Source organism: Streptococcus vestibularis ATCC 49124, from assembly GCF_000188295.1.
In the GTDB taxonomy this organism is placed as follows: Bacteria; Bacillota; Bacilli; order Lactobacillales; family Streptococcaceae; genus Streptococcus; species Streptococcus vestibularis.
Genome location: NZ_GL831112.1, coordinates 1,544,033 through 1,601,087, shown reverse-complemented (window position 1 = coordinate 1,601,087; position 57,055 = coordinate 1,544,033). Strand labels below are relative to the sequence as shown.

At 40.1% G+C, this 57,055-nt stretch carries 57 protein-coding genes and 4 pseudogenes (1 of these 61 only partly in view); 46 read left to right on the top strand and 15 right to left on the bottom strand.

The window, feature by feature from the left end; translation table 11 throughout:
- Together HMPREF9425_RS07735 and HMPREF9425_RS07730 are read left to right on the top strand one after the other, a co-directional pair.
- Window positions 1-1,020, top strand: a pseudogene (locus HMPREF9425_RS07735) (peptide cleavage/export ABC transporter) (it extends 1,076 nt beyond the left edge of the window).
- Window positions 1,021-1,130: 110 nt separating this feature from the next.
- Entirely contained in the window at window positions 1,131-1,463 is a 333-nt protein-coding gene (locus tag HMPREF9425_RS07730) for a DUF805 domain-containing protein (RefSeq protein ID WP_003097990.1), read from the top strand.
- 51 nt (window positions 1,464-1,514) lie between these two features.
- Here the strand turns inward: HMPREF9425_RS07730 and HMPREF9425_RS10415 are convergent, their stop codons facing one another.
- Together HMPREF9425_RS10415 and HMPREF9425_RS10410 are read right to left on the bottom strand one after the other, a co-directional pair.
- Window positions 1,515-1,988 carry a DUF4153 domain-containing protein gene (locus HMPREF9425_RS10415; protein WP_244265345.1) on the bottom strand — a complete coding sequence of 158 codons (474 nt, stop codon included), beginning with the start codon at window positions 1,986-1,988 and terminating at the stop codon, window positions 1,515-1,517.
- 48 nt (window positions 1,989-2,036) lie between these two features.
- A complete protein-coding gene (locus HMPREF9425_RS10410; RefSeq protein WP_227278548.1) occupies window positions 2,037-2,381 on the bottom strand; it encodes an urease cluster protein in 345 nt (114 codons plus the stop codon).
- A gap of 889 nt (window positions 2,382-3,270) precedes the next feature.
- Here HMPREF9425_RS10410 and HMPREF9425_RS07715 point away from each other — a divergent pair.
- The 23 genes and pseudogenes from HMPREF9425_RS07715 to HMPREF9425_RS10405 all read left to right on the top strand — a co-directional run.
- On the top strand, window positions 3,271-3,786 hold the full coding sequence (locus HMPREF9425_RS07715; protein ID WP_003097980.1) for an AmiS/UreI family transporter: 516 nt from the start codon (window positions 3,271-3,273) through the stop codon (window positions 3,784-3,786).
- 24 nt (window positions 3,787-3,810) lie between these two features.
- Window positions 3,811-4,113, top strand: coding sequence for an urease subunit gamma (locus HMPREF9425_RS07710; protein WP_002886558.1), 303 nt, complete (start codon window positions 3,811-3,813; stop codon window positions 4,111-4,113).
- Window positions 4,114-4,125: 12 nt separating this feature from the next.
- Window positions 4,126-4,437, top strand: a complete 312-nt coding sequence (locus HMPREF9425_RS07705) for an urease subunit beta (RefSeq protein ID WP_003092180.1) — start codon at window positions 4,126-4,128, stop codon at window positions 4,435-4,437.
- A 15-nt stretch (window positions 4,438-4,452) separates the two neighbouring features.
- Window positions 4,453-6,171, top strand: a complete 1,719-nt coding sequence (gene ureC, locus HMPREF9425_RS07700; protein ID WP_002886560.1) for an urease subunit alpha — start codon at window positions 4,453-4,455, stop codon at window positions 6,169-6,171.
- Between the two features lie 140 nt (window positions 6,172-6,311).
- On the top strand, window positions 6,312-6,764 hold the full coding sequence (gene ureE, locus HMPREF9425_RS07695) for an urease accessory protein UreE (RefSeq protein WP_003092266.1): 453 nt from the start codon (window positions 6,312-6,314) through the stop codon (window positions 6,762-6,764).
- Window positions 6,754-7,467, top strand: coding sequence for an urease accessory protein UreF (locus HMPREF9425_RS07690; RefSeq protein WP_003092133.1), 714 nt, complete (start codon window positions 6,754-6,756; stop codon window positions 7,465-7,467). Before ureE ends, HMPREF9425_RS07690 begins: the two co-directional genes overlap by 11 nt.
- A gap of 29 nt (window positions 7,468-7,496) precedes the next feature.
- Window positions 7,497-8,111 carry an urease accessory protein UreG gene (gene ureG / locus HMPREF9425_RS07685; RefSeq protein ID WP_002889928.1) on the top strand — a complete coding sequence of 205 codons (615 nt, stop codon included), beginning with the start codon at window positions 7,497-7,499 and terminating at the stop codon, window positions 8,109-8,111.
- A gap of 1 nt (window position 8,112) precedes the next feature.
- Window positions 8,113-8,952 (top strand): urease accessory protein UreD, encoded by an 840-nt coding sequence (locus HMPREF9425_RS07680; protein WP_003092279.1) that lies wholly within the window; start codon window positions 8,113-8,115, stop codon window positions 8,950-8,952.
- 3 nt (window positions 8,953-8,955) lie between these two features.
- Window positions 8,956-9,933 carry a cobalt transporter CbiM gene (gene cbiM, locus HMPREF9425_RS07675; protein ID WP_003097976.1) on the top strand — a complete coding sequence of 326 codons (978 nt, stop codon included), beginning with the start codon at window positions 8,956-8,958 and terminating at the stop codon, window positions 9,931-9,933.
- Window positions 9,930-10,709, top strand: a complete 780-nt coding sequence (locus HMPREF9425_RS07670) for an energy-coupling factor transporter transmembrane component T (RefSeq protein ID WP_003097973.1) — start codon at window positions 9,930-9,932, stop codon at window positions 10,707-10,709. Before cbiM ends, HMPREF9425_RS07670 begins: the two co-directional genes overlap by 4 nt.
- Before the next feature lies 1 nt (window position 10,710).
- A complete protein-coding gene (locus tag HMPREF9425_RS07665; protein WP_003092242.1) occupies window positions 10,711-11,427 on the top strand; it encodes an ABC transporter ATP-binding protein in 717 nt (238 codons plus the stop codon).
- Between the two features lie 164 nt (window positions 11,428-11,591).
- Window positions 11,592-12,440, top strand: coding sequence for an amino acid ABC transporter substrate-binding protein (locus HMPREF9425_RS07660; protein ID WP_003092206.1), 849 nt, complete (start codon window positions 11,592-11,594; stop codon window positions 12,438-12,440).
- Between the two features lie 159 nt (window positions 12,441-12,599).
- Window positions 12,600-13,502 carry a MetQ/NlpA family ABC transporter substrate-binding protein gene (locus HMPREF9425_RS07655; protein WP_003092208.1) on the top strand — a complete coding sequence of 301 codons (903 nt, stop codon included), beginning with the start codon at window positions 12,600-12,602 and terminating at the stop codon, window positions 13,500-13,502.
- Between the two features lie 60 nt (window positions 13,503-13,562).
- Window positions 13,563-14,936 (top strand): M20/M25/M40 family metallo-hydrolase, encoded by a 1,374-nt coding sequence (locus tag HMPREF9425_RS07650; protein WP_037621579.1) that lies wholly within the window; start codon window positions 13,563-13,565, stop codon window positions 14,934-14,936.
- Window positions 14,929-15,996: a methionine ABC transporter ATP-binding protein gene (locus HMPREF9425_RS07645; protein WP_003092247.1), complete on the top strand. Its 1,068-nt coding sequence runs from the start codon at window positions 14,929-14,931 to the stop codon at window positions 15,994-15,996. The genes HMPREF9425_RS07650 and HMPREF9425_RS07645 overlap by 8 nt, the downstream gene beginning before the upstream one ends.
- Window positions 15,996-16,688: a methionine ABC transporter permease gene (locus HMPREF9425_RS07640; protein WP_003092149.1), complete on the top strand. Its 693-nt coding sequence runs from the start codon at window positions 15,996-15,998 to the stop codon at window positions 16,686-16,688. Before HMPREF9425_RS07645 ends, HMPREF9425_RS07640 begins: the two co-directional genes overlap by 1 nt.
- 122 nt (window positions 16,689-16,810) lie before the next feature.
- Window positions 16,811-18,019, top strand: a complete 1,209-nt coding sequence (gene sstT / locus HMPREF9425_RS07635; RefSeq protein WP_003097968.1) for a serine/threonine transporter SstT — start codon at window positions 16,811-16,813, stop codon at window positions 18,017-18,019.
- A 153-nt stretch (window positions 18,020-18,172) separates the two neighbouring features.
- Window positions 18,173-19,021 (top strand): SAM hydrolase/SAM-dependent halogenase family protein, encoded by an 849-nt coding sequence (locus HMPREF9425_RS07630; RefSeq protein WP_003097965.1) that lies wholly within the window; start codon window positions 18,173-18,175, stop codon window positions 19,019-19,021.
- Window positions 19,022-19,030: 9 nt separating this feature from the next.
- Complete coding sequence (locus HMPREF9425_RS07625) at window positions 19,031-19,576, top strand: ECF-type riboflavin transporter substrate-binding protein (protein WP_003092236.1); 546 nt, start codon at window positions 19,031-19,033, stop codon at window positions 19,574-19,576.
- 65 nt (window positions 19,577-19,641) lie between these two features.
- Window positions 19,642-21,318 carry an ABC transporter ATP-binding protein gene (locus tag HMPREF9425_RS07620; protein ID WP_003097962.1) on the top strand — a complete coding sequence of 559 codons (1,677 nt, stop codon included), beginning with the start codon at window positions 19,642-19,644 and terminating at the stop codon, window positions 21,316-21,318.
- Window positions 21,311-22,141, top strand: a complete 831-nt coding sequence (locus HMPREF9425_RS07615) for an energy-coupling factor transporter transmembrane component T family protein (RefSeq protein WP_003092123.1) — start codon at window positions 21,311-21,313, stop codon at window positions 22,139-22,141. Before HMPREF9425_RS07620 ends, HMPREF9425_RS07615 begins: the two co-directional genes overlap by 8 nt.
- A 209-nt stretch (window positions 22,142-22,350) precedes the next feature.
- The gene (gene tkt, locus HMPREF9425_RS07610; RefSeq protein WP_003097959.1) at window positions 22,351-24,327 is read left to right on the top strand and encodes a transketolase; all 1,977 of its coding nucleotides are present in this window, start codon (window positions 22,351-22,353) and stop codon (window positions 24,325-24,327) included.
- A 52-nt stretch (window positions 24,328-24,379) separates the two neighbouring features.
- Window positions 24,380-24,550 (top strand): annotated as a pseudogene (locus HMPREF9425_RS10405) (ascorbate 6-phosphate lactonase); the annotation flags it as partial.
- Between the two features lie 16 nt (window positions 24,551-24,566).
- Here HMPREF9425_RS10405 and HMPREF9425_RS07605 read toward each other — a convergent pair.
- The 3 genes and pseudogenes from HMPREF9425_RS07605 to rsmG form a co-directional block, all read right to left on the bottom strand.
- On the bottom strand, window positions 24,567-25,238 hold the full coding sequence (locus HMPREF9425_RS07605; protein WP_003092220.1) for a potassium channel family protein: 672 nt from the start codon (window positions 25,236-25,238) through the stop codon (window positions 24,567-24,569).
- Between the two features lie 39 nt (window positions 25,239-25,277).
- A pseudogene (locus tag HMPREF9425_RS07600) lies at window positions 25,278-26,641 on the bottom strand (TrkH family potassium uptake protein).
- A gap of 68 nt (window positions 26,642-26,709) precedes the next feature.
- Complete coding sequence (rsmG, locus tag HMPREF9425_RS07595) at window positions 26,710-27,423, bottom strand: 16S rRNA (guanine(527)-N(7))-methyltransferase RsmG (RefSeq protein WP_003097955.1); 714 nt, start codon at window positions 27,421-27,423, stop codon at window positions 26,710-26,712.
- Between the two features lie 298 nt (window positions 27,424-27,721).
- Between rsmG and HMPREF9425_RS07590 the strand changes: the two genes are divergently transcribed.
- The 9 genes from HMPREF9425_RS07590 to HMPREF9425_RS07550 all read left to right on the top strand — a co-directional run bounded on the left by HMPREF9425_RS07590 (window position 27,722) and on the right by HMPREF9425_RS07550 (window position 35,999).
- Window positions 27,722-28,258, top strand: a complete 537-nt coding sequence (locus HMPREF9425_RS07590; protein WP_003097953.1) for a DUF177 domain-containing protein — start codon at window positions 27,722-27,724, stop codon at window positions 28,256-28,258.
- Window positions 28,259-28,414: 156 nt separating this feature from the next.
- On the top strand, window positions 28,415-29,104 hold the full coding sequence (locus HMPREF9425_RS07585; RefSeq protein WP_003097952.1) for a response regulator transcription factor: 690 nt from the start codon (window positions 28,415-28,417) through the stop codon (window positions 29,102-29,104).
- Entirely contained in the window at window positions 29,101-30,618 is a 1,518-nt protein-coding gene (locus HMPREF9425_RS07580) for a HAMP domain-containing sensor histidine kinase (protein ID WP_003097950.1), read from the top strand. The genes HMPREF9425_RS07585 and HMPREF9425_RS07580 overlap by 4 nt, the downstream gene beginning before the upstream one ends.
- 121 nt (window positions 30,619-30,739) lie before the next feature.
- On the top strand, window positions 30,740-31,219 hold the full coding sequence (gene nrdR / locus HMPREF9425_RS07575) for a transcriptional regulator NrdR (RefSeq protein WP_003092257.1): 480 nt from the start codon (window positions 30,740-30,742) through the stop codon (window positions 31,217-31,219).
- Entirely contained in the window at window positions 31,216-32,391 is a 1,176-nt protein-coding gene (locus HMPREF9425_RS07570) for a DnaD domain protein (protein WP_003097948.1), read from the top strand. Before nrdR ends, HMPREF9425_RS07570 begins: the two co-directional genes overlap by 4 nt.
- 3 nt (window positions 32,392-32,394) lie before the next feature.
- On the top strand, window positions 32,395-33,297 hold the full coding sequence (dnaI, locus tag HMPREF9425_RS07565) for a primosomal protein DnaI (protein ID WP_003097946.1): 903 nt from the start codon (window positions 32,395-32,397) through the stop codon (window positions 33,295-33,297).
- Between the two features lie 105 nt (window positions 33,298-33,402).
- A complete protein-coding gene (gene der / locus HMPREF9425_RS07560; RefSeq protein ID WP_003092252.1) occupies window positions 33,403-34,713 on the top strand; it encodes a ribosome biogenesis GTPase Der in 1,311 nt (436 codons plus the stop codon).
- A 64-nt stretch (window positions 34,714-34,777) separates the two neighbouring features.
- Window positions 34,778-35,425 carry a hypothetical protein gene (locus tag HMPREF9425_RS07555; protein WP_003092227.1) on the top strand — a complete coding sequence of 216 codons (648 nt, stop codon included), beginning with the start codon at window positions 34,778-34,780 and terminating at the stop codon, window positions 35,423-35,425.
- Window positions 35,426-35,444: 19 nt separating this feature from the next.
- Complete coding sequence (locus HMPREF9425_RS07550) at window positions 35,445-35,999, top strand: cysteine hydrolase family protein (protein ID WP_003092215.1); 555 nt, start codon at window positions 35,445-35,447, stop codon at window positions 35,997-35,999.
- Between the two features lie 301 nt (window positions 36,000-36,300).
- On the opposite strand, the gene serS is transcribed toward HMPREF9425_RS07550, so the two are convergent.
- From serS to HMPREF9425_RS07505, 9 genes are all read right to left on the bottom strand, one after another.
- A complete protein-coding gene (gene serS, locus HMPREF9425_RS07545) occupies window positions 36,301-37,578 on the bottom strand; it encodes a serine--tRNA ligase (protein WP_003092210.1) in 1,278 nt (425 codons plus the stop codon).
- Between the two features lie 209 nt (window positions 37,579-37,787).
- A complete protein-coding gene (locus HMPREF9425_RS07540; protein ID WP_003092275.1) occupies window positions 37,788-38,162 on the bottom strand; it encodes a DUF956 family protein in 375 nt (124 codons plus the stop codon).
- Window positions 38,163-38,240: 78 nt separating this feature from the next.
- Complete coding sequence (locus tag HMPREF9425_RS07535; protein WP_003092230.1) at window positions 38,241-39,152, bottom strand: PTS system mannose/fructose/sorbose family transporter subunit IID; 912 nt, start codon at window positions 39,150-39,152, stop codon at window positions 38,241-38,243.
- Between the two features lie 14 nt (window positions 39,153-39,166).
- Window positions 39,167-39,982, bottom strand: a complete 816-nt coding sequence (locus HMPREF9425_RS07530; RefSeq protein ID WP_003092137.1) for a PTS mannose/fructose/sorbose transporter subunit IIC — start codon at window positions 39,980-39,982, stop codon at window positions 39,167-39,169.
- Between the two features lie 67 nt (window positions 39,983-40,049).
- Entirely contained in the window at window positions 40,050-41,042 is a 993-nt protein-coding gene (locus tag HMPREF9425_RS07525) for a PTS sugar transporter subunit IIB (protein ID WP_003092204.1), read from the bottom strand.
- 264 nt (window positions 41,043-41,306) lie between these two features.
- Window positions 41,307-41,693, bottom strand: coding sequence for a DUF956 family protein (locus HMPREF9425_RS07520; protein ID WP_003092165.1), 387 nt, complete (start codon window positions 41,691-41,693; stop codon window positions 41,307-41,309).
- Window positions 41,694-41,705: 12 nt separating this feature from the next.
- On the bottom strand, window positions 41,706-42,620 hold the full coding sequence (locus HMPREF9425_RS07515; protein ID WP_002889176.1) for a PTS system mannose/fructose/sorbose family transporter subunit IID: 915 nt from the start codon (window positions 42,618-42,620) through the stop codon (window positions 41,706-41,708).
- A gap of 15 nt (window positions 42,621-42,635) precedes the next feature.
- The gene (locus HMPREF9425_RS07510) at window positions 42,636-43,436 is read right to left on the bottom strand and encodes a PTS mannose/fructose/sorbose transporter subunit IIC (protein WP_002889174.1); all 801 of its coding nucleotides are present in this window, start codon (window positions 43,434-43,436) and stop codon (window positions 42,636-42,638) included.
- A 17-nt stretch (window positions 43,437-43,453) separates the two neighbouring features.
- Window positions 43,454-44,461, bottom strand: a complete 1,008-nt coding sequence (locus tag HMPREF9425_RS07505) for a PTS sugar transporter subunit IIB (RefSeq protein ID WP_037621576.1) — start codon at window positions 44,459-44,461, stop codon at window positions 43,454-43,456.
- Between the two features lie 368 nt (window positions 44,462-44,829).
- Here HMPREF9425_RS07505 and HMPREF9425_RS07500 point away from each other — a divergent pair, with 368 nt between their 5' ends.
- Window positions 44,830-45,561, top strand: a complete 732-nt coding sequence (locus HMPREF9425_RS07500; protein ID WP_003097938.1) for a cyclase family protein — start codon at window positions 44,830-44,832, stop codon at window positions 45,559-45,561.
- A gap of 44 nt (window positions 45,562-45,605) precedes the next feature.
- On the opposite strand, the gene HMPREF9425_RS07495 is transcribed toward HMPREF9425_RS07500, so the two are convergent.
- A complete protein-coding gene (locus tag HMPREF9425_RS07495; protein ID WP_003097936.1) occupies window positions 45,606-46,418 on the bottom strand; it encodes a Cof-type HAD-IIB family hydrolase in 813 nt (270 codons plus the stop codon).
- Between the two features lie 206 nt (window positions 46,419-46,624).
- Here HMPREF9425_RS07495 and HMPREF9425_RS07490 point away from each other — a divergent pair, with 206 nt between their 5' ends.
- The 11 genes and pseudogenes from HMPREF9425_RS07490 to HMPREF9425_RS07435 all read left to right on the top strand — a co-directional run bounded on the left by HMPREF9425_RS07490 (window position 46,625) and on the right by HMPREF9425_RS07435 (window position 56,971).
- Window positions 46,625-48,046 carry an NCS2 family permease gene (locus tag HMPREF9425_RS07490; RefSeq protein WP_003092171.1) on the top strand — a complete coding sequence of 474 codons (1,422 nt, stop codon included), beginning with the start codon at window positions 46,625-46,627 and terminating at the stop codon, window positions 48,044-48,046.
- Between the two features lie 287 nt (window positions 48,047-48,333).
- Window positions 48,334-48,777 (top strand): tRNA (adenosine(37)-N6)-threonylcarbamoyltransferase complex ATPase subunit type 1 TsaE, encoded by a 444-nt coding sequence (gene tsaE / locus HMPREF9425_RS07485; RefSeq protein WP_003092128.1) that lies wholly within the window; start codon window positions 48,334-48,336, stop codon window positions 48,775-48,777.
- Window positions 48,770-49,291 (top strand): GNAT family N-acetyltransferase, encoded by a 522-nt coding sequence (locus HMPREF9425_RS07480; RefSeq protein WP_003092200.1) that lies wholly within the window; start codon window positions 48,770-48,772, stop codon window positions 49,289-49,291. The genes tsaE and HMPREF9425_RS07480 overlap by 8 nt, the downstream gene beginning before the upstream one ends.
- A gap of 8 nt (window positions 49,292-49,299) precedes the next feature.
- Complete coding sequence (gene lytR / locus HMPREF9425_RS07475) at window positions 49,300-50,553, top strand: glycopolymer--peptidoglycan transferase LytR (RefSeq protein ID WP_003092224.1); 1,254 nt, start codon at window positions 49,300-49,302, stop codon at window positions 50,551-50,553.
- A gap of 141 nt (window positions 50,554-50,694) precedes the next feature.
- Window positions 50,695-51,168 carry a ribosome maturation factor RimP gene (rimP, locus tag HMPREF9425_RS07470; protein ID WP_003092264.1) on the top strand — a complete coding sequence of 158 codons (474 nt, stop codon included), beginning with the start codon at window positions 50,695-50,697 and terminating at the stop codon, window positions 51,166-51,168.
- A 65-nt stretch (window positions 51,169-51,233) separates the two neighbouring features.
- Window positions 51,234-52,433: a transcription termination factor NusA gene (gene nusA, locus HMPREF9425_RS07465; protein WP_003092162.1), complete on the top strand. Its 1,200-nt coding sequence runs from the start codon at window positions 51,234-51,236 to the stop codon at window positions 52,431-52,433.
- 20 nt (window positions 52,434-52,453) lie between these two features.
- Window positions 52,454-52,750 carry an RNase P modulator RnpM gene (rnpM, locus tag HMPREF9425_RS07460; protein WP_002883779.1) on the top strand — a complete coding sequence of 99 codons (297 nt, stop codon included), beginning with the start codon at window positions 52,454-52,456 and terminating at the stop codon, window positions 52,748-52,750.
- A complete protein-coding gene (locus tag HMPREF9425_RS07455) occupies window positions 52,743-53,045 on the top strand; it encodes a YlxQ-related RNA-binding protein (RefSeq protein ID WP_002883776.1) in 303 nt (100 codons plus the stop codon). The genes rnpM and HMPREF9425_RS07455 overlap by 8 nt, the downstream gene beginning before the upstream one ends.
- 18 nt (window positions 53,046-53,063) lie before the next feature.
- A pseudogene (infB, locus tag HMPREF9425_RS09520) lies at window positions 53,064-55,897 on the top strand (translation initiation factor IF-2).
- 93 nt (window positions 55,898-55,990) lie between these two features.
- Window positions 55,991-56,344 (top strand): 30S ribosome-binding factor RbfA, encoded by a 354-nt coding sequence (gene rbfA / locus HMPREF9425_RS07440; protein ID WP_003092174.1) that lies wholly within the window; start codon window positions 55,991-55,993, stop codon window positions 56,342-56,344.
- A gap of 63 nt (window positions 56,345-56,407) precedes the next feature.
- The gene (locus HMPREF9425_RS07435; RefSeq protein WP_003092198.1) at window positions 56,408-56,971 is read left to right on the top strand and encodes an LOG family protein; all 564 of its coding nucleotides are present in this window, start codon (window positions 56,408-56,410) and stop codon (window positions 56,969-56,971) included.
- The last annotated feature ends 84 nt before the right edge of the window (window positions 56,972-57,055 follow it).

The window sequence follows — 57,055 nt, the reverse complement described above, 5'->3', positions numbered from 1 at the left end:
GTTGAAGAGAGGTGTTATCAGGAAATTGAGGTGAAATTCCATGATTATTTGAAGAAATCCTTGTCTAAGGCCAAGTGGCAATTAACCCAGGATGGCTTAAAAACAGGGGTCCAGTTAGTTTTCAATGTCTTTATCTTATGGTACGGGGCACAATTAGTTATGGAAGGACAACTATCTTCTGGTCAGTTGATTACCTATAATGTGCTACTTAATTATTTTACGACCCCTTTAATTAATATTATCAATCTTCAATCTAAGATTCAGCAAGCCAAGGTAGCCAATAATCGTCTTCAAGAAGTTTATGTTGTGAATAAGGAAGAAAAAGGTCAACTCAAAGATTTATCCTTTAAACAATTAGACTTAAAAGGTGTTAGTTATCGTTTCAGCTACCAACAGGAGACACTTCACAATATTGATTTGACGATTAATAAGGGAGAGAAAATAGCCCTCATGGGTCAGAGTGGTTCTGGGAAAACGACTTTAGCGAAGATTTTGTCAGGTTATTACACAAAATCTAGTGGTCATGTAAGCCTAGACAAAGGTTCTATTAGTCAAGCAGAGTTACGCCAGTTGGTGACCTATGTTCCACAACAGACCTATGTGTTTACGGGAACAATATTAGAAAATCTGTTATTAGGCCTTGAAGGAGAAGTTGATGAGCAGGTTATTCTAAGAGCCTGTGAACAAGCTGATATTTTGGCTGATATTCAAAAGATGCCACTAGGTTTTCAGACCCAAGTATCTGAAGATGGTGGTCTATCTGGTGGTCAAAAACAACGCTTGGCGATAGCGAGGGCCCTTTTGTCCAAGCAACCAATCTTGATTTTTGACGAAGCTACCAGTGGTCTCGATAGTGATACTGAAAGCAGGGTCATGGCTAATCTTGCTAAGATTAAACGAACAATGATTTTTATTGCTCACCGCAATAGTGTACTTCAACATGTTAGTCGTGTAGTGACCATGGTGAGTGGCCAGATTGAGTCAGACAGTCCTAATTTCAATCCATTCCAGTTTATTTAAAATAATCTTCCTATTATATATGTAGAAAACTTAAGAAGTCTAAATATTCACATCTTGCACCTATCTATTTAATATAGTATACTGGTAGCATACTATTAAGAGGTGTAAACATGTTAGAGGCATATAAAAATTTTTGGTTAGGCTATCTCGATTTTTATGGTCGTACAAAACGATCAGACTATTGGAGGGTTGTCTTGATTAATGGAGTTATTGCTACTCTTATTTTCCTACTGATGGACTTACTTGGGGAAACAAAAGCTGCTGGCTTTACATTGACAGCTTTCATTTTATTTATAGCAGCAACGGCGCTCCCTACCATTTCTATTCAGATTCGTCGTCTGCGTGATGCCAATTTTAATGTTGCTTGGATTGTATTAAAAGCAACTCCATTAACAGTAGCTCTTTGGGTGATGTATGCCTTTCCCACAAGAAATTCAAAATAGCTATAATGAAAAAAGGGGTGAGACTAGGAAATCTAGTTTCACTCCTTTTTCTTATAAAATAAAGCTACTCAAGAGACTAGCTAGAGTCGCATAAAAGATGGCTAAACGAGTTGTTTGAGTGGGTTTATAGAGTCGAATGAGCGTAAAGATACACCAAACGAAGAGCACGGTCACAAACCATCCTGACAATAAGCGTCGTGGTGTAATACCATAAAGTGCGATATAGATACTAAAGAGTTTCCAATCAGTGATGAGGGCAAAGAGGCTAGCAAAAGTAAAAAGTAGCATACTAATCAAACGAAGCCCCTTGTGGGTGAAGAGGTCTTCTTTTGAGAAAATGTAAAGTCCAACTAGAACAGCAAAGTTAAGGATAGAGACCCGAACCAATTGCCAGAAATCTTGAACAGCAATGTGTGAGGCTTGATAGGTCGGAATGTTAGCTTGATTGAGAGAAAGGAGTTCACCCATTTGACTAGTCGCAGTTAGCATAAATAGTGCATAAGTGAAGTATAGATTTCCGAGCACAATATAGGCTGCCGTTTTTGGGAAAAGACGAGTCTTTTTGAGACTGGCCTAAAACTGCTTTTGGCTGAGTGGCTTGTCATTTGCCCAATAGACTGCTACAAGTTTGGAAAAAAGCCCTAGAGCAAGTGGGAGATTTGTCACTAAACGAGATATAAATAATCCACTGTTTTCGAAATTGATATTGAAATTAAGTAGGGAAGCAAGTGTCTGGAAGACTTGTTGCCATAGCTGAGCGAAAGAAGACAAGACCTGGCTAAGCTGGTTGGTAGCAAATACAGTAAGTACCAAGGCAGTGATAATACTAATGAGAATCATTCGCTTGTAGAGTTGGTCTTCACGTTTGACTTCTTCAGCAAGCTCTTGGTTAAGTGTCTTTTTATAAAATAAAGTCAAGACTCCCAGAAAGAAATATTTCAGTGGGAAGATATAGCTAGTATGGATGATGTCACTCAGACCATAAACCCCAACCGTTTTTGCCTGCTTTGTCCAGTGCGAGCCATTAAGTAGAGAAATAGGCCAGTATGAAGGCAAAGAATTTGAGCATTGTCCCAATTGTCAGGTATCTTCCATAGGCTAATTTGTAATCCCTGTAGGAGACTAGTGACCATGAATATTCCTGATTCAAGTCACATTCCTTTAGCTTTCCCACCAAATAAGCGACAGCCGAGTTCGATCGTACCTATCAAGATAAGTATCGCTAGGAAGACATAAGAAAAATGAGTCAGATAAGTGATATAAAGGAAGTAGGTTGTGAGGCAAGCAATAATTAGTCCCTTGATTTTCCAGACCTTTTTAGTGAGAGATGATTAAAGAGTTTTTTGTTTTGGTTTGCAGACTTTCCTCTTCGTAGGGATACTCCTGAGAGATTGTCTGTAAATCGGTGTTGTAGTTATTTGTTTCCATCATAATTCTCCTTTAGGTTTTAAATCAAAAGAAGATAATTGTAAAATTACTAAAAATGGCTCTATGGACTTAGGACTAGAGAAGGAGAAAGAAATAAAATGCCCCCATAAAAATTTTTCTCACACGGGATGATAGAATCTGGCTGATGACTGCCAATATCTTTCTCATTCGAAAAAAGTATTTGCCTAATTTATAAATGGTTTGTCAACTTTCATCCGAAATGGTTTAAGGGACCATTCAGCTTGATTGTCAAAAGTGACGCTATTTTTGACATTTTATGTGAGATAGAGGCCGCTTAGCTGTTGCAAAAATTCTGAAATTAGTTGACATGTGTTGTCAAAATAGTATGATATTAACATAAAAAACTTAGGAGGTTCTTATGTTAGGTGTCATCCTACTCTATGTTGGTATGGTTTTGATGAGTAATGGATTTCATCGCTTGGAAGGTATTCCCGACAAATCAAATGTTGTTATGAATATCTTTACAGGTGGTTTGGGTTTGATTCTCAACATTATTGTCATTGCTTATGGAGCTTGTACAGGGCAAGGTGCTGAATGGTTTTATGGTAGTGCCACAGGTCTTTTGTTTGCTTTTACATATCTTTATTCAGCTATCAATACAATCTTTGATTTTGATCAACGTTTGTACGGCTGGTTTAGTTTATTTGTGGCAATTAATACGATACCAGCAGGGATTCTTTGCTTAACATCTGGATACGGTGGTAATGCTTGGTATGGTATTATTTGGTTCTTGTGGGGAGTTCTATGGCTAACTGCCTTTATTGAAATTAACCTTAAGAAGAACCTAGGGAAATTTGTTCCTTACCTAGCTATTTTTGAAGGAATTATAACAGCTTGGATTCCAGGGCTTTTGATGCTTTGGGGCAAGTGGTAAGCATTGATTTAAGGAGGAAAAACGATGCAATTGACAATGCGTGAGCAGGAAAAAATGATGATTAGCCTTGCGGCTATGATTGCTCAACGACGTAAAGATAAAGGAATCAAATTGAATCACCCGGAAGCAGTCGCTTTGATTACAGACTATGTACTTGAAGGTGCAAGAGAAGGTAAGACGGTTGCTCAATTGATGGATGAGGCTCGTAATCTCTTAACACGTGAAGATGTTATGGAGGGGATTGCAGAAATGATTCCAATGATTCAAGTTGAAGCTACTTTTACAGACAGTACAAAATTGGTTACTGTTCATGATCCTATTCAGTAAGGAGAAAATGCAATGATTCCAGGTGAATACCATGTGGCGAGTGAGCCAATTGATTATAATGGTGGTTACGAAGCCATTAGTATTGAAGTGAAAAATGTGGGTGACCGTGCTGCTCAAGTAGGGTCTCATTATCATTTTTACGAAGCAAACGAAGCTGGTCTTCAATTTGATCGTGAAAAGGCGCGAGGCAAACGTCTAGATATTCCAGCAGGTACAGCCATTCGTTTTGAGCCAGGTGAAACGAAAACAGTACAACTTATTGACTTTGGAGGGAAACGCCGTATTTTTGGTTTCAATAACAAGGTCAATGGTTTCTTAGACTAGAGAGGGGACAAATCGATGAGTTTTAAAATGGATCGTGAAGAGTATGCTCAACACTATGGACCAACTGTAGGTGATAGCGTACGTCTTGGAGATACTAATCTTTTTGCTGCCATTGAAAAAGACTTTACTGTTTATGGACAGGAATCCAAGTTTGGTGGCGGTAAAGTTTTACGTGATGGTATGGGTGTTAGTGCTACGGAAACACGTGATAATCCATCAGTGGTTGATACCATTATTACAGGTGCAACCATCATTGACTATACAGGAATTATTAAAGCAGACATCGGTATTCGTGATGGTAAGATTGTAGCTATCGGTCGAGGTGGTAACCCAGATACAATGGACAATGTAGACTTTGTTGTGGGTGCTAGTACAGAAGCCATTGCGGCAGAAGGTTTGATTGTGACTGCTGGTGGTATTGACCTTCACGTACACTATATTTCTGCTGACCTTCCTGAATTTGGTTTGGATAATGGTATCACTACCCTCTTTGGTGGTGGTACTGGTCCTGCTGACGGAAGTAATGCAACAACATGTACACCAGGTAAATTCCACATTACTCGTATGTTGCAAGCTGTTGATGATATGCCTGCTAACTTTGGTTTCCTTGCCAAAGGTGTTGGTTCTGAGACTGAGGTGGTCGAAGAGCAAATTAAAGCTGGTGCAGCAGGAATTAAGACACACGAGGACTGGGGTGCGACTTACGCAGGAATTGATAATTCCCTTAAAGTTGCGGATAAATACGATGTTTCCTTTGCGGTCCACACTGACTCTTTGAATGAGGGTGGATTTATGGAAAATACTTTGGAATCCTTCCAAGGTCGTACTGTTCATACCTTCCATACCGAAGGTTCAGGTGGCGGGCATGCTCCAGATATCATGGTCTTTGCTGGTAAGGAAAATATTTTGCCATCATCAACTAACCCAACCAACCCATACACTACAAATGCTATTGGTGAGTTGTTAGATATGGTTATGGTTTGTCACCACTTGGATCCAAAAATTCCAGAAGACGTTTCTTTTGCTGAATCACGTGTACGTAAACAAACAGTGGCTGCAGAAGATGTTCTGCATGATATGGGTGCCCTTAGTATCATGACTTCAGATGCCATGGCTATGGGACGTGTCGGTGAAGTAGCAATGCGTTGTTGGCAACTAGCTGATAAGATGAAGGCTCAGCGTGGTCCGCTTGAAGGGGATTCAGAGTTTAACGATAATAACCGTATCAAACGTTACGTGGCTAAATATACAATTAACCCTGCTATCACTAACGGTATTGCAGACTATATAGGTTCTGTAGAAGTTGGTAAATTTGCAGATTTGGTTATCTGGGAACCAGCACAATTTGGTGCAAAACCTAAGTTGGTGCTTAAAGGTGGTATGCTAACTTATGGTGTTATGGGTGACGCTGGTTCAAGTCTTCCAACACCTCAACCACGTATCATGCGTAAATTATATGGTGCTTACGGTCAAGCGGTTCATGAAACAAATCTTACATTTGTCTCTCAATACGCTTATGATCACGGTATCAAAGAAGAAATTGGTTTGAATAAGATTGTTCTTCCTGTTAAGAATACGCGTAACTTGACTAAGCGTGATATGAAGCTTAATGACTACGCTCCAAAAACAATCCGTATCGATCCACAGACCTTTGATGTCTTTATTGATGATGAGTTGGTTACTTGTGAGCCGATCCATACGACATCATTGTCTCAACGTTATTTCTTGTTCTAAGGAAGACGATATATAAATGAGGCTGGAATTTTTCCTCCAACCTCTTTTGTATTTTATAGCTATAACGTTTTTAGCACTTTATTGAGTTGCTATATGAGTTTGATGCTAGATTTTTAAAATGTAATAGAAAAGGAAAAAGTATGATTTTTACAAAAGTAGATGCTCTTGTTAAAGATATCGATGTGGACAAATACCATATTGAAACAGTCATTCTTTCGAGTGATGACCTTAACAAAAAAATTATTCGTGTGAAGAGTGATCACGGGAATGAATTTGGTATTCGTCTTGATAAGGGACAAAAATTGCAAAATGGCTCTGCCTTTTTTATCGATGATCACCATGTCCTAGTTATTGGTGTTGAGTCACAGGATTTGATTGTCATTTCACCTAAAGATATGGATGAAATGGGAATCACAGCTCATATTCTTGGGAATACTCATAAACCGATTGAGGTGAAAGATGCCAAGATTTATTTAGAGGTTGACCCAGTTGTAGAGCAAGTCTTGACTCAAAAAGAGATTGCCTACACGATTGAAGAAGTGGTCCTTGACAAACCCCTACGTCATGTGAATTTAACTGCCCATGAACATTAATCCCTTTGCGAATGTGTCTTTGCAAGATTATCTTGAAATTGTACAAATTGTCGATTCAACTTTTCCAATTGGATCATTTAACCACTCATTTGGGATGGAAAATTATCTGCGCGAAGACACTGTAACAGATGATAAAGGTTACGAAGAGTGGCAAGAAGCCTATTTAGCTAGTCAGTTTAAATATGGTGAAGGTCTTGTAATCAAACTGGTTTATGACGCTATGGCTACAGACAATCTAGAGCAGGTTTGGCATTATGATAAGGTCTTGACAGTTTCAACGCAAGCGCGTGAAACAAGACAGGGGACTAAAATGATTGCTAAGCAAATGCTTCGACTCATTCAAAGGCTCCATGCTATTCCGGTATTGGATGACTATCAGTCCAAAATACAGAAGGGTGAGGTTTTCGGCAATCCAGCTATTGTCTTTGCACTCTATGTGTTTAACAAGGGTTTGGGATGTAGTGAAGCTATTGCACTTTATGGCTATAGTGTGATTTCGACGATGGTTCAAAATGCTGTTCGTGCCATTCCACTTGGACAGTTTGCTGGACAGGAGATTGTTTTACGTAGCTTTTCACAATTAGAAAAAATGACACAAGAAATTCAAGAATTGGATGCGTCCTACCTTGGGGCCAATACGCCTGGTCTTGAATTAGCTCAGATGAAACATGAAACTCAGGTGTTCCGCCTATTCATGTCTTAAAATATCGACAAGGTTGAGAGGAAAAAATAATGACAAAACGTACTGTAATTATTGGAGTTGGTGGACCTGTTGGTTCAGGTAAAACTCTTTTGCTCGAGCGTCTTACACGACGTATGTCTGACTTAAATTTAGCAGTTATTACTAACGATATCTATACAAAAGAAGATGCTCTTTTCTTGGCTAAAAATTCAAGCTTAGATGAAGACCGTATCATTGGCGTAGAAACTGGTGGATGTCCTCATACTGCTATTCGTGAAGATGCTTCTATGAACTTTGAAGCGATTGAAACTCTTCAAGAGCGCTTTAACCATGACTTGGATGTTATTTTCCTTGAAAGTGGTGGTGACAACTTGGCTGCGACCTTCAGTCCTGATTTGGTTGATTTTACGATTTATATTATTGACGTTGCTCAGGGTGAAAAAATCCCACGTAAGGCTGGTCAAGGAATGATTAAGAGTGACTTGTTCCTGATTAATAAGACTGACCTTGCGCCTTATGTTGGAGCCAACCTAGACCGTATGCGTGAAGATACCCTTCATTTCCGTAATGAAGATTCTTTCATTTTCACAAATTTGAATAATGATGATAATGTTAAGGAAGTGGAAGAATGGATTCGCAAGAATTTCTTATTAGAGGATTTATAAGATGACGCAAGCATATGATGGCTTCGTCCATCTTGGATTTTCAAATCGAAATGGTCGTACAATTTCCCACAAGAAATATCAAGAAGGTAACTCTCGAGTATCGGCAGATAATTCAGATGCCAATGGCGTTCCTTACTATTTCCTCATTAATATGGGTGGGGGCTTTGTCGAGGGTGAGCAGTATCAAGTGACCATTGATGTTAATAAAGATGCTCATGCCTTAGTGACAACCCAAACACCGACCTATGTTTACAAGTGCGAGAAAGGACAGTTGACACAACAGAATACGTCTATCACACTTGAAGAAAATAGTTATTTGGAGTACATGGCTGATGAAGTTATTCCCTATTTAAAATCACGCTATTTCCAAACAAGTCGTATTGATATGGATAAGTCTGCCCACTTGATTTATTCAGATGGTGTAACGGCAGGTTGGTCTCATGAGGACTTACCGTTTCAATACCATTATTTTCGTAATTTGACACAAATTTACCAAGATAATGAGCTTGTTTATAGCGATCAGACTCTCTTAGAGCCTCAGAAACAAGATATGTTTAAACTTGGTTATTTTGAAGGATGGCGTAATTACAATAGCTTGGTAATGGTGTCTCCGGCGATTGACGAGGCTTTTGTTAAGGCTTTGCAGAAGCACTTAGAAGATTTGAATTTAGAGTCTGATTTTGCTATTTCATCCTTAGATATCCCAGGTCTGGTGTTACGTATCTTAGGAAAAACTGCTGAGGATAATCGTCGCGTCATTTATGCCTGTACAGACTATTTTAGACAAGAAATACATGGATTAAGTACTTTAAATTTGAGAAAAAATGATATGAGGAGATAAAAAATGCATATTCCTGAAAATTACCTAAGCCCTACGACTTGTGCGGCAATGGGGGCTGTTATGTTGCCTATTTGGTATAAGGCCGTCAAGGAAGTAAAGGTTAAAGTTGATACTGATAAAAAAACGATTCCTATGTTGGGAATCGGGACTTCCTTGTCCTTCCTTATCATGATGTTTAATCTTCCAGCCCCAGGTGGAACGAGCGCCCATGCTGTTGGGGCAGTGTTAATTGCTATATTGTTAGGACCTTGGGCTTCCTGTTTAGCAGTTAGTGTAGCCCTGGCTATGCAGGCCTTGCTCTTTGGTGATGGTGGAATCTTGGACTTTGGTGCTAATGCCTTTTGTATGGCCGTTGTTATGCCATTTGTGGGTTATGCTGTTTATAAACTCTTGAACAAGTGGACAAAGAACAGGATAATTGCTAGCTTTTTTGGAGGTTATATTGGGATTGTAGCTGCGGCCCTGACTGTTGCAGTTTTACTAGGAATTCAACCTATTCTCTTTAAAGATGGCAGTGGTAATCCACTTTACAATCCATACCCTTTGAGAGTGACGCTTCCAGTAATGGGCTTGACTCACCTCCTCATCGGTCTGGTAGAAGGATTCTTCACAGCAGGTGTCCAAGAATTCATTGAACGTTTGAATATTGATAATACTCAGGAACTAACGACTAAAAAACTACGTCCTTTATTGCTCTTTATCCTAGCCTTAATTATCCTAACGCCACTTGGTTTATTGGCGACGGGAACAGCTTTTGCGGAATGGGATGTCAAAGAGTTGGTGGAAAAATTGTCCCACTATCATGTGGAAGCCCAAGCCCCAAAAGGAATGTTGAATGGTTTCTCATTTAATGCCCTCTTCCCAGATTATAGTATCGCGGGCATTCCGGAAGTCTTGGGTTATATCCTGAGCGCTGCCTCTGCTGTTTTGATTTTCTTCATCCTCTATCGCTTGATTTTCGGTAGAAAGGTTGAAAAATGATTCTGCCAAGTTGGATGTTAGAAGAGCGCCCGGTAGTCACTAAAGTCGGTAGAAATAACTTTCTTATTCGAAATCGTCACCATCTGGAAGCTCTGCTTCAAAAGTTTGAAACGCATCCTTTAAAAGTAGCATCAGTCTTTCATCCAACGGCTAAGGTTTTACTTCTCTTTTTCTTACTTATTTCAGTTGGAATTAGCCAAAATCTCACAGTTTTGTGGATTCTAGCCTTGTTTCTAGGAGCTGGGGTGGCTTTTCTACCACATTCTGTTTTAGTAAGAACCTTGAAAAAGACTGTGGTATTGTTGATTTTTCCTTTAGTTCTTTATCTACCGCATCTCTTACTTAGCGGAGGTCAATCGCTCTTTCTTTTTAGACTTCCTTTGATTGCCGTAGCCATTGCTTATTATTCAGAGACCAGTACAATAAGTGAGATGTTAGCGGCATTAAAAGGGTTGCATTTTCCTGATCTTGTTCTGCTCCAGTTAGATATCACCATAAAATATATCGATGTCTTTGGAAAACAATTAATGGATTTGCTCAAAGGAATTGAAGCGCGAAGCTTTGGTGGCAATCATCGTTTCCGGATTGGAAGTAATATCTGGGGAATGTTATACCTTAAAGCTATTCGCTATGGTGAGGAACTGACTCAAGCCATGGAAGCACGTTGCTTTGTTGGTGAGTATGTCAAGTCATCACAGTCATTCACATGGAAGGATTGGCTGGCCTTGATAAGTCTAGTAGCAGTGATTTTAGGACAGATTCTGTTAGGAGGATGAGATGTTTCAATTGAAACAAGTGGCCTGTGCCTATGAACAAAAAAAGGTCTTTACTGGTCTTGATTTGGAGATTAGACAAGGACAATATGTGATGTTGATGGGGGAAAATGGGACTGGGAAATCAAGTCTTATCAGTTTATTAACTGGCTTCAAGCAGGAAGAATCTGGTCGCATTCTTTTCTTAGGGAAGGACCTCAAAGAATGGTTGAAGGACAAACGTCAAAAACGGGATTTTTATAGTCGCCTCGGAATCCTCTTTCAGGATGTGGATAGTCAGTTATTTAATAGTACTGTCTATGATGAGATTGCTTTTGGACCTCGTCAGCTAGGTCTGACCGAAGAAGAAGTCTCACTGCGGGTTCAAGATACACTATCCCTGCTGAAAATTGAAGATTTAAGGAATCGCGTTCCCTATCAACTATCTGGTGGAGAAAAGAAGAAAGTGGCCTTTGCCAGTATCATGGTAACGAATCCAGATGTGTATATTCTTGATGAACCCTTCAATAATCTTTCTAAAGAATATGAAGAATTTTTTAGGGAACTTCTACATGAGCTTCATTCAGCTGGGAAAACTATTATCATGTCTGCTCACCACTTCAAGCACCTTCATCATGAAAAGGCTGATGTTCTTCTTTTTGAAGATGGCAAAGCTGATTTCTTTCCTGCCCAGGAAGTGCTCAATAACGAGCAAGTGATTGAGCGTTTGTCGCATTATTAACAAGGATAAGTAGAAAATCGTTATTGGTTTTCTACTTTTTCTTTGTCAAACAATTGAAATTTTGAGGTGATAGTATTTTCTTATCACCTTGATTATGTTTAAGTATTAGTTAAGCTTAGTGAATTCTGTTACAATAAAAACAATCAATCTCAAAGGAGAATATTATGAAACTTAAAAAAATTCTTGGAATTACGGGTGTAGCCATTGCTTCAGTAGCTTTACTTGCTGCATGTTCATCTAAATCATCAAAAGAAGCATCTAAATCTTCAGGTGGTAAAGAAACAATTAACTTTGCTACTGTTGGGACAACAGCACCATTCTCATATGAAGAAAATGGTGAATTGACCGGTTACGACGTGGAAGTGGCTAAAGCAGTCTTTAAAGACTCTGATAAATATGAAGTGAAATTCCAAAAAACAGAATGGTCTTCAGTATTTACAGGTCTTGACGCTGCTAAATATCAAATGGCCGGGAACAACATCTCTTACTCAGAAGAACGTGACCAAAAATACCTCTTCTCATATCCAATTGGTACCACACCAGCTGTTTTGACTGTTCCAAAAGATAGTGAGATCAAGAAATACGATGACATTGCTGGACACTCAACACAGGTTGTTCAAGGAACATCAACAGCTACTCAATTGACTGAATTCAATGATAAACATTCAGATAAGCCAGTTGAACTCAACTATACTAATGAAAACATTACACAAATGTTGACAAACTTGAATGAAGGTAAGTACGACTTCAAGATTTTTGATGCACCAACTGTTAATGCAATCATTAAAAATAATAAATTGAGTAACTTGAAGACTATTGAACTTAAATCTGATCAACAACCATACATCTACTTCTTGTTTGCAGATAACCAAAAGGACCTTCAAAAATTTGTTAACAAACGTTTGGAAGAACTTCAAAAAGATGGTACTTTGGCTAAATTGGCTGAAAAATTCCTTGGAAATAAAGATTATATTCCAACTAAAGACGCTTTGAAAGTTCCAAGCAAAAAATAAGAAAGGAGCTGGGAGTGATTCTCAGCTTTTTCATATAATTAAAATCTAGGACACATTATAGTTAAAAACTATAGATATATACAATTATAAACAATTTGCTACAATTCTCATCCTATGGGATAATATTTTTACACTTAAAACAATTAAAGGGAGTTCGTTATGAAATTTAAAAAAATTCTCGGAATTACAGGATTGGCAGTCGCTTCAACAGTAGCTTTGGCTGCTTGTGGTGCTGGTGGTAATAAATCAGCTAAAGATGATAAAACTTTGACAGTTGGTATCATGACATTGGATGATACAACTGAGCCATTGTGGGATAAAGTTAAAGAATTGGCTAAAGACAAGGGTGTTACTATCGAGTTGAAAGAGTTCACAGACTACAATCAACCAAATGAAGCCCTTAAAAACGGTGAAATCGATGTTAATGCTTTCCAACACATTTATTTCTTGAACAACTGGAACAAAGAAAATAAAGGTGATGTTGTTGCGGCAGCTGACACACTTCTTAGCCCAATCCACCTTTTCTCAGGTACTGAAAACGGAAAAGCTAAGTATAAAGATGTTAAAGAGCTTCCAGAAGGAGCTACTATCTCAGTACCTAACGATGGTACAAACGAAAGCCGTGCGTTGACACTTCTTCAAACAGCTGGTTTGATTAAGTTGGATGTTAAAGATGGTGAATTGGCAACTATCAAGAACATTTCTGAAAATCCAAAGAAATTGGAGATTAAAGAAATCGCAGCTGAACAAGCTGCCCAAACTCTTTCATCAGTAGATGCAGCAGTTGTTAACAACTCATACGCACAACAACAAAATGTTGACTATGACACAACTCTCTTCCAAGAAGATCCAAGTCAAGATTTGAAAGATTGGGTTAACATCATTGCAGCTAATAAAGATTGGAAAAAATCAAACAAAGCCGATGCTATCAAGACTTTGATTAAAGCCTATCAAAATGATGAAGTAGCGCAAATCATCTATGATGCATCTAACAAGGTTGACCTTCCAGCATGGAAAGGTGCCCCAACACAAGATCAATTGAAAGCTAATTCAAAGAAATAAGCTAAGGACAGAGGGCGTGTGAGAGCACGCCGTTTTGTCGTGTATGAAGGAGACGATTTGATGGCATTTTCAAGTGAAGAAGAGCAGTTACGAAAATTTCGTAACGATGAAATTGCTCAGCACTATTTTGAAGTTTTGCGGACTTTGATTTCTAAAAAATCTATTTTTGCTCAAAATATTGGTCTCTATGATGTGGCTGCTTATCTTGGTGAGATTTTCTCTAGTGTTGGAGCAGAGGTGACAATTGACGAGACCCATACGGCACCTTTTGTCTTGGCAAAATTCAAGAGTTCAAATCCAGATGCGAAAACAATTATTTTCTATCAACACTATGATACGGTTCCTGCGGATAATGATCAGCCATGGACAGATGACCCTTTCTGTCTGACTGTTCGTAAGGGCTACATGTATGGTCGTGGTGTTGATGATGATAAGGGGCATATTACAGCTCGTCTGACAGCCCTTCGGAAATATATTCGAGAGGTTGGTGACCTTCCTGTAAACATTACATTTATGATGGAGGGCGCTGAAGAATCTGCTTCAACCGACCTTGAAAAATATTTGGAAAAATACCGAGATGACCTTCTTCCAGCAGACCTATTGGTTTGGGAGCAAGGAAATCGAAATAGTAAAGGTCAATTGGAAATCACAGGTGGCAACAAGGGGATTATTACCTTTGACTTGTCTGTCGAGAGTGCTGATGTTGATATTCATTCTAAATTTGGTGCCGTGATTGAATCGGCTTCATGGTATTTGCTCAATGCTATTTCAAGTATGCGTGATGATCAGGGACGTATTCTTATCGATGGTATCTATGAAAAAATTATCCAGCCAAATGAACGTGAGATGGATCTTATCGAGACTTACGCCATTGAAAATGCAGATAGCCTCCGTAAGATTTATGGCTTAAAACTACCTATTTTAGAAAGTGACCGCCGAGCTTTCTTAAAAACTTACTATTTTGAACCTGCTCTTTCTATTGAAGGGATTTCGACAGGTTATCAGGGGCAAGGTGTTAAGACAATTCTACCAGCTCAAGCCAAAGCTAAGATGGAGATGCGCTTGGTCCCTGGTTTGACACCTGAGTATGTTTTGGATTGTATCAAGGCTCACCTCAAAAAAGAGGGGTTTGACCGTATCAAGGTAACCTTCACTCTTGGTGAAGAAAGTTATCGGAGTGATATGTCAGATCCTGCTATTGTCAATGTTATTGAGTTAGCAAAAGGTTTTTATGAAGAGGGTGTTGCTGTGCTTCCAACGGCAGCAGGTACAGGGCCTATGCATATGATTCATCAGGCTTTGGGTGTTCCGATGGCAGCCTTTGGTATAGGGAATGCCAACAGTCGTGACCATGGTGGGGATGAAAATGTTAGCCTAGCAGATTACTACACCCACATTGAACTAATTAAGGAGTTAATTGCAAGTTATGAGTAATGTCATTATTGATTTGAAAAATATTGATATCACCTTTACGCAGAAACGCCGCACCATTCAAGCGGTTAAGGATGTGTCTATCCAGATTGAAAAAGGTGATATTTACGGAATCGTTGGTTATTCAGGGGCTGGTAAATCTACGCTTGTGCGTGCGATTAATCTTTTGCAAGTGCCTACAGCTGGTAAAATCACTGTTGGTAAAGATGTGACTTTTGCAGATGGTAAGGTCCAATTGTCGACAAAAGAATTGCGTCAGAAACGTCAAACGATTGGGATGATTTTCCAACACTTTAACCTTATGTCTCAAAAGACGGCTTATGAAAATGTAGCCTTTGCCCTTCGTCATTCTAAACTAAGCAATGAAGAGAAAGACAAAAAAATTCGTAGTCTCTTGGAATTGGTTGATTTGACTGATCGTGCCGAAAACTATCCTGCACAATTGTCAGGTGGTCAAAAACAACGTGTAGCGATTGCGCGTGCCTTGGCTAACGATCCAGAAATCTTGATTTCAGATGAGTCTACATCAGCTCTAGACCCTAAGACAACTAAACAAATCCTTTCACTTTTGCAAGATTTGAATAAAAAACTTGGGTTGACAGTGGTTATGATTACTCACGAAATGCAAATCGTCAAAGATATTTGTAACCGTGTGGCTGTTATGCAAAATGGACAACTTTTGGAAGAAGGAAGTGTTCTTAATATCTTCTCAAATCCACAAGAGGATTTGACACAAGAATTTATTGAAACTGCAGCAGGGATCGAGGATGCCTTGGCTAAGATTAATGCACAACCTTTGGTGAGAAACTTACCTGCATCTGCACTCCTTGTTCAGCTTAAATATGTAGGTTCTTCAACAGATGAGCCACTCTTGACTGAAATTTTCAAAGATTACGGTGTTTCAAGTAACATTCTTTATGGTAATGTTGAGATTCTAGGTGACACTCCTGTTGGTGAATTGGTCGTTGTCTTGGATGGTGAGGCAGATAAGGTTCTTGCTGCTCAAAAAGCGATTGAAAATGCAGGTGTCAGCTTGCAAGTACTTAAGAAAGGAGCCCAATAATGGCAGATTGGATTCAACAAAACTTTCCAGATATTTATCGTATCGGTATGCAGGGGGTTAATTCTTGGCCAGACGCTATCTATGCGACACTCTACATGACGGTTATTTCCTTCATCATTGGGGGACTTCTTGGTCTTGTTATGGGGCTCTTCTTGGTATTGACAGGTCCTCGTGGCGTCATTGAAAATAAATTCATTTTCCAAATCTTGGATAAAATCACTTCAATCTTCCGTGCCATTCCTTTCATCATCCTCTTAGCGATTTTGAAAGGATTCACTTACTTTATCGTGGGGACTAACCTTGGTATGACAGCGGCTTTGGTTCCATTGTCAGCTGCAACCTTCCCGTTTTTTGCACGTCAAGTACAGGTGGTACTTGCAGATCTTGACCGTGGCGTTATTGAAGCAGCACAAGCTAGTGGTGCAAGTCTTTGGGACACGATTAAGGTTTATCTTGGCGAAGGACTCCCAGAATTGGTTCGTGTATCAACAGTGACTTTGATTTCCCTTGTGGGTGAAACTGCCATGGCTGGAGCTATCGGTGCAGGTGGTCTTGGTTACATCGCCATATATTATGGATACAATCGCTCAAGTACATCAGTTACCATCTTGGCAACCTTCTTGATTTTGATTTTGATTTTCCTTGTTCAGTTTCTCGGTGATTTCTTAACCCGCAAATTGAGTCATAAATAGAATTTGAAAGCCTGTTTACCACAGACTTTTTTCATATCTTGACGATTTCAGTAATTTATCATAATATGGAAACTGTCGAATGCTTTGTGGTTGCGCTAACCACAAAAAGGAGTTAATGAGTTATGAAACGTTTTATTTCAACTTGGAATAGAACCAGTCTAATTAAGCGCATTGCCATTGGTGTGGTAGTGGGTGCTGTGCTTGGTTTATTTATTCCTAAGTTTACGGTTATTGGTCTCTTGGGAGACATGTTTGTTGGTGGTTTGAAGGCAATTGCTCCACTTTTAGTCTTTGCCCTGGTTGCCAATGCCCTTTCCCAAACGCGAGAAGGTCAACAAAGCAACATGAAGACAGTGATTGTTCTTTATCTCTTTGGGACCTTTGCGGCAGCATTGACGGCTGTTATTTCTCACTATATTTTTCCAATTTCTCTGAAGTTGGGAGCAGCAGCAGCGACTAAAGCGACGGCACCTCAAGGTGTGGGAGAAGTCTTTAAAGATTTATTACTTAAGATGGTGGACAACCCTGTCAATGCCTTGGCTCAAGCCAACTATATTGGTGTTTTGGTATGGGCAGTTGTCTTTGGTTTTGCCATGCGAACAGCTAGCAATCACACGAAAGATTTGCTTAATACCTTGGCGGAAGTGACTTCGCAAATCGTTCGTTGGATTATTAACTTGGCCCCATTTGGTATCCTTGGTCTAGTCTTTAATACTATTTCTGAGAATGGTGTCGGTGTTTTGGCGGATTATGGTGTCCTAATCCTTGTTTTAGTGGGAACAATGGCCTTTGTTGCCTTGGTTGTTAATCCAATCATTGCTTTTATGATGATGGGCAAAAATCCTTTCCCACTAGTTTTCCGTTGTTTGAAAGATTCAGGGATTACAGCCTTCTTTACTCGCTCGTCAGCGGCTAATATTCCCGTTAACCTTCAATTGTGTGAGGACCTTGGCTTGAATCCTGATACCTATTCTGTTTCTATCCCTCTAGGGTCAACTATTAACATGGCAGGAGCGGCTGTGACAATCAATGTTTTGACGCTTGCTGCAGTGACTACTTTGGGAATTGAGGTTGATTTTGCAACAGCCCTTATTCTTAGTGTGGTTTCAGCTATTTCTGCTTGCGGTGCCTCAGGTATTGCAGGAGGTTCCCTTCTCTTGGTACCCGTAGCATGTAGCCTCTTTGGGATCTCAAATGATTTAGCTATGCAAGTTGTTGGTGTCGGCTTTATCGTCGGTGTCATCCAAGACTCTTGTGAAACAGCTCTCAACTCGTCAACAGATGTTCTTTTTACAGCAGTAGCAGAAAAAAGTCGTTGGAATAAATCTTAGATAACTACTACATGGTCAGCCTCTTGGGCTGACTTTTTGATTTTAGAGGGAAACATAGGTAAAGGCTATAACTAGCTCAAGAATTTGTCATCTTTAAAATATCTATAAAATGTGATAAAATAAACGTCTCTAATAGAAAAAGGTGAGATATTTATGACTAATAACCTATTAGTACTTCAATCGGATTTTGGTTTGGTTGATGGTGCTGTTTCGGCCATGATTGGTGTGGCCCTTCAGGAAGAAGCGAGTTTGGGAGTTCATCACCTGACACATGATATTACTCCCTACAACACTTTTGAGGCTTCTTATCGTTTGTTTCAGACCGTTGAATACTGGCCAGAGGGGACAACCTTTGTTTCGGTAGTTGATCCGGGTGTAGGTTCCTCACGTAAAAGTGTGGTTGCCTTAACAAAGACAGGGCAATATATCGTCACACCAGATAACGGAACACTTTCTTATATCAAGAAGGTTGTTGGTATCGTGGCTGTTCGTGAGATTTCCGAGGTTGAGAATCGTCGTAGTAATACAGAGCTTTCCTATACCTTCCATGGTCGTGATGTTTATGCCTATACAGGTGCCAAATTAGCTTCTGGTCATATCAGTTTTGAAGAAGTTGGTCCTGAGTTACCTGTGGACAAAATTTTAGAACTTCCAGTGGTTGAAACCATCATAGAGGATAATTTGGTTCGTGGGGCGATTGACATTTTGGATGTCCGTTTCGGCTCTCTTTGGACCTCTATCACACGTGATGACTTTTACGCGTTGGAACCAAACTTTGGTGATCGATTCGAAGTAACCATCTTTAACAATGATATGTTGGTCTACCAAAACCAAGTTACCTATGGGAAATCTTTTGCGGATGTTCGTATCGGTCAGCCAATTATTTATATCAATTCCCTCTATCGTGTTGGCTTAGCCATTAACCAAGGGTCTTTTGCTAAGGCTTATAATGTTGGTGTAGGGTCTAACTGGCACATTGAAATCAAACGTTTAGGAGATTAAAGTAAGATTATGAAAAATAATTCAATTCGTACAGTAGTTGCGACAGGTATTGGTGCAGCACTCTTTATTATCATTGGTATGTTTGTTAATATCCCTATTTTTGGGAACACTAGCATCCAACTTCAGTATGCTGTTCAAGCCCTATTCTCAGTGATTTATGGGCCTATTACAGGTTTCTTTATGGGCTTTATTGGCCATGCGCTTAAAGATGGCATCCAATACGGAAATATCTCATGGGCTTGGGTACTTGCAAGTGCTATTACAGGACTTGTAATTGGTCTATTCAACAAAAAATATGATGTGACAACTGGCAAGTTTTCTTTGATGAGTATGATTTGGTTTAACCTAGCACAAGCATTGGCCCTCCTTATTGCCTATGGTATTGTTACCCCTATTGGTGATAGACTCCAATTTGCACAAGCCTGGTCATACCTTTATGCACAAAGTTTTGTAGCTGGCGTAGCTAACTTTATTACAATTGCAATTGGAGGAACACTCCTTCTTGCAATCTATGCTAGATCACGTACACAATCTGGTAGTCTTACCAAAGATTAGCATGACTTATAGGAGAGTGGGACTGTCAGTTTGTTTTGATACCTCCTCTCTTTTTTAGTAGAAATATGGATAAATACATTAGTTTTAATCACTTTACATTTCAATATGATGCACAAGCAGAAGCGACGCTTAAAGATATCAGCTTTGATATTGCCAAGGGCGAAAAAGTCCTAATCTTAGGTCCTTCTGGTAGTGGAAAGTCGACCCTAGCTCAGTGTCTTAATGGTATCATACCGAATATTCATAAAGGTCAGGCAAAAGGCCAGGTAAGGATAGATGGTCAGGATATTTTCAATCAATCTATCTATGATAAGTCACAGTCGGTATCTACGGTATTGCAGGATCCAGATGGTCAGTTTATTGGCCTAACAGTAGCCGAGGATTTGGCTTTTGCTTTGGAGAATGATTGTGCTGATCAAAGTGAGATGAAAGATAAGGTAGCCCTCTGGGCTGAGCGTCTAGACTTAACCTCTCTTTTGAATCACCGCCCTCAAGATTTATCAGGTGGCCAAAAGCAACGAGTCAGTTTAGCTGGTGTCTTGATTGATGAGAGTCCTATTCTTCTATTTGATGAGCCTCTAGCAAATTTAGATCCTAAATCAGGACAGGGAACCATTGACCTCATTGATAAGATTCACGAGGAGGTAGGAGCTACGACGATTATTATTGAGCATCGTCTAGAAGATGTCCTTTATCGTCCCGTTGACCGCATTTTACTGGTCAATAAAGGAGAGCTCCTCTTTAACGGTAGGCCAGATGAGCTTTTATCGAGTACACTTTTGTTGGAAAATGGGATTCGAGACCCCCTGTATCTGACGGTTTTACGTCAGTTGGGATTTGATACAACTAGAGCACAAAATCTTAGCCAACTAGATGCTTTGGATTTGTCTGGATTAGGTATCCCAGATAGCGTTTTGAGAGATAAAACGGAAACTTCGACCGATTCTATTTTGAAGGTTGAGGGGCTTAGCGTTTCCTATGGAGATAATCCAGCAGTCATAGAGGATATGTCCTTTAGCTTGAAGAAAGGAGAGCGACTAGCGATTGTCGGTAAAAATGGGGCTGGGAAGTCGACGCTTGCTAAGGCTCTATGTGGTTTTGTCCCTAGTCAAGGGCAATTAATTTACAAGGGTCGGGATATTAGTCAGGATAGCATTGCCGAGCGTTCAGAACGTATAGGCTTTGTTTTGCAAAACCCAAATCAGATGATTAGCCAAACTATGATTTTTGATGAGGTGGCTCTTGGTTTGCGCTTGCGAGGAATTGAAGAGACTGAGGTTGAAGAGCGTGTTCATGAGGTCCTGAAGACTTGTGGCCTCTATAGTTTTCGTAAATGGCCCATTTCTGCGCTTTCCTTTGGTCAGAAAAAGCGCGTGACCATTGCATCTATCTTGGTTTTGAAACCTGAAATCATTATCTTGGATGAGCCAACGGCTGGTCAAGATTACAAGACTTACACAGATATCATGAATTTCTTGGACAGTCTTCAGAAGCAAGGTCATACCATTGTGATGATTACTCATGACATGCAGCTCATGTTGGAATATAGCGATCGTTGTATCGTTGTACTTGAAGGTAAAATCATTGCAGATGATAATCCTGTTACCATTCTCAATCAGAAGGACCTACTTGAGTCAGCCAATCTCAAGCAGACATCTCTTTATAGCTTAGGTCAGAAGTTGTTATGTGATCCAGTAAAAGTAACCCAGTATTATATAGAAAAAGGAGGGCCTTATGTCTAATCGTTTAATAGGTTATCAACCAGGTCGAGGTTTCCTCTATGATTTGTCTGGGGCGAGTAAGATGCTATTCTTTATCTTGGTTTCAGTTGCTTGTATGGCTACCTATGATCCACGCTTTATCCTAGCAGTAGGCCTACTTTCGATTTATCTCTTTAACTTGGCCAACATTTGTTGGAGAGATATTTCTTTTGTTGTGAAGATCATTGGCTCGATTGCCCTTTTTAATCTACTTATGGTTTATCTTTTCGCACCTAGTTATGGTGAAGAAATTTATGGAGCTAAGACAGTTCTGATTGAAGGATGGGGGCGTTTCTATTTAACCAGTCAGGAGCTCTTTTATCTTGCAAATCTTTTGCTTAAGTATTTTTCAACAGTCCCTCTTGCCATTCTTTTTCTTATGACGACCCATCCCAGTCAGTTTGCGGCTAGTCTTAATCAGATTGGTATTCCCTATAAGTTTGCTTACTCCGTCAGTTTGACCTTGCGTTATATTCCAGATATTCAAGAAGAATTCTTTACTATTCGTAAGGCTCAAGAAGCGCGTGGTTTGGATTTGTCACAAAAGGCGGGACTGGTCAAACGTATTCGTGGGAATCTACAAATCGTTCTCCCTCTGATTTTTTCGTCACTCGAACGTATTGATACTGTATCGACGGCTATGGAATTACGCCGATTTGGTCAATACAAAAAACGTACATGGTATGTGCACAAATCCTTGACTAAACAAGATTATCTTGTAATCGTATCAGCTACTCTTTTATTGGGAATTAGTCTGGAGTTGATTTATCTTAACCATGGGCGTTTTTACAATCCATGGATTTGAAGTTGTCTTTCAGTGAGTTCTAAATAAACGAAAGAGTTCTGAGATGTCTATAGCATCTTCAGAGCTTTTTTAGTTTTTTATTCCCAATTTTTGAACGATATTTGTATGAAATTTTCAATAAAGTACTTTATTGTGAAAACGTTTCTGTGATATAATTAAGGGAGTATTGATATAACTAAAAGAGTCTTGATATTATTAAGGAGGAAATTATGTCTAACCTTTCAGTAAATGCTATCCGTTTTCTAGGGGTAGATGCGATTAACCAAGCTAACTCTGGTCACCCTGGTGTGGTAATGGGTGCAGCACCAATGGGTTACACTTTGTTTACTAAGCAAATTCATGTCAATCCTGAAGTTCCAAATTGGATTAATCGTGACCGTTTTGTTTTGTCGGCAGGTCATGGTTCAATGCTTCTTTATGCGCTCCTTCATTTGTCAGGATTTAAAGATTTGAGTATTGAAGAGCTTAAACAATTCCGTCAATGGGGTTCTAAGACACCTGGTCACCCAGAATTTGGTCATACAGTTGGTGTAGATGCTACCTCAGGTCCACTTGGGCAAGGTATTGCTACAGCTGTTGGTATGGCACAAGCGGAACGTTTCTTGGCTTCTCGTTACAACAAGGAAGGTTTCCCAATCTTTGACCATTATACTTATGTTATTGCGGGGGATGGTTGCTTTATGGAAGGCGTTTCTGGCGAAGCGTCATCTTATGCTGGTCTTCAAAAATTGGATAAATTGATTGTCTTGTACGATTCAAATGATATCAACCTTGACGGTGAAACTAAAGATTCATTTACTGAAGACGTACGTGCACGTTATGAAGCCTATGGTTGGAATACTGAGTTTGTTCAAGATGGAACGGATGTTGAAGCTATCAATGCTGCTATTGAAAGTGCAAAAGCAAGTGGTAAACCATCTTTGATTGAGGTTAAGACTGTTATTGGTCATGGTGCTCCTAATAAACAAGGAACCAACGGTGTTCACGGTGCTCCTCTTGGACCAGATGAAACAGCAGCTGCAAGAGAAAACTTGGGTTGGAACTATGCTCCATTTGAAGTTCCAAAAGAAGTTTATGCTGATTTCAAGGAAAATACAGTTGATCGTGGTCGTCAGGCCTATGACGCTTGGATTGCTTTGGTAGATGAGTACAAACAATCTTACCCAGAACTTGGTGCTGAACTTGAACGCATTCTTGAAGGTAAGGATGCAGTTGAATTCCAAGCTTCAGACTTCCCAGCTCTTGAAAATGGTTATTCACAAGCAACTCGTAATTCAAGTCAAGATGCTTTGAATGTTATTGCTGATAAAGTGCCAACATTCCTAGGTGGTTCTGCGGATTTGGCTCACTCAAATATGACTTACATTAAATCTGACGGTCTACAAGATGATGCACATCGTCTTAACCGTAACATTCAATTTGGTGTACGTGAGTTTGCGATGGGAACAGTCTTGAATGGTATGTCTCTCCATGGTGGACTTCGTGTTTACGGTGGTACCTTCTTCGTATTCTCAGACTATGTAAAAGCAGCAGTTCGTTTGTCTGCACTTCAAGGACTTCCAGTTACTTATGTCTTTACTCACGACTCTATTGCAGTCGGTGAAGATGGACCGACTCATGAACCAATCGAACATCTAGCTGGACTTCGTGCTATTCCAAACCTTAATGTTTATCGTCCGGCAGATGCGCGTGAAACACAAGCTGCATGGTATCAAGCTGTAACTTCTAAATCAACACCTACGGCGCTTGTTTTGACACGTCAAAACTTGACTGTTGAAGAAGGAACAGATTTTGATAAAGTCTCAAAAGGTGCTTATGTTGTTCATGAAACAGCAGCAGATTTTGATACTATTCTCCTTGCTTCTGGTTCAGAAGTAAATCTTGCAGTAGCATCAGCAAAAGCTTTGGAATCAGAAGGTTACAAAGTTCGTGTTGTGAGTGTTCCATCAACAGATGTCTTTGATGCACAAGATCAAGCCTACAAAGAGGAAGTTCTTCCAAATGCAGTTCGTCGTCGTGTAGCAATCGAAATGGCAGCAAGTCTACCATGGTATAAATATGTTGGTTTAGACGGTGCTGTGATTGGAATTGATACATTTGGTGCCTCAGCTCCAGCTGCTAAAATTATTGAAGAATATGGCTTTACAGTAGAAAATGTCGTTGAAACAGTAAAAGGTATGAACTAAGATAATTTGAATTCTTAGACAAAAAAACATTGGTTGTAAGGACCAATGTTTTTTGTCTAATGAAGAAAGGGTCCCTAGGGCTGTTAACGATGTATTTGAGACACTGGGTGGCCCAATCTATCATGGTGAAGACTGTCATTTCTCTAACTACTTTGCAAAACATGGTAAGGACTTTGATATTGGAGTAGCTATCAATAACTATCTAGGTATTCAAGAAATGTTAGTCTATCTAAGTCATTTTATTTCAAATATCCTAAATAATCGAATTTTTCTAGTGTTCGATTGTCAGCGACTACTAGAATAATTCCTTCGGTAGGTAGTTTATTTGTTGGGTCAAAGTGAGTGTTTAACCTACCATTTTCCTCATCTCTAAAACCAATAACGTTGACATTATAAGTTTGTCTTAGATTTAAAGTATGCAAGGACTTTCCGGCCCATTCATTAGGGATTTTCAACTCAATTAAAGCCACATCATCCTCTAAATGAAAAACATTTGATATATTATAGCGGAGGATATTTGAAGCCAATTCTTTTGCTGTGCTACGTTCAGGGGTGATTACCCAGTTAGCACCCATTCCGTAAAGGACTTCCTCATAATTGTTATTCGTAGCTTTGGCGATAATATTTGTGATACCAAGTTTTTTACATTGTAGGAGCGCTAGCGCAGACGATTCTAGGTGTTCTCCAGTTGCAATAATGACTGAGTCACAAGTATCGATACCAGCAGAACGTAGAAATTCAATGTCAGTAATGTCCCCAACAGCAGCCTTAGTCACCTGATCAGCAAGGGAATCAATTGTTGTAGAGTTGTTGTCCAAGGCAATGACATCTTGTCCAAAAGAGGAGAGTTCGGTTGCAATTGTTTGTCCAAAGATTCCTAAACCGAGGACCCCAATAATTTGTGTTTTCATATAAAATCCTTTCAGAATATTGTCAATTAATAAAATAGTTTAGCCGACTGAAATGTCAGTTGGGGCATAAGAAACATGTTTTTCTTTTTTGTCATCAAGCTCAAGATAACAGTAATAGGTCCGACACGACCAATGAACATCAGAGCCATGATAACGAAGCGTCCTAGGTTATTTAGATTAGGGGTCAAATCCATTGAAACACCAACGGTAGCAATGGCTGACACACTCTCAAAAAGTAGGCCTAGTGGTGAGAGAGTAGGATTAGTTTCCAGCAAAATAACATAGCCGACAAAGAGCATCGTTAGGAAAAAGAGTATAACTGTGAATGCTTGCAAAATGGTTTTATTAGATATAATACGGTTTCGAAAAACAACGCTCGAGTTACCAGACAGCTCTGACTTAAAAAGTAGGAACATGATAGAGGCAGTTGTCACCTTGATACCACCCGCAGTTCCTCCAGGACCACCCCCAATAATCATCTGAATCATAAAAAGAAGATTTGTAGAAAAATCAGCATTGGTGTAGGAAATAGTCGCAAAACCAGCGGTACGCATGGTTACAGTCTGAAAGAAACTTACCAGAAGTTGCTGCCAGACATTGAGAGTACCGATGGTTTTAGAGTTATCCATTTCCAGCAACCAAGCAAGTAGTGTTCCTCCTAATAGGAGACAACCTGTACTTATAAGCACAAGACGGCTTTGATTATTGAAAGGTCTCCAAGCTAATTTCCAATTCCTTGGACGATCTTTAATATAACGTCTCATTAGTTGAATCAAATCAATCCAAACTGCAAATCCCAAGCTTCCAGACATGATGAGAAAAGCTACAGCAAGGTTAATGGTTGGATTGGTTGAATAATCCTGTAAACTGTTAGAACCTAAGTTATCAAATCCAGCATTACAAAAGGCAGAGACAGCTAGAAAGAGACTATTAAAAATGCCATGACCAAGTCCAAAACGAGGAATGAAATCAGTCATAATCACAAGTGATGCCATAGCTTCAATAGAAAAAGTTATTTTATAGACCTTAAAAAGATAAGACTTCAAATCTTTTTGGCTATCCCTACTAAGTGCGGATTGAAGGAGATCTTGATCGCTCAGTCCTAATTTATTTTTAAGGGTATAGGTACTAAAGGCTACAAGAGAGACTAGTCCAAGTCCTCCCGTCTGCATGAGAAGCATAGAGAGAATTTGACCAAGACCATTGTAAGCCTTACTGACCGGGACAACAGAAAGTCCAGTCACACAGACCATTGACACAGTATTGAAGAGATGGTCTAGATAGCTTGTTTCTGGACTGTTAACATAGTGGCTTATGGGAAGGCTAAGTAAACTACTCCCCACTATGATGACAAAGACAAAGCTGAGCACAAGTTTTTGCGTGACAGAAAGACGATTGATCAATGAAAACCTCCGAGTTATCATAAGAATAAATAATAATCCAAGAAGCAAGAAACATCCTTGGATAAACGTTATAACGGCTTTTTGTTAGGCATCCCAGCACGACGTGGGTACTTATTTGGGGTTTCTTTTTTCTTATTGACAATGGTGATATTACGTCCATCCCCATTTGGCAGTTTATAGTTCTCGTTGAGAACAGACTTGGCAAAAAGTAAGTTCAAGGCATTTTTAGCATTGGCTAGCTCTTCGTCAGCTGCTGCAGCTTTAAGTGCAATAAGCTGCCCACCCACTTTTAAGAAAGGAATGGTCAATTCTGAGAGAACCTGCATGCGTGCAACAGCACGGGCAGTTACAATATCAAACTGAGCACGGAAGGCCTTGTCTTGTCCAAAATCCTCTGCACGTCCATGATAGAAGTGAACACCGCTGAGATCAAGTTCATCGGCCAAGAGATTAAGGAAATTGATGCGTTTATTAAGAGAGTCAATGATAGTCACATCAAGTTCAGGACAAAGAATTTTCATAGGGAGACTTGGAAATCCAGCTCCAGCTCCGATATCGAGAAGTCGAATAGTCTGATTTTTAATATGTCCTTGGAGAACAGGAGCTAGGGAATCGTAGAAATGTTTGAGGTAGACCTCGTCTCTTTCTGTGATTGCAGTAAGGTTGATCTTTTCGTTCCATTCTACCAAGAGCTCAAAGTAGCGTTGGAATTGGTCTTTTTGTTTTTGGCTGAGATCGAACCCCAGTTCTTTCAGAGCCTTGTAAAAATCTTCAGGTGTCATTTTATATTCCTTTTATCTAGTTTCAATGCCCCTATTTTACCATAATTAATTTCTTTCATCTAATGGCAAAAGATTGTTTAAGATTAAGTAAGAACCAGTTTTTAATAAGCTGCTAAAAAAATTCCTAAGTTGAAAATTATGTAATATTAAAGATGTTATTTTCTCTTTAAAATCTGATATAATGTTAGTTAAGTCTAAAATCATAATTACTCGCTTTAATGAAAAGTGAATATAGGGGATTATGGTCTTGTGGATTGAAAATAGATCCCTATGGGAAAATTTAATTTGAGGATTAAAAATGATTTATCTTTCAGAAGTTAGAAAGTCTCCAGAAGGGCTAGCCTTTAATGAAGCACCTTCTTTGTTGGAGTCAATTAAAGAACGCTATGACCAAGTTTTAAATCTTGAACAACTTCAAGCAAGTGGTCATGTAGTCTATGATAATGGCTTATATCTTTTAGATTATCAACTTAGCTATGATATTACTTTGCCATCTAGCCGGTCACTTGAGCCTACGACACTTGGGTTTAATTACCCAGTCTCGGAAACCTTTATACAAGAGGCTGATGCTGCTCTTCAAAAGGAATTAGTCGAAGAAAATCTAGTTCTTATCTTGGATGGCGATACTATTAACCTTAATGAGAGTATTTTAGATAATATTCTTCTTAATATTCCTTTGAGAGTGCTGACACCTGAAGAGGAATCAGGACAAATTTCGCTCTCAGGTAATGACTGGGAAGTCTTGTCAGAAGAGGATTTTGAAGCTCTTAAAGAAGAGAAGAAAGAGGCAAGTAATCCTTTTGCTCAATTGAATGGACTATTTGATGACAATTAATTCAAAAAAACAAACTAAAAATGTTTGACAATTTTAAAATTCTATATTATTCTATCATTATAAGCTAATTTTCGGATTTTTTCATTGGGTAAATCTAAATACTTTTTGGGGAAATGGAAGTCAAAAAATTTTTTATGAAAGTGGTAAATAGTTATTATGAGCAAACGCATTTTGATTGTTGAAGATGAGAGAAACCTTGCTCGTTTTGTCTCTCTTGAACTTCAACACGAAGGATATGACGTTGTGACAGCAGACAACGGACGCGAAGGACTTGAAATGGCACTTGAGAAAGATTTCGATCTTATTCTCTTGGACCTTATGTTGCCTGAGATGGACGGTTTCGAAGTGACACGTCGTCTCCAACAAGAAAAAAATACTTATATTATGATGATGACAGCTCGCGACTCAATCATGGATATTGTTGCCGGTTTGGACCGTGGAGCTGATGACTATATTGTAAAACCATTTGCGATTGAAGAACTGTTGGCACGTATTCGTGCAACCTTCCGTCGACAAGATATCGAAGCTACTAAGAATGCACCAGCTAAAGCGTCAACCTATCGCGATTTGAAATTGGATGTTCAAAACCGTGCAGTTATTCGTGGTGATGAGGCGATTCCATTGACAAAACGTGAGTTTGATTTGTTGAACACACTTTTAAGCAATATGAACCAAGTAATGACTCGTGAGGAACTCTTGCTTCAAGTCTGGAAATATGATGACGTAATTGAAACAAACGTTGTAGATGTTTATATTCGTTACTTACGTGGGAAAATCGACATTCCAGGTAAGGAATCATATATTCAAACAGTACGAGGGATGGGTTACGTTATCCGTGAAAAATGAGTAAATTATTTGGTAAAGTAACCATTAGAAAAAAGTTGACCATAACAGCTGCTGTGGTCTTCTTTATTGTATTGTCGATGTTCACTCTGGTTGTTGTTCTCTCAGCCAATACGCTTCTTTTGCAACGTGAACGTCAAAATGTAAATAATACAATCTCAAAAGTTGTTACTTATATCGAAAAGGACTGGGACTCTGATGAAGAGTTGAGTCCAGAATCGCTTTTATCGGCCCTTTATTCACCGAAAAATATCTATGGATCAATGATTAATGGAGTGCTTTCTGAAAAGCATTCCTTAGATGGTCAAGTTGCGGTTTCTAATAAATTATATTCCAATCAGTCTGTCTATGTTTATGACAAAAAGGGAACTTTTATCTTTACTTCTGAGGAGGATACAGACTCACCTCCAGGCATGTCTGAGGTCAATAAACTGAAGTCGGTTTCCTATAAAGGTAAACGTGGTTTCTTATTACAAGTTCCAATCTATGGCAAGGATAAGAAGACCATTGTTGGGTATGCTCAAGTTTTCCATGATTTGGAATTTTACTATGCGTTAAAAGAGCGTCTAATTTTTCTATTGATATTCCTTGAAGTAGGAATAACTGTCTTAGTTATTGCAGTAACTGTAGTTGTCTTGACATCTATTCTTCGTCCGATGAGGCAGTTGCACGAAACGATGGGTATTATTACAGATTCGCCAAGTGACTTGGAGCTTCGTTCTAAGATTGAGAGTCATGATGAGATTGGTGATTTGGCGGTTAACTTTAACCGTATGATGGATAAAATTCAAGAAAATAATCAGATGCAGATGCGTTTCTTGAGTGACGTCAGTCACGAATTACGTACTCCAATTGCAGTTATTAAGGGACATATGGACCTCTTGCAACGTTGGGGTAAAAATGATCCTGAAATCCTTGAAGAAAGTCTTGAAGCTGCAAGTCACGAAGCCAACCGTATGACGATTATGATTAACGATATGTTGGATTCTATTCGTGTTAAAGGGTCATTTGACAATCATAGAAATGATACATGTGATTTGAATTCTTCAATCCGTACGGTTATTGGGAATTTCCGTGTCCTACATGAAGACTACCAATTCTACCTCAATGATTTTGAGAGTTCAGAGCGTCCAGCACAGATTTACAGCCAGCACTTTGAACAGGTTATTACTATTTTGATTGATAATGCAGTCAAGTATTCGCCTGTTAATAAGGAAATCCAGGTTACTATCAAGGCTCTGGAAGATGAGATGTTAGTACAGGTACAGGATAATGGTGAGGGTATCTCCAAAGAAGATATTGAACATATCTTTGAACGCTTCTATCGTTCAGATAAGGCGCGTAACCGTACGACAACCCAATCTGGTGTGGGTATTGGCTTATCAATCCTCTATCAAATTGTGGAAGCTTATCGATGCCATATTGATGTCAGTTCAGAACTTGGTGTGGGTACACGTTTTGACCTCTACATTCCTTTTGCAGGGTCAGAAACTACGACACCTCAACTTGAGGATTAAGTCAATTTACAAGAGATTTATACTAATGCTCAATCATGAGCACGTCTAGTTAAAGACGTGCTTTTTATGTGTTTTTATGGTAAAATAGAGTACTGAATTTCGAAGATTGGTGGTGAAGTGCATGCGTTGTCCAAAATGTCAACATAATAAATCTAATGTTATCGATAGCCGTCAGGCAGAGGATGGAAATACTATTCGTCGTCGTCGAGAGTGTGATGCTTGTCATGCCCGTTTTACTACATTTGAGCGTGTGGAAGAAGTTCCACTTTTAGTTGTCAAAAAAGACGGTACTCGTGAACAATTCTCTCGAGATAAGATTTTCAATGGTATCTTGATGAGTGCTCAGAAGCGCCCAGTTTCAAGTGAGGATATTGAAAATGCCATCACCCGCATAGAGCAAAACATTCGCCGTAACCATGATGGAGAGGTTGATAGTGAAGTTATTGGGAATTTAGTCATGAAAGAACTAGCAGACCTTGATGAAATTACCTATGTCCGTTTTGCCAGCGTCTACCGTTCTTTCAAAGATGTTGATGAGATTGAAAAATTGCTTCAAGAAATCACCAAGACTGTCCGTGCGAAAAAAGAGTCTAAAAAATGAGACCTATTGAAGAATTTGTCTATGTTGGCAATCAGGTTATCGTTCCCGATCAGGCAAGCTTGATGCGTTGCTATTATCCCATTATCGGGAGTGAGGGATACGCACTCTACCAGTATTTTATGGCTTTCTATGACAATGGTAATCACCGCCATAAGTTTGCGGCTATTCTGAATCATCTAAACTTTGGTATGCAGCCTCTTCAGGAATCCCTGGCGGTCCTGACAGCGGTAGATCTCTTGGCCTTTTACCAGTCACCTCAAGGGTTTTATGTTGTAGAGCTTAAGTCTCCCCTATCTATCGAGCAGTTTCTAAAGCATGCGGTCTATAGTTCACTTCTAGAGCAAAAAATTGGTGAACCAGCAGTAGATGCTTTAAAACCGACGAGTTTACATGGTTTACAAGATTTATCTAAACGTTTTTCGGATGTTTTTACTGATGAGCGTTTGGCTCAAAAGTCTGTTTCTGAAATTAAGCCTAAAAATTCATTTGATTTAAGTAGTTTCAGGAATCGTATGCAGGCTGATGGACTTGTATTTACAGATGAAAAGACAGATGTTCCAGAAATCTATAAATTGTCTGAAACCTATGACATGAATTGGTATGATACCTATCTCTTAGCTAAAAAGACAGCCGTAAACCACCAGATTATTGTCAAGCGTATGCAAGTGCAATTAGAGCAAGCTCAAGCTCAAAAATTGGGTGGTAATTCTGCATTGACGGAGACGGAGCAAAAGATTCTTAAAGCTGTTAAATCTGAAAAACCTGTTGATTACTTACAGAGTGCTAAGGGTCCAGGCGGGACTGTAACTAATTCTGAGAAGAAGATTCTCACGGATTTGGCACAAAGAGGCTTTATGGATGAGGTTATTAACCTCATGGTTGCCTACAGTTTGGGACGGACACGTTCAACAAATGTGAACCGAGAGTATATCTCTAAACTTGCCAACGATTTTGCCTTTAAGAAGATTGTTACTGCTGAACAAGGGCTTTTGGCTTTGCGTAGTGGTTACGACAAAAAATCACAGCGGGCAAAAGATGATTCTAAGAGGAAAACAAATGTACCTAGCTGGAGTGATCCTGATTACGATAATCAAACCAGTCAGGCCGATCAAGCCAAGTTAGACGAAATTAGACGTCGGGCTTTGGCAAAACTAGAAAAAGGAAAGGAGTAGCCAATGGAAAGAGTTGGACAAACCCTCAACCGAACAGGGCATCATGGGTCTGGTAATGCAACAGATTTAATGAAGCAAATTTTGGCGGATCCAAGAGTGACTAGCTTTATTCAAGAACATGGCTTAAGTCAGGACCAAATCAAGCGTAGTCTTCCAAAGTTCAATCAATTCTTGGTGGAATGCCGTAAGGTCAAAGAAGGTGATGTCACCTACATTGCCAAAGGGTATGAGCCGATTCTGACCATGAATGAAGGCTACGCTGATGTGACCTATAAGGAAACGCGTCAGCTTAAGGAGCAGCAAGAACAACAGGCTATTTCTAAGCGGATTAACTTGCTGAGTTTGCCTCAGTCTTATCGCAAGATTACCTTTGCTGATATCGCACTAGATGATGTCGCTCGTGTTGATACCTTTGAGACACTTGTTGATTTTGTGGCTAATTACCCTAGTCCAGACCAGAAAGGTCTCTATATCTACGGGGATATGGGGGTTGGGAAATCCTTCATGTTGGCAGCTATGGCCCATGAGCTTTCAGAGACTAAGAAGGTTGCTACGACCATTATTCATTATCCATCTTTTACTATTGATGTTAGAAATGGGATTAAGGACGGTTCTGTGAAGGAACAAATTGATGCTGTCAAAGAAGCAGAAGTCCTAGTTTTAGATGATATTGGTGCAGAGCAATTCTCTTCTTGGATTAGGGATGATGTTTTGCAAGTCATTCTCCAGTATCGCATGATTGAGGAGCTACCAACCTTCTTCACATCCAACTATAGTTTTGCAGATTTAGAAGCTAAGCTATCCAATGGTCGTCAAGGAGACGAGACTTGGCAGGCCAAACGTGTGATGGAACGTATTCGTTTTCTAGCTAAAGAGGTTCACTTGAAAGGTGTTAATCGCCGTTAAGGTGATCCTAATAATGATAAAGAACAAGCGTGTTTGCTTTCCTTGGTGGAAGTGAGACTGCTAAATGAAGAAAGGAATCCCTAATTTAATCAGGGACTTAAATATATGACATTACCTACAGTTGCTATCGTGGGTCGCCCAAATGTTGGGAAGTCGACCCTATTTAACCGAATTGCGGGTGAACGTATCTCCATCGTCGAAGACGTTGAAGGGGTAACACGTGACCGTATTTATACCTCTGCTGAGTGGCTTAACCGTCAATTTAGCTTGATTGATACAGGTGGTATCGATGATGTCGATGCTCCATTCATGGAACAGATTAAGCACCAAGCTGACATTGCCATGACTGAAGCTGATGTTATTGTCTTTGTCGTTTCAGGCAAGGAAGGCGTGACAGATGCGGATGAGTACGTTGCCCGTATTCTCTATAAGACCAACAAGCCAGTTATCTTGGCGGTAAATAAAGTGGATAACCCTGAAATGCGTGCAGATATCTATGATTTCTATTCTCTTGGGCTTGGCGATCCCTACCCAGTTTCATCTGTACACGGTATTGGTACGGGGGATGTTCTCGATGCTATCGTTGAAAATCTTCCAACAGAAGTTGAAGAGGAAAATCCAGATATCATCCGTTTCAGTTTGATTGGGCGTCCAAACGTCGGAAAATCAAGTTTGATTAACGCCATTTTAGGTGAGGACCGAGTGATTGCAAGTCCTATTGCTGGTACGACTCGTGATGCCATTGATACAAACTTTGTGGACAGTGACGGTCAAGAGTATACCATGATTGACACTGCTGGAATGCGTAAATCTGGTAAGGTTTATGAAAACACAGAAAAATACTCTGTAATGCGTTCTATGCGTGCCATTGACCGCTCTGATATTGTTCTTATGGTTATCAATGCCGAAGAAGGTATCCGTGAGTATGACAAGCGTATTGCTGGTTTTGCTCATGAAGCTGGTAAAGGGATTATCATTGTAGTTAACAAATGGGATACGATCAAGAAGGACAACCATACTGTTTCCAACTGGGAAGCAGATATCCGTGATCAGTTCCAATTCTTGAGCTATGCCCCAATTATCTTTGTATCAGCTGAGACGAAACAACGTCTTAACAAGTTGCCGGAGATGATTAAACGCATCAGTGAGAGTCAAAACCGTCGTATTTCATCGGCTGTCTTGAATGATGTTATCATGGATGCCATCGCCATCAACCCAACACCAACTGACAAAGGAAAACGCCTTAAGATTTTCTACGGCACACAAGTTTCGGTTAAACCACCAACATTTGTTGTCTTTGTCAATGAAGAAGAGCTTATGCACTTCTCATACATGCGTTTCTTGGAAAATCAAATTCGTCAGGCCTTTGGTTTTGAGGGAACACCAATCCATTTGATTGCCCGTAAACGTAAATAAAAAAGTAGACCAACCAGAATAGAATCTTTATGGGTTGGTCTTTTATCATTGTAAGGAGAAAACGATGTTAGAAAATATTCAAGCTTATTTATCTAAACAAGGAGTTAAGTATATCAAACCTGAAAAAGCGGGTCCGCATCAGGAAGAGATGGAAGCGCTCAAAAATTTGGGACAAGCTGCTCGTAAGGAGATGCAGACTTTAGCAAAACGTCTAGAGGAGCGCCTAGATCCCATGAAAATGGATCGTGTCAGCAATTGGGCTAACCAGGCACAAATATGCCGTCCACATTTCTGGTGCTATTACAGGGAACCTGAGGACAGTTTAGATGATGTTGCTATGGCGATTCGACTCTACGGTCAAGCTGAAGATTGGGGAATATCAGTTGAAGTGAGCTTTGTCGAACGGAAAAAATCAGATACTACTCTAGCGAAGCAACATAAGGTCCTAGACTTACCGATTACTTCTCCACTTTATTATCTTGCTCAAGAAGATGGTGACAGTCATCGTGTGGAAGGGACTGAAGCGAACCGTCATATGTTTAAAAAAGCAGTCAAAGATGGTCGTGTTCGAAAGGTCTTGGTTAAATATGATGTTCCTGTGACGGATAGCTTGACTATAGATGACTTGCTAGATCAACTAATGGAAGGCTTTCAACTGCTAAGGCCTTATTATGATAGTTGTCAGGATGCAAATAAGTTGTTGGAAGATTAGTGTAAAAAGGAGAGTAAAAATGCAAGGATTATTAATGATTGATATGCAAAAGGCCTTTGATAATAGTTCATGGGGAGAACGTAATAACCCTCAGCTTGAAGTGAATTCCCAAAAATTACTCAATTTTTTTAGAGAAAAGGGATGGCCAGTACTGCATGTTCAACACGTATCTGAGAATACTCAATCACGTTTTCACGTATCTCAAGGTCAAGATTTTAAAGATGGCTTTCAACCATGCCCAGGTGAACCTGTTTTCCAAAAGATAGTTAATAGTGCTTTCATTGGGACGAATTTAGAAAGCTATTTAAGAGATAAAAAAATTGATAAGTTAGTTATTGCAGGCTTAACCTTGCCACACTGTGTGTCTACCACAACTCGCATGGCGGCTAATTTAGGGTTTAAGACGTTACTTATTTCAGATGCAACGGCCAGTTTTGCCCTACCCAATTTAGATGGTCATTTGATAGATCCAGAGGTCCTGCATACCATAAATCTAGTATCCTTACACGGTGAATTTGCTCAAGTAATGACAACAGAGGAGTTCATGGGGGGGATGATAATGATACATAAGTAGTAAAACTATATAAGTTTATATTACTAGCGTTTTTATCAGATATAATAATCTGAAATGTGATGGGTTATATCTCCAAAAATATGTTACGAGGAACTTGACTTATCATCTTAAAGTCAGGTTCTTTTTTGAATGAGAACTTTAAGTTAGCACTCAAAGGAATCCCTTTCGTAATAACAGCCCTACAAGGTTAACTTGGTTTCTCCTGAGCTAGAAAGTGGACGAAAAGTTCGGTTTACTACTGCATCATTGGTATAAAGTAAAATAAAAACGAGGTTGGAACAATTGTCTCAACCTCATTTATTTATTTCGGTGAAATCACTTCAGCACCACCCATGTAAGGACGAAGAACTTCAGGGATAGTTACTGAACCATCTTCGTTTTGGTAGTTTTCAAGGATAGCGGCCACTGTACGTCCGACAGCAAGCCCTGAACCGTTGAGAGTGTGAAGAAGTTTTACTTTACCATCAGCTTCGTCACGGTAACGGATTTGTGCACGACGAGCTTGGAAATCTTCTGTGTTTGAACATGAAGAAATTTCGCGGTAGGTATTTTGTGCTGGTATCCAAACTTCCAAGTCGTAAGTTTTCGCAGCTGAGAATCCCATATCTCCAGTACACAAAGTGATGACACGGTATGGCAAGTTAAGTTTTTGAAGGATATTTTCAGCGTTAACTACCATTTTTTCCAATTCATCGTATGAGCTTTCTGGTTTTGAGAATTTGACCATTTCAACCTTGTGGAATTGGTGAAGGCGAATCAAACCACGTGTGTCACGACCTGCTGAACCAGCTTCTGAACGGAATGAAGGGCTCATAGCTGTGAAGTAGATTGGCAATTCTTTACCGTCAAGAATCTCACCGCGGTAGTAGTTAGTCAAAGGAACTTCAGCTGTTGGGATAAGGACGTAATCAGTGCCATCAAGCTCGAAAGTATCTTCTTTGAATTTTGGATATTGACCAGTACCAAACATAGAGTCGTGGTTAACCATGTAAGGTGTGATCATTTCAGTGTAACCTTCTTTAGCGTGCTCATCCAACATGAAGTTGTAAATCGCACGTTCTAATTTTGCTCCTAAGCCTTTGTAGAAGAGGAAGCGAGAACCAGTAACTTTAGCGCCACGTTCCCAATCAAGAATACCAAGGTCTTCACCAAGATCCCAGTGAGGTTTAATCTCAAAATCAAAGTCACGAGGTGTTCCCCAACGACGAACTTCTACATTCTCATCCTCGTCAGTACCAACTGGTACAGTCTCGTGTGGTGTGTTTGGAAGTGTCACAACGATATTGTTAAGTTTTTCATCAATAGCAGCAAGTTCAGAATCAATTTCTTTAATTTCTGCAGAAACTTTTTGCATGGCTGCAATTTGTTCTGAGGCGTCTTCTTTATTACGTTTTGCCTGAGCAATACCGTCTGAAGCAATATTACGTTGAGCTTTGAGTTCTTCAGATTTGATAAGAAGTTCACGGCGTTTAACATCAAGCTCTTTTAGTTCATTTAAAGTCTCAGCAACGACACCACGTGTAGCCAATTTCTCGGAAAGGGCATCAAAGTCGTTACGAATACGTTTTACATCTAACATAAGTTCCTCCAAAAAATAAAACACCCGGTGAAAGTGTTGGAGTGACATGGGCCACGGTTCCATCCAACTTCACAGGAGTGCACTTGTTTATGTTTTTAATTATTAGAAACGGTAGAATTTCGTAGGTCAACCCTACCTGCTCACAGCAACCGCAGGCTTTCTGTAAAGGTCTAGCTATTACTTATCCGTCCTTTACAATTATACAAAAATTATGATTTTTTGGCAAATAAACCTTTGATACGAGCACCAATGGTTTGGATGAGAGTTGGTAGTTTGACGACTTTTTCATTGCCAAGGTGTTCCCTAGCAATCTTTAGAATCTTCCCAGAATCTTTAGAGGCAAAGAGGAATTTACTCTTGTCGGTTAATATTTCAAAATGACGGCTGATTCTCTTTCCTGATACATTTGCACCGATTTGTGTAATGCTAGTCCATGGAATTTGAATGTATTGTTCAACATTGACATCAGGGTAGAATTCAAGAGCTACATCTCCAATTAGAAATTTACCGACTTTACCTCCGATAGCCATGTAGGAAACGCCTGTTGTATGCAGTTCAACTGTTTTGTTTAGTGATTGTGCCATATCTATCTCGCTTTTTGATTGTAGTACCTTTATTATAGCATAAGAAAAGAGTTCAGCTTTGCTAAACTCTTACTCTTTTTACATGATTCCGAAGAAGCTTGCAACAATACCAACTACAAAGAGTCCGATGATGATTGTGATTGGTGAAACTTTCTTCTTAAGCAACCACATACATGCAAAAGTAAGGAGAAGTCCCATCAAACCTGGAATTAATGAATCCAATTGTTTTTGTAGGGTATCGACTTGAATCTTATCAAAGCTAAGCTTATCGTTGGCTTGACCAAGGATAGTTTTTAGTTGGTCACCAGTAACATTTCCTTTAGGCCACTCGATATAGGCACCTTTAGACAAAACTTTACCTGGAAGATTTACAGTGAAGACGATAGAGACCCAACGTTCAACGAGGACGGCCAAGATGAACATACCAAGGATTGATGCCCCTTTAGTAATATCTTTCAAGATACCACCAGACATGTCTTTAGTGATTTCTGAACCTGCTTTGTAACCAAGTTCTTGAGTGTACCACAAGAAGGCCATACGGATAAGGTTCCAACCGATGAAGAAGATAAGTGGACCAGCGATGTTACCAGCTTGTGCCAATGATGCACCAAGGGCACCAAGGATTGGACGAACTGTGAACCAGAAGACAGGGTCACCGATACCGGCAAGTGGTCCCATCATACCGATTTTAACCCCTTGGATAGCCGCATCTTCGATTTCAGTACCATTAGCTTTTTCTTCTTCAAGAGCTAAAGTAACCCCCATGATAGGAGCAGCTACGTAAGGGTGAGTGTTGAAGAATTCCAAGTGACGTTTAAGAGCTGCGGCTTGGTCCTCTTTGTTAGTATAAAGTTTTTTGATAGCAGGAATGAGTGAGTAAGCCCAACCCAAGTTTTGCATACGTTCATAGTTCCATGAACCTTGCAAGAATTGTGAGCGCCACCAAACCTTTTTACGATCCGCTTGAGATAATTGAATTTTTTCAGCCATGAGAGCACCCCTTCCTAGTAGTCTTCCAAGATATCGCCGATTGGGTCGCCTGAACCAGATGAAGTTCCGCCACCATTTCCGCCACCTTGTTTAGAAAGGTTGAGGTAGATGAAGGCGATGGCAACACCAATGGCACCAAGAGCGATAAGTGTCAATTGGCTAATTGCTGCGAAAGCAAAACCGATGGCAAAGAATGGCCAAACTTCACGAGTAGCCATCATGTTGATAACCATGGCGTAACCAACGGCTACGACCATACCACCACCGACAACCATACCATGGTTAAGCCAGTCAGGCATCAAGCCAAGGGCATGTTGAACAGATTGGGCTGGGATAGCAAGAAGAAGGGCTGCTGGCACAGCAATACGCAAACCTTGAAGAAGGAGAGCAAGGTAGTGTGCACGTTCAACACCAGCGATGTTTCCGTGTTCTGCAGCTTTATCTGCAGCATGAACAAGGGCAACAGATGCTGTACGAACAAGCATAGTTAGGAAGAGACCTGCAACCGCAAGCGGGATAGCTGTTGCAGTCGCAACACCGATACCTTCAGTTGTGAAGTTACCACCTTTAACCAAAATGATGGCAGCAGCAACAGATGCAAGGGCGGCGTCAGGAGCTACGGCAGCACCGATGTTTGCCCAAGCAAGGGCAATCATTTGAAGGGAACCACCAAGCATGATACCTGCAGTGAGGTTACCTGTAGCAGCACCAATAAGAGTACAAGCAACAAGTGGTTGGTGGAATTGGAATTGGTCAAGGATACCTTCAAGACCAGCAAGGAAGGCAACAACTACGACCAAAATTGCAGAAATAATTGACATATCTGACATGGTTATAATTCCTTTTCTATTGAGTTGTGATTAGCTGAGTTTATCAACTAATTTATCCGAATGAAGGTTATTGAACGTTAGCTTTTTTGATAAGGTCAAACAAATCTTTTTTAGAATCATTTGGAACCTTACGGACGTCGAATTCAACGCCAAGGTCACGCAATTTTTCGAAGCAAGCAACATCGTCTTTGTCCATAGACAAAACGTTGTTAACCATTGTTTTACCAGTTGAGTGAGCCATAGAACCAACGTTAAGTTCTTTGATTGGCACGCCACCTTCGATAGCACGAAGTGCGTCTTGAACAGTTTCGAACAAGATAAGCGCGTGTGTGTTACCAAAGCGTGGGTCCTTAGAAGCATCAATCAATTTTTGAATTGGAACAACGTTTGCTTTAACCCCATTTGGTGCTGCTTGTTTGATCAATTCTTTACGCAATTCGTCTTTAGCAACATCATCTGATGCTACAATGATGCGGTCTGCTTTAGATGCAGGTGTCCAGTTAGTCGCAACCTGACCATGCAAAAGACGTGTATCCAAACGTGCCAAGTTAATCTTGAGCTTACCATCTCCAATAACTGTCCCTTCAGGGATAGCTCCTTGAGGTGCTGCTGCTTCTTGAGGTGCTGCTGTAGTTTCTTCCGCAGGATTAAGCTCCTCTGGAAGTGCTTTAATACCACCCTTAGCTTCCTTGATGATATTACCAGCAACTTGCTCCGCTGTAGCGTTAGCATCCATCATACGTTCTGTGTATGCTTGGATTAGCATTGGCAAGTTAAGTCCTGTGATGATGGCAATCTTGCGATCTGGATTTTCTCCAGCGATACGGCTGGCTTGGTTAAATGGTGAACCACTCCAAAGGTCAGCCAAAACAAGAATTTCATCATCAGCATCGAATTGTGCAATGGCATCGTTGAAGTGGGCGTAAAGGTCATCAGGACCTTCACTTGGCATAAAGGTAACGACTTGAACCTTCTCTTGGTCTCCAAAAATCATAGATCCTGATTGGTGGATTCCCTCAGCGAACTTACCATGGCTGGCGATAATAATACCGATACCCATTCGTGTTCTCCTCCTTTAAAATATTTTTTTCCTAGGCTTAAAAAGACTATCTCCGATTTCATTAAGACGGCAAAAAAAGCGCCTCTCAATCTTTTTGAACATAAGAAATCAAGAACAATTACATTCTAAAAGGCTTCCACTAAAATGTCAATAGCTAGTGAAACAAAAATGTAAAACAGACTAATCGCTGTCAGAAATGAGCGAAAAATTATAAAAAGATTATCAGATGATTAAATCTGATAATCTTTTTATGCTATTCGAAGACTAGTTCTTCTTAACAATGTGTCGGAAAAGATTTTTAAAGCCTTGCTTAAGAACAACTAGAAAGCTAGGAGCCTTTCTTAAGCTTTCACGTGGAATTCTTTTTTGAATTTCTTTTAAGGTTGTTCTGCTTTTTCGACTGGCAAAACGGAAACGTCCATTTTGCTTTGTACGGATTTCAAAGCGTGGGATGACTTTACCGCCAAAGTAAACATCAGCAATCACATAAGTGATTTCATCCCAAGGAATCTGAATATAGTCTTGTAGTTTTGTGTCATTGTAAAACTCGAAAGCCTTATCTCCAACCATGATATTTCCGTAAATTGGCCCTTCACGGAACCAAGTTCCCTTAGTTGTGTGAGCCATTTCCATATTGAGTGATTTAACCATGATTTGCTCCGATTAAAGTAGACCAATGATGTGGAGCAAGATAGCAAGGACAAAGATACCCAAGATGATGATGATTGGAGAAACTTTTCTCTTAAGAAGATACATACAAAGGAAAGTCAATCCAAGGGCAGCCAAACCAGGAATCAATTGGTTTAAGTTATCTTGCAAGGTTGTTACCTTGTTAGCTTCAAGTGATTTACCAGCAGCTTGTTGAAGAAAGGCTTCTTTGACACCGGCAATCCCTTTTGGTAGTTTATCCCAATGAATGAATGCTTCATCTTGTTGTTTAACAGTAGAAACAACTGGTGTAAAGGTGATGCTTACCCAACGTTGAATAAGAGAACCGATAACGAACATCCCCATCATTGAAGCTCCACGAGTGACTTGTTGAAGGAGGTTACCTGACAAGTCGTCCGTAATCGCAGTACCAGCACGATAGCCGAATTCTTGAGTATACCACTTAACGGCAGCTACCATAACGTTCCAAAGAACGAAGAAAACGATTGGGCCCATGATGTTACCTGAAACAGCCAAGCCTGCTCCGAGTGAGAGGAAGATTGGACGAAGGGTAAACCAGAAGAGAGGGTCACCGGCACCTGCAAGAGGTCCCATCATACCGACCTTAACCCCTGAGATAGCAGCATCGTCAATGTCAGCGCCGTTGGCACGTTCTTCTTCCAAGGCAAGTGTAACCCCAAAGATTGGGTTGGCCATGAATGGTTGTGTATTGAAGAATTCCAAGTGACGTTTAAGGGCAGCTGCACGTTCTTCTTTTGATTGATAAAGTTTTTTGATTGCAGGAATAAGGGTGTAAGCCACACCACCATTTTGCATACGTTCATAGTTGAATGAAGCTAAAAGAAAGTATGAGCGCAAGAAAGCTTTAAAACGATCTGCTTTTGTTAATTTAATTTTTGAATCAGCCATTTTCTTTCCTCCTAATTAAAAGTCTTCCAGAATTTCACCGAGGGGATCACCTGATCCTCCATCATTTGAAGAACCATTTGAACCACTAGCTTCGAGCGCAAGGTACATCACGGCAAGACAGAGACCGATAACGCCCAAGCTAATTAAGGTTAATTCTTTGAGAGCAGCCAAAGCAAAACCAAGGAAGAAGAATGGCCAAACTTCACGACTAGACATCATGTTGATAACCATGGCATAACCAACGGCTACAACCATACCACCACCGATTGTCATCCCTGATGTTAACCATTCAGGCATAGCTTCAAGACCCGTTTGGACGATGTGTGCAGGAATCAAGAGCAAGAGGAGGGCAGGGATAGCAACACGGAGACCTTGGAGGGCCATACCAATAAAGTGCCATCTTTCAATTCCAGCAATATCAGCTGCTTCAGCACGACTATCCATAGCGTGAGCGATGAAGACTGTAGCAGTACGGACAAACATTGTCAAGGCAAGACCGGCAACAGCCAATGGAACTGCAAGGGCGATGGCTGGACCAATCCCTTTAGCTCCTTGACCGCCCAAGATAAGGATAATGGTAGAAGCTACTGCGGCAAGTGAAGCGTCTGGTGCCATGGCAGCACCAACGTTAGCCCATCCCATAGTGATCAACTGCAAGCTACCACCCAACATAACGCCGAGTTCGAGGTGGCCAGTAACCAAACCAATAAGGGAACAGGCCACAACTGGTTGGTAAGTTTCGATTTGGTCGTTAACTGAGCTACAACCAATGATGAAAGCAACAATTACGACTAAAATAATTTGTACTAAACTCATTTATGTATCCTCCAAAATTATTTCTTCTCTGCTAATTTAGTTTCAGCTGACTTAATCAAGGCATCAACGTTTGTTGGGCTATCACTTGGTACCCCGCGGACGTCAAATTTGACACCCAATGATTGCAATTCTTTGATAGCATCCACATCTGTTTGGTCAAATGAAAGAGCCTTAGTAACGTTGACTTTTCCTTCCTTATAAGCTGAAGAACCAAGGTTGATTTCTGTAACGTCAACACCAGCTTTAACAGCAGCAAGAGCATCTTCAACAGATTCAAAGAGAAGCATAGCGCGTGTATCGCCAAAACGTGGGTCATTGTTTGCTTTAACCATGTTTTTAATTGGGATAACGTGAACTTGAACACCAGATGGAGCAGCTTGTTTAATCATGTTTGTACGAAGTTTATCATGACAAACAGTGTCTGAAACAACGATGATACGGTCTGGGTGAGTTGAGTGAGTCCAACCAGTTGCGACCTGACCGTGGAGGAGACGTGTGTCAACACGAGCCAAAACGTATTTGATTTTGCCATCACCAAGAACTGTTCCTTCAGGAATAGTGCCTTTAGGAATAGAAGGTTTAGCGTCAGTTGATTTGGCGTCTTCTTCAGGAATGAGGCCGTCTGGAAGGACTTTAACACCTTCTTTAGTTTCCTTATAAATATTTGCGACAACCTCCTCAACGCTTGCATCAGGAGCTACCATACGTTCCGTATATGCTTGGATAAGCATTGGCAAGTTGAGCCCTGTTACGATAACCATCTTGCGATCAGGATTTTCTTCCTTAATTCGGCTTGCCTGATTAAATGGTGACCCAGACCAAAGGTCTGCAAGGACTAGAATTTCGTCGTCTGTGTCAAATTGAGCGATGGCATCTTTGAAGTGAGCGTACAAGTCGTCAGGACCTTCATTTGGCATGAAAGTAACGACTTGAACTTTCTCTTGTTCACCAAAAATCATAGAACCTGATTGGTGAATACCTTCAGCGAATTTACCATGGCTAGCAATAATAATACCGATACCCATTAGTGTTCTTCCTCCTTTAATATAATGTTTCTTAGGAATAGAAAAATAATTATTGGTATTACCATCCCTCAGCATGAAAATGACAACAATATTTTTTAAACCTTCGAAATTAGAACAGATTAATTATAAAACGCTTTCATTACTATGTCAATAAGTTTTGCGCAAAAAGTACCAAAAAACTTCAAAAACTTCCAATTTTTATTTTAAATCAGGCTAAAAACAATCATATATAGTTAATAACTATATTTAAATAGAGGAAATGGGATTATGCAAAATAACAATAAACGCTTGTAACGTCTGCTTGTGACTGATATAATAGCTCCAATTAACTATTTAATGTTAAATCTATAAGAAAAGAGGACCTCCTTATGTCAGATTTACTAAGTATTTACAATGAATTGCAAACTAAAAAGTGGGTAGACTTGACCCACAAGATTAATGCGGAAAGCCCACACTTTCCGGCTCTTCCAGCTTTGAAACAAGAAGACCTTTTCACATTAAAAGATGGTTTCCATGTTCAAAAATTTACAGTAGTTGGTCAATACGGAACCCATATCGATGCACCGATTCACTTTGTAGAAGGTGGTCGTTGGTTGGATGAGATTGACATTAAAGACCTTCTCCTGCCACTTTATGTTATCGACAAGTCTAAAGAAGTTGCTGCTAATCCAAACTTTATCTTGAGCAAACAAGATATCTTAGACTTTGAAGCAGAACATGGACAAATTACCGAAGGGGCCTTTGTCGCTTTCCGTAGTGATTGGTCAAAACGTTGGCCAAGTCAAGATGCTATGCGTAACCTGGATGACAATGGGGTTCAGCAAAGTCCAGGTTGGAGCCGTGAAGCCCTAGAATTCTTGATTCATGAACGCCATGTCAAAGCAGTAGGTCATGAAACCTTTGATACAGATGCCGGTATTCCGGCAGCAGAACATGGATTGGTTAACGAATACTATCTCTTGGATCAAGACATTTATCAAGTAGAGGTCCTGAATCAATTAGATCAAGTTCCAGCCGTTGGTGCTTTGATTTCAATTGCATTTCCTCACTGGGACAAGGCGACAGGTTCCCCAGTGCGTGCAGTAGCTATTTTACCTTAATCAGAAGAAAAGACACCGAAGAATTCTTCAGTGTCTTTTCCTGTTTATAAAAGTAGTTCCTGAAGTTTACGGGCAACGCCGTCTTCCTCATTAGTCCACTTAATTTGTTCGTTAGCGTGGGGGAGAAGGACAGAACTGGCATTTTTCATGGCATAGCCAGTCTTGGCAAGCTCCAACATCTCTGTATCATTGTGTTCGTCCCCAAAGGCAATCAAATCATCTGGAGATTTTCGCATGGCTTTGAGTAGGTAGTTCAGGGCATAAGCTTTATTAATTCCTTTAGGTGAAAACTCCAAGATATTAAGTGGTCCACCCCAAGAATCAACCTCAATTTCTTCTTTGAAATCTTTCTTAATATCTCTGGCTAGTTGGTACTTGTCTTCGTGACGGGTCTGCATAAGAAGAGCGTTAGGATTGCGTGTGATTTTAGCTGGCTCTAAACGCATAGCCTCAATGATTTTATCAACCCCAAAGAGTTGTGGTTGAATACGCTCTGGGTGCTCCATAGTGATATAAAAGTGCTTGCGGTATTCACTAGCAAGAAAATCCATCTCTAACTCATCGTGTCGTTGTAAGAGGTTAACTAGGTATTTTTTGTCCAACTTGACCGAGTGCTCGTAAGCCCATTCTCGGTCTGGGAGATTGGTCAAGGAGCCATTAAAGGTAATGAGCGGTGTCTCTAAGCCTAATGTTTTGTAATGATCAATAGCCATACGGTAAGGACGACCGGTAGCGATAACGACTTGATGACCTTTGTTTTGTACATCTTTAATAGTTGTTTTTGTAAATTCTGAAATAGTTCCATCTGGTCGCAAAAGCGTTCCATCGAGATCTAGTGCAATCAATTTTTTTGTCATGTTTCTATTATAACAGAAATCAGTTCTTTGTTGGGGTTTGACCCAGGTCGGTGGTGGAATGTTCGGTTTTTAGCGATAAAACTATCAGAAAATAAACCTTGCACCATCAAATGATTTCATGTAGAATGGTGATGTAGCATTCTACGTGAGAATGTTCCGATATCATTCGGATTTTGACAATTTTTTATTAAGGAGTATAAACTTTCATGGAAAAGTTTTTCAAATTAAAAGAGCATGGTACTGATGTTCGTACAGAGGTTACAGCAGGTTTGACAACCTTCTTTGCCATGTCTTATATCCTCTTTGTCAACCCATCTATGTTAGCCCAGACTGGCATGCCTGCTCAAGGTGTGTTCTTGGCTACCATCATTGGTGCGGTTGCAGGAACGTTGATGATGGCGTTTTATGCTAACCTACCTTACGCTCAAGCGCCTGGTATGGGTCTCAATGCCTTCTTTACCTACACAGTGGTCTTTTCTTTGGGCTACACTTGGCAAGAAGCCTTGGCTATGGTCTTTTTGTGTGGTGTTATTTCTTTGATTATCACAGTTACTAAAGTACGTAAGATGATTATTGAATCTATTCCGACAGCACTTAAGTCTGCCATTTCAGCAGGTATTGGTATTTTCCTTGCTTATGTAGGTATTAAAAATGCAGGTTTCTTGAAGTTTGCAATTGATCCAGGTACTTATACTGTAAGCGGAAAGGGAGCTGATATGGCTCAAGCTTCAATTACAGCTTCATCAGCTGCTACACCTGGTTTGGTAGCTTTCAATAATCCAACTGTTATTGTAGGTTTGATTGGGCTTGCAGTTGCGATTTTCTTTATTGTTAAGGGAATTCGTGGAGGTGTCCTCCTTTCAATTGTTGTAACAACTGTTATCGCAATTTTTGCTGGTGTAGTTGACCTTGGTAGTATTGACTGGCATGCTGCTAGTTTGACTGCTTCTATTAAGGATTTGGGGCAAGTCTTTGGTGTAGCTCTGGGTTCTAAAGGTTTGGGTTCTCTCTTCTCAGACGTGTCACGTTTGCCAGGTGTCTTTATGGCTATTCTTGCCTTCTCATTAACTGATATCTTTGATACTATCGGTACTTTGATTGGTACTGGTGAGAAGGTTGGTATCATCGCTTCAACAGGTGATAACAATGAATCTAAAGCTCTTGACCGTGCCCTTTACTCTGACCTCGTTGGTACAAGTATTGGTGCCATTGCCGGGACTTCAAACGTTACAACTTACATTGAATCTGCAGCAGGTATTGGTGCTGGTGGACGTACTGGTTTGACAGCTCTTGTGGTTGCAGCACTCTTTGCGATTTCAAGTTTCTTTAGCCCACTTGTCTCAATTGTTCCTAGTGCAGCAACTGCACCTATTCTTATCATTGTAGGTGTTATGATGCTCTCTAACCTTAAGGGTGTGGATTGGGAAGATTTGTCTGAAGCGATTCCTGCCTTTTTCACTTCTATTTTTATGGGATTCTCATATAGCATTACCTACGGTATTGCAGCTGGTTTCCTTACTTACACTTTGGTCAAAATTATCAAAGGTCAAGCAAAAGATGTTCATCTTGTCATGTGGATTTTGGATATCTTGTTTATCCTTAATTTCATTAGCATGGCTGTTCTCTAATATCTAATATCTAATATTTATAAGCAAAAAAGTCTGTCCTTTTGTCAGGCTTTTTTAGTTTTTTACGAGTGATGATTTGATGTTTACTTTCACGACTGTTTTAAGTTAAGATTGAAATTTTGTTAGAAATATTAACTTTATGGAGGTTTGACTTAATATAAGTAAGTGTTAAATTAAGAGGAGTTGTTATATCTAAATTATTCTTTCTACCTCAATATTTATAAGTTTTTGATGGTTTTTGACAGTGGATTATAGTCCAGATTTTTATTTTTTGATATAATGAAAACATGATTTACAGTCAAAATGAAGAGGAATTGATTAGCATAGGCCGAAAGTTAGGTCGATTGCTCAATTCTGGAGATATAATTGTTCTTTCAGGTGATCTGGGAGCTGGTAAAACCACTTTAACTAAGGGAATTGCTAAAGGTTTGGATGTTTCGCAGATGATAAAGAGCCCAACCTATACTATTGTTAGAGAATATGAGGGGCGTTCGCCGCTATACCATTTAGATGTTTATCGTATTGGTGATGATCCAGATTCTATTGACTTAGATGATTTTCTATACGGTGACGGTGTGACGATTATCGAGTGGGGAGAACTTTTGGATGACAGTCTCCTGGGAGACTATCTTTTAATTTCGATAAAACATCATGGTGATGGACGTCAACTGCTTCTGGAATCTTTTGGTCCTAGAAGTGAAGAAATCCAGGAGGCGATGGCAAATGGCTGAGTACGAATTAGTCATTGAGGAAGCCCAAAGAGATGATTCCGTATCCTTAGCAAAATTACTAAAGACGGTAGCTCTAGAGTCAGATTTTTTGGCTCAGGATGCTAGGAGCTCTGTACTGAATGCCGAACAGTTAGCCTCCTATATTGATAGCCGTCAAAGTGTCCCAAATGAGATTTGTTTAGTCGCAAAATTGAATCATGAGGTCATTGGTGTTTGTAATGTTACTTCTGATCAAGACACGAAGACCAGTCATATTGGTGATGTTTTCATTGCGGTTGCTAAACCCTATTGGGGTAATGGTATTGGTCAGTTTCTTATGGAAATAATGATTGACTGGGCAAACAACACACCAGCTATCTGTCGCTTAGAGTTGACTGTTCAAGCACGCAATGAACGGGCAGTACATCTCTATCAAAAATTTGGATTTGATATTGAAGGCACTAAGAAACGTGGTGCCAGAACTAAAAATGGAGAATTTCTAGATGTTTACCTGATGGCTAAACTCATAGATTAGGAAAAAACATGAAACTTGGACGAAAAATTTTATTGATGTTGTTGGCAATTTTTGCCACCACAGTAGTAGCTGTTGGTATTTACCTAACGACAACTTACAATTATGCTACAGGCGAATTGTCAAAAACCTTTAGAGTTTCAAAGGCAACGTCAGGAAATAGTAAGGCCATTCAACAGACTAAGCCTATAACGATTCTGTTGATGGGGGTGGATACAGGATCCGAAGGACGTAAGGAAACCTGGGAAGGAAATTCTGATACTATGATTTTGGTAACAGTGAATCCTAAGACTAAGAGAACTACTATGACCAGTTTGGAACGTGACCTTTTGACAGATGTTGAGGGATCGGGTGAAGTAAAACTAAACGCAGCCTATGCCGAGGGTGGAGCTGACTTAGCTATTTCAACCATTCAAAAGGTTTTAGATATTGATATTGACTACTATGCGCTGATTAATATGCAGGGTATGATTGATTTGGTGGATGCCGTAGGTGGTATCGAGGTAACGAACCATTTTGATTTCCCAATTTCGATTGCAGAAAACGAACCAGAATTTCAGGCGAAGGTAGAGCCTGGAACCCATAAAATCAATGGAGAACAGGCCTTAGTGTATTCACGTATGCGTTATGATGATCCCGATGGAGACTATGGTCGTCAAAAACGTCAACGTGAGGTTATTCAAAAGATTGTGGCTAAGCTCTTGAAGATGGGCTCGATAGGTTCTTATAAGAAAATTTTGTCTGCTGTCAGTTCAAATGTACAAACAAGTATTGATCTTGGTGATAGCACTACTCTGCGTGGTTTGATGGGCTATAGTGAGGCCTTTAAAAATATCAAGTCTTACCAGTTGGCTGGTTCGGATGCGACGATCAATGGTGGAAGCTACCAAGTAGCCTCAACTGAGGATATTCTTAAGGTGCAAAATCGTATTAAGAAGGAAGTTGGCAAGAAGGAAGTTTCTGAATCTAAACTTAAGACTAGTCTGGTACTCAATGGTTTTGGGACTTCTAGCTATGGTTCAGATGATTTCGTTAACTCTAAAGGAAGTTTGACTTTGAGTGAGGTATCTGGGAGTTATGAGTCTGGATCATCTGAGGCAGTAGGAGGTGGATCGGTAAGTACCTATAATGGAGGTGCTACCTACAGCAATAATTACAGTGATAATGTTGGTAATTATGTTCAGGACCAAGGTGCAACAGCTCCTACATACAATTATAATGGTTCAGGTGTAACTACTTATAGCACGATTCCAGCAGCACAATAGAAAGGTTAGGAGACTCTCGGCCTTTTTTGCTGTCATATGGTTATTCCTTGCAATAGTTTTTAAGCTATGCTATAATATAGGAAAATAACGAAAGAGAGGCGGAGTAGAAACTTCGTCTCTTGTGTGTGTAAGGAGGTCATAATGTCGCAAAAAATTATTGATCTCGTGACGGCTGTCGTAGCTCCAGCAATTCCTGAGCCCTACGAATTGGTCGATATCGAGTATGAAAAGATTGGCAGTGACTATATCTTGTCCGTTTTGATTGATAAGCCAGGTGGAATTACTGTCGAAGATACTGCAGACCTGACTGAAATTATCAGTCCTCTCTTGGATACTATTCAGCCTGACCCTTTCCCGGATCAATACATGCTGGAAGTGTCTAGCCCTGGATTAGAGCGTCCCTTGAAGACTAAAGAAGCTTTGAAAAATGCTGTTGGTCAGTATATTAATGTTAGTCTTTACAAGGCTATTGATAAAATCAAGATTTTCCAAGGTGACTTGTTGACCTTCGATGGCGAAACTCTAACAATTGATTATCTTGATAAGACTCGCCATAAGACTGTTGAGATTCCCTATCAAACAGTTGCTAAAGCTCGTTTGGCAGTCAAACTCTAAAACTCTTAGTGTAAATAAAGAAAGGATGCCAGTTTTGGCTCTTAAAGGCTAAAACGACAAATAATATGAGCAAAGAAATGCTAGAAGCCTTCCGTGTCTTGGAAGAAGAAAAACACATTAACAAGGAAGATATCATCGATGCTGTGGTTGAATCACTTAAATCAGCTTACAAGCGTCGTTATGGTCAGTCTGAATCAGCAGTCGTTGAATTCAATGAAAAAACAGGTGATTTTCAAGTTTTTACCGTTCGTGAAGTTGTAGACGAAGTCTTCGATAGTCGTTTGGAAATTAGCTTGAAAGATGCGCTTGCTATTAGCTCAGCTTACGAGCTTGGCGACAAGATTCGCTTTGAAGAGTCAGTCGATGAATTTGGTCGTGTTGCAGCGCAATCTGCTAAACAAACGATTATGGAAAAAATGCGTAAGCAAATGCGTGAGATTACTTATAATGACTATAAGCAACATGAAGGTGAAATCATGCAAGGAACAGTTGAACGCTTTGACCAACGTTTCATTTATGTTAATCTTGGAGCGCTCGAAGCTCAATTGTCACGCCAAGACCAAATTCCTGGTGAAAGCTTTAAGTCACACGACGTCATCGATGTTTATGTTTATAAAGTTGAAAACAACCCTAAAGGTGTTAACGTCTTTGTAAGTCGTAGCCATCCAGAATTCATCAAACGTATCATGGAACAAGAAATTCCTGAAGTCTTTGATGGAACTGTAGAAATCATGAGCGTATCTCGTGAAGCTGGTGATCGTACGAAAGTTGCTGTTCGCAGTCATAACCCTAACGTTGATGCTATTGGTACTATCGTTGGTCGTGGTGGAAGCAATATTAAGAAAGTTGTCAGCCGTTTCCACCCAACACGTTTGGATGCTAAGACAGGAATTGAAGTTCCTGTTGAGGAAAATATTGATGTTATTCAATGGGTTGAAGATCCAGCTGAATTCATCTACAATGCTATTGCACCGGCTGAAGTGGACTATGTTCTCTTCGACGAAGATGATAGCAAACGTGCGACAGTAGTTGTGCCAGATAACAAATTATCTCTTGCAATTGGTCGTCGTGGGCAAAACGTTCGTTTGGCAGCGCATTTGACTGGTTACCGTATTGACATCAAGTCAGCTTCTGAATACGAAGCACTCGAAGCTGAAAAATCCGAGGCTGCTACTGAGGAAGTTGTTGATGAGATTGTTGCAGAAGAGGCTACACCTGTTGAAGTCACAACAGAAGAAGTAACTGAAACAACAGAAGCAGAATAAGAAGAACATAGAGGTGTTTGATGGCTAAAACACGAAAAATACCTTTACGCAAATCAGTTGTCTCAGGAGAAATCATTGATAAACGTGATTTGCTCCGCATTGTAAAAACTAAAGATGGTGAAATTTTCATTGATCCAACAGGAAAGAAAAATGGCCGAGGTGCTTACATTAAACTAGATAATGAAGAAGCTCTCCAAGCTAAAAAGAAACGTGCTTTTAACCATAGTTTCTCCATGGATGTTCCTGAAAGTTTTTATGATGAACTCATCGCTTATGTGGATCACAAGGTCAAAAGAAGAGAGTTAGGTCTTGAATAACACAGAAAAATTGTCAAATATGTTGGGACTAGCACAAAGAGCTGGAAAGCTTATTTCTGGCGAAGAACTTGTCATCAAGGCAGTTCAATCAGGGCAGGCGAGACTAGTTTTTCTTGCCAATGATGCTGGTAGTAACGTGACTAAAAAGACGACTGATAAATGTAACTACTATAATATAGAAGTCTCCACAGTGTTTAACGCACTGGAATTAAGCATGGCTATTGGTAAACCAAGAAAAACGGTTGCTGTAGTTGATGCTGGATTTTCAAAGAAAATGAGGACTCTTATGGACTAAAGAATAGGAGGACATCACGTGTCAAAGAAACGATTATATGAAATCGCAAAAGAGGTTGGTGTAGAAAGTAAGGTTGTTGTTGCGAAAGCTCAAGAACTTGGTCTTTCTGTGAAGAGCCATTCCTCATCAGTTGAAGAAGCTGATGCTAATCGTATCGCTTCAAGTTTAAAAGGGGGAACAGCTAAGGCTGAAAGTAAGCCAGCTCCTAAAGCGACACCAACTCCTAAAGAGGAAAAGGTAGCGCCTAAGGTTGATAAGGCACCTGTTGCCAAATCAGCTCCAGCTAAAGAGGCATCAAAGGCTGAAGTTAAAGAAGCCCCTGCGACTCCGAAAAAACCACAAAGCCGTAATTTTAAGGCAGAACGTGAAGCACGTGCCAAGGCAGAAGCAGAGCGTCGTCAAAATGGCGGAGGCCGTGACAACCGTAATCGTAACCGAAATCAACAAGGAAACGATCAAGGTAAACGTCAGAATAATGATCGTCGCAACCAAAATGGAAATGGTCAAGGGAACCGTAATAATGGAAACCGCGATAACAATAGTAATCGTGACCGTAATTTCCAAGGTAAACAGCGCAATGATCAAGATCGAAATAAACGTAACGATGCTGCCCGAAACAATCAGGCAGGTCCACGTATTGACTTTAAAGCGCGTGCAGCAGCCTTGAAAGCAGAGCAAAATGCAGAATATTCACGTCAAAGTGAAACACGCTTCCGTGAAGAAAAAGCTGCAGAGCAACGCCGTGCGAAAGAACAGGAAAAGGCAAGAAAAGAAAAACAACAGGCGGAAGTCGCTGCTCAAAAAGCAGTTGCTGAAGCTAAGCCAGCTCCCAAACCAGCACCGGCTGCTCAACCAGCTCCAGCTGCACAAGTACAAGATACACGTCGTAAAAAAGCACGTCCAGATAAATCACGTGATAATCGTCGCGAGAATGAAGATGGACCTAAGCAAACAAGAAATAATAAGTGGAATAATCAAAACCAAGTGAGAAATCAACGAAATAGTAACTGGAATAAAAACAAAAATAAAAAGGTAAAAATAACCGAGGTAATTCAGCTCCGAAACCAGTAACAGAGCGTAAATTCCATGAATTACCAAAAGAATTCGAATACACGGAAGGCATGACGGTTGCAGAAATCGCAAAACGTATTAAACGTGAGCCAGCTGAAATCGTTAAGAAACTCTTCATGATGGGCGTTATGGCAACTCAGAACCAATCTCTTGATGGGGATACTATTGAGTTGTTGATGGTTGACTATGGTATTGAGGCAACCAAAAAAGAAGAGGTCGATAATGCTGATATCGAACGTTTCTTTGTTGATGAAGATTACCTCAATAAGGATGCTATGGTAGAGCGTGCACCAGTTGTTACTATCATGGGGCACGTTGACCACGGTAAAACAACCCTTCTTGATACTCTTCGTAATTCTCGTGTTGCTACAGGTGAAGCAGGTGGTATCACACAGCACATTGGTGCCTACCAAATTGAAGAGGGTGGTAAGAAGATTACCTTCCTTGATACCCCTGGACACGCGGCCTTTACATCTATGCGTGCTCGCGGTGCCTCTGTTACAGATATTACTATCTTGATTGTAGCTGCGGATGATGGTGTTATGCCACAAACGATTGAAGCCATTAACCACTCTAAAGCTGCGGGTGTTCCAATCATTGTTGCGATTAACAAGATTGATAAACCAGGTGCAAACCCAGAACGTGTTATCGGTGAATTAGCAGAGCATGGCGTTATCTCAACAGCTTGGGGTGGTGATAGCGAATTCGTTGAGATTTCAGCGAAATTTGGTCAAAACATTGAAGAATTACTTGAAACTGTTCTTCTTGTAGCAGAAGTTGAAGAACTTAAGGCTGATCCAACAGTTCGTGCCATCGGTACTGTTATCGAAGCTCGCTTGGATAAAGGTAAAGGTGCGGTTGCTACCCTTCTTGTACAACAAGGTACTTTGAATGTTCAAGATCCAATCGTTGTTGGTAACACCTTCGGACGTGTTCGTGCTATGACCAATGACCTTGGTCGTCGCATTAAGACTGCAGCACCATCAACACCAGTTTCAATTACTGGTTTGAATGAAGCACCAATGGCTGGTGACCATTTTGCGGTTTATGAAGATGAAAAGGCAGCTCGTGCTGCTGGTGAAGAGCGTGCAAAACGTGCTCTTATGAAACAACGTCAACAAACACACCGTGTTAGTCTTGATAACCTCTTTGATACCCTTAAAGCTGGTGAAATGAAGACCGTTAATGTTATCATCAAGGCTGACGTACAAGGTTCTGTTGAAGCCTTGGCAGCATCACTTCTTAAGATTGATGTTGAGGGTGTTCGTGTAAATGTTGTTCACTCAGCAGTAGGTGCTATTAACGAATCTGATATTACGCTTGCCGAAGCTTCAGATGCTGTTGTTATCGGATTTAACGTTCGTCCTACACCACAGGCGCGTCAACAAGCAGAAACTGATGAAGTTGAAATTCGCCTTCATAGCATCATCTATAAGGTTATCGAAGAAATCGAAGATGCCATGAAAGGAATGCTTGATCCTGAATTTGAAGAAAAAATCATTGGTGAAGCAGTTATCCGTGAAACCTTCAAAGTTTCTAAAGTCGGAACAATCGGTGGATTCATGGTTACTAATGGTAAAATCACTCGTGATTCAAGTGCCCGTGTCATTCGTGATGGTGTGGTTATTTTTGATGGTAAATTGGCAAGCTTGAAACACTATAAAGATGACGTTAAAGAAGTCGGAAATGCTCAAGAGGGTGGTTTGATGATTGAAAACTATAACGATATTAAAGTTGATGACGTTATCGAAGCTTACATCATGGAAGAGATCAAACGTTAATCACATCAGATTTCTAAGGAAGCTTATTTAGGGGACAAAGCTGGGTCATCTGGCCTGGCTTTTGTTCCATTATAAAAAAGAAAGGATAAGACTATGGGAAATTCATTTCGTGTAGATCGCGTTGGAATGGAAATCAAACGTGAAGTCAACGAAATTCTTCAAAAGAAGGTTCGTGATCCACGTGTTCAAGATGTAACCATCACAGATGTTCAAATGCTTGGTGATTTGTCGGCGGCTAAGGTTTTCTATACCATTCACTCTACTTTAGCGTCAGACAACCAAAAAGCACAAACTGGTCTTGAAAAGGCTACTGGGACAATCAAGCGAGAACTTGGTAAAAGTCTGACTATGTATAAGATTCCGGATTTGACCTTTATTAAAGATGAGTCTATCGAATACGGTAATAAAATTGATGAAATGCTTCGTAATTTGGAGCGTAAAGACTAAGCAAAAATTCCTGTCAGTTATGGCAGGAATTTTGCGTTATAATAGAGTAAGAGGAGGACTTCGATGAAAGTAACAGTCTATTTGGGAGCTAATATGGGTGACAATCCTAGTTTTAAAGAAGCAACGATTGCCTTGGGGAGATGGATTGCTAAAAATGGGCATATCCTAGTCTATGGTGGCAGTAAGATGGGACTTATGGGAGTTCTTGGTGATACAGTTTTAGAAAATGGAGGTCAGGCTCATGGTATCATGCCGCAATTTCTTAAGGATAGAGAAATTGCTTATGAGGGATTGACCTCAATGACTATAGTAGAAACGATGGCAGAGCGCAAGACTGCCATGTTAGAGCAAGGCGAGCTCTTTATAGCCCTTCCAGGAGGTCTTGGAACCCTTGAAGAAATCTCAGAAGCTATTGCAGCTGCTCGTGTGGGTAAGTTGGACAAACCCTGTGTTTTCTTTAATCTCAACGGCTATTACGATGCCATGAAGGCCATGTTAGGTACCATGGTTGCTCATGATTTTTTAGAGGCTGAAACGGCTGCAAAATTTCTTTTTACAGATAATTTTTCTGAAATTGAGGCCTTTGTTCAGTCTTATACCCCACCTCAATTGCGACGTTATAGGTAAGCATCAGTGAATAAAGGTTCTTCCACATTCAAGTGGAAGGACTTTTTATAATCAAATGAAAAGTCGTGTAAGTTTCAGAAAATA

Excerpts from the sequence above, each read along its gene's own strand:
- sstT (WP_003097968.1), top strand. The coding sequence starts at position 16,811 with ATGAAACGTTTTATTTCAACTTGGAATAGAACCAGTCTAATTAAGCGC.
- HMPREF9425_RS07630 (WP_003097965.1), top strand. The coding sequence starts at position 18,173 with ATGACTAATAACCTATTAGTACTTCAATCGGATTTTGGTTTGGTTGAT.
- HMPREF9425_RS07665 (WP_003092242.1), top strand. The coding sequence starts at position 10,711 with ATGTTTCAATTGAAACAAGTGGCCTGTGCCTATGAACAAAAAAAGGTC.
- tsaE (WP_003092128.1), top strand. The coding sequence starts at position 48,334 with ATGATTTACAGTCAAAATGAAGAGGAATTGATTAGCATAGGCCGAAAG.
- HMPREF9425_RS07645 (WP_003092247.1), top strand. The coding sequence starts at position 14,929 with ATGAGTAATGTCATTATTGATTTGAAAAATATTGATATCACCTTTACG.
- HMPREF9425_RS07715 (WP_003097980.1), top strand. The coding sequence starts at position 3,271 with ATGTTAGGTGTCATCCTACTCTATGTTGGTATGGTTTTGATGAGTAAT.
- ureE (WP_003092266.1), top strand. The coding sequence starts at position 6,312 with ATGATTTTTACAAAAGTAGATGCTCTTGTTAAAGATATCGATGTGGAC.
- HMPREF9425_RS07505 (WP_037621576.1), bottom strand. The coding sequence starts at position 44,461 with ATGGGTATCGGTATTATTATTGCTAGCCATGGTAAATTCGCTGAAGGT.
- HMPREF9425_RS07550 (WP_003092215.1), top strand. The coding sequence starts at position 35,445 with ATGCAAGGATTATTAATGATTGATATGCAAAAGGCCTTTGATAATAGT.
- ureC (WP_002886560.1), top strand. The coding sequence starts at position 4,453 with ATGAGTTTTAAAATGGATCGTGAAGAGTATGCTCAACACTATGGACCA.
- HMPREF9425_RS07495 (WP_003097936.1), bottom strand. The coding sequence starts at position 46,418 with ATGACAAAAAAATTGATTGCACTAGATCTCGATGGAACGCTTTTGCGA.
- HMPREF9425_RS07590 (WP_003097953.1), top strand. The coding sequence starts at position 27,722 with ATGATTTATCTTTCAGAAGTTAGAAAGTCTCCAGAAGGGCTAGCCTTT.
- HMPREF9425_RS07705 (WP_003092180.1), top strand. The coding sequence starts at position 4,126 with ATGATTCCAGGTGAATACCATGTGGCGAGTGAGCCAATTGATTATAAT.
- HMPREF9425_RS07710 (WP_002886558.1), top strand. The coding sequence starts at position 3,811 with ATGCAATTGACAATGCGTGAGCAGGAAAAAATGATGATTAGCCTTGCG.
- HMPREF9425_RS07525 (WP_003092204.1), bottom strand. The coding sequence starts at position 41,042 with ATGGGTATCGGTATTATTATCGCCAGCCATGGTAAGTTCGCTGAGGGA.
- ureG (WP_002889928.1), top strand. The coding sequence starts at position 7,497 with ATGACAAAACGTACTGTAATTATTGGAGTTGGTGGACCTGTTGGTTCA.
- HMPREF9425_RS07615 (WP_003092123.1), top strand. The coding sequence starts at position 21,311 with ATGTCTAATCGTTTAATAGGTTATCAACCAGGTCGAGGTTTCCTCTAT.
- HMPREF9425_RS07435 (WP_003092198.1), top strand. The coding sequence starts at position 56,408 with ATGAAAGTAACAGTCTATTTGGGAGCTAATATGGGTGACAATCCTAGT.
- rsmG (WP_003097955.1), bottom strand. The coding sequence starts at position 27,423 with ATGACACCTGAAGATTTTTACAAGGCTCTGAAAGAACTGGGGTTCGAT.
- cbiM (WP_003097976.1), top strand. The coding sequence starts at position 8,956 with ATGCATATTCCTGAAAATTACCTAAGCCCTACGACTTGTGCGGCAATG.
- HMPREF9425_RS07620 (WP_003097962.1), top strand. The coding sequence starts at position 19,642 with ATGGATAAATACATTAGTTTTAATCACTTTACATTTCAATATGATGCA.
- HMPREF9425_RS07510 (WP_002889174.1), bottom strand. The coding sequence starts at position 43,436 with ATGAGTTTAGTACAAATTATTTTAGTCGTAATTGTTGCTTTCATCATT.
- HMPREF9425_RS07690 (WP_003092133.1), top strand. The coding sequence starts at position 6,754 with ATGAACATTAATCCCTTTGCGAATGTGTCTTTGCAAGATTATCTTGAA.
- HMPREF9425_RS07660 (WP_003092206.1), top strand. The coding sequence starts at position 11,592 with ATGAAACTTAAAAAAATTCTTGGAATTACGGGTGTAGCCATTGCTTCA.
- HMPREF9425_RS07555 (WP_003092227.1), top strand. The coding sequence starts at position 34,778 with ATGTTAGAAAATATTCAAGCTTATTTATCTAAACAAGGAGTTAAGTAT.
- rimP (WP_003092264.1), top strand. The coding sequence starts at position 50,695 with ATGTCGCAAAAAATTATTGATCTCGTGACGGCTGTCGTAGCTCCAGCA.
- HMPREF9425_RS07535 (WP_003092230.1), bottom strand. The coding sequence starts at position 39,152 with ATGGCTGAAAAAATTCAATTATCTCAAGCGGATCGTAAAAAGGTTTGG.
- HMPREF9425_RS07520 (WP_003092165.1), bottom strand. The coding sequence starts at position 41,693 with ATGGTTAAATCACTCAATATGGAAATGGCTCACACAACTAAGGGAACT.
- HMPREF9425_RS07585 (WP_003097952.1), top strand. The coding sequence starts at position 28,415 with ATGAGCAAACGCATTTTGATTGTTGAAGATGAGAGAAACCTTGCTCGT.
- nrdR (WP_003092257.1), top strand. The coding sequence starts at position 30,740 with ATGCGTTGTCCAAAATGTCAACATAATAAATCTAATGTTATCGATAGC.
- HMPREF9425_RS07650 (WP_037621579.1), top strand. The coding sequence starts at position 13,563 with ATGGCATTTTCAAGTGAAGAAGAGCAGTTACGAAAATTTCGTAACGAT.
- rbfA (WP_003092174.1), top strand. The coding sequence starts at position 55,991 with ATGGGAAATTCATTTCGTGTAGATCGCGTTGGAATGGAAATCAAACGT.
- HMPREF9425_RS07655 (WP_003092208.1), top strand. The coding sequence starts at position 12,600 with ATGAAATTTAAAAAAATTCTCGGAATTACAGGATTGGCAGTCGCTTCA.
- HMPREF9425_RS07580 (WP_003097950.1), top strand. The coding sequence starts at position 29,101 with ATGAGTAAATTATTTGGTAAAGTAACCATTAGAAAAAAGTTGACCATA.
- tkt (WP_003097959.1), top strand. The coding sequence starts at position 22,351 with ATGTCTAACCTTTCAGTAAATGCTATCCGTTTTCTAGGGGTAGATGCG.
- rnpM (WP_002883779.1), top strand. The coding sequence starts at position 52,454 with ATGGCTAAAACACGAAAAATACCTTTACGCAAATCAGTTGTCTCAGGA.
- HMPREF9425_RS07670 (WP_003097973.1), top strand. The coding sequence starts at position 9,930 with ATGATTCTGCCAAGTTGGATGTTAGAAGAGCGCCCGGTAGTCACTAAA.
- HMPREF9425_RS07515 (WP_002889176.1), bottom strand. The coding sequence starts at position 42,620 with ATGGCTGATTCAAAAATTAAATTAACAAAAGCAGATCGTTTTAAAGCT.
- HMPREF9425_RS07680 (WP_003092279.1), top strand. The coding sequence starts at position 8,113 with ATGACGCAAGCATATGATGGCTTCGTCCATCTTGGATTTTCAAATCGA.
- HMPREF9425_RS07605 (WP_003092220.1), bottom strand. The coding sequence starts at position 25,238 with ATGAAAACACAAATTATTGGGGTCCTCGGTTTAGGAATCTTTGGACAA.
- lytR (WP_003092224.1), top strand. The coding sequence starts at position 49,300 with ATGAAACTTGGACGAAAAATTTTATTGATGTTGTTGGCAATTTTTGCC.
- nusA (WP_003092162.1), top strand. The coding sequence starts at position 51,234 with ATGAGCAAAGAAATGCTAGAAGCCTTCCGTGTCTTGGAAGAAGAAAAA.
- HMPREF9425_RS07570 (WP_003097948.1), top strand. The coding sequence starts at position 31,216 with ATGAGACCTATTGAAGAATTTGTCTATGTTGGCAATCAGGTTATCGTT.
- HMPREF9425_RS07730 (WP_003097990.1), top strand. The coding sequence starts at position 1,131 with ATGTTAGAGGCATATAAAAATTTTTGGTTAGGCTATCTCGATTTTTAT.
- dnaI (WP_003097946.1), top strand. The coding sequence starts at position 32,395 with ATGGAAAGAGTTGGACAAACCCTCAACCGAACAGGGCATCATGGGTCT.
- HMPREF9425_RS07540 (WP_003092275.1), bottom strand. The coding sequence starts at position 38,162 with ATGGCACAATCACTAAACAAAACAGTTGAACTGCATACAACAGGCGTT.
- HMPREF9425_RS07480 (WP_003092200.1), top strand. The coding sequence starts at position 48,770 with ATGGCTGAGTACGAATTAGTCATTGAGGAAGCCCAAAGAGATGATTCC.
- serS (WP_003092210.1), bottom strand. The coding sequence starts at position 37,578 with ATGTTAGATGTAAAACGTATTCGTAACGACTTTGATGCCCTTTCCGAG.
- HMPREF9425_RS07500 (WP_003097938.1), top strand. The coding sequence starts at position 44,830 with ATGTCAGATTTACTAAGTATTTACAATGAATTGCAAACTAAAAAGTGG.
- HMPREF9425_RS07625 (WP_003092236.1), top strand. The coding sequence starts at position 19,031 with ATGAAAAATAATTCAATTCGTACAGTAGTTGCGACAGGTATTGGTGCA.
- der (WP_003092252.1), top strand. The coding sequence starts at position 33,403 with ATGACATTACCTACAGTTGCTATCGTGGGTCGCCCAAATGTTGGGAAG.
- HMPREF9425_RS07530 (WP_003092137.1), bottom strand. The coding sequence starts at position 39,982 with ATGTCAGATATGTCAATTATTTCTGCAATTTTGGTCGTAGTTGTTGCC.
- HMPREF9425_RS07640 (WP_003092149.1), top strand. The coding sequence starts at position 15,996 with ATGGCAGATTGGATTCAACAAAACTTTCCAGATATTTATCGTATCGGT.
- HMPREF9425_RS07490 (WP_003092171.1), top strand. The coding sequence starts at position 46,625 with ATGGAAAAGTTTTTCAAATTAAAAGAGCATGGTACTGATGTTCGTACA.